The sequence below is a fragment of the Neorhizobium sp. T7_12 genome, from assembly GCF_002968535.1.
GTDB lineage: Bacteria > Pseudomonadota > Alphaproteobacteria > Rhizobiales > Rhizobiaceae > Neorhizobium > Neorhizobium tomejilense.
In genome coordinates, this window is the sequence record NZ_PVBK01000027.1 from 1 (window position 1) to 52105 (window position 52105).

The 52105-nt window shown below is 62.1% G+C and carries 68 protein-coding genes and 1 pseudogene (1 of these 69 cut by a window edge); 27 read left to right on the plus strand and 42 right to left on the minus strand.

The genetic code is table 11. The annotated features are described in order from the left end of the window. Positions 1 to 147: 147 nt before the first annotated feature. The 4 genes from C5J26_RS29985 to C5J26_RS32990 form a co-directional block, all read right to left on the minus strand. A complete protein-coding gene (locus C5J26_RS29985; protein WP_105405092.1) occupies positions 148 to 2493 on the minus strand; it encodes a putative monovalent cation/H+ antiporter subunit A in 2346 nt (781 codons plus the stop codon). 304 nt (positions 2494 to 2797) lie between these two features. Continuing rightward, positions 2798 to 3616: a hypothetical protein gene (locus tag C5J26_RS29995; RefSeq protein ID WP_105405093.1), complete on the minus strand. Its 819-nt coding sequence runs from the start codon at positions 3614 to 3616 to the stop codon at positions 2798 to 2800. Between the two features lie 507 nt (positions 3617 to 4123). Next, positions 4124 to 4360 carry a hypothetical protein gene (locus tag C5J26_RS30000; RefSeq protein WP_105405094.1) on the minus strand — a complete coding sequence of 79 codons (237 nt, stop codon included), beginning with the start codon at positions 4358 to 4360 and terminating at the stop codon, positions 4124 to 4126. A gap of 191 nt (positions 4361 to 4551) precedes the next feature. Beyond that, the gene (locus tag C5J26_RS32990) at positions 4552 to 4827 is read right to left on the minus strand and encodes a hypothetical protein (protein ID WP_172746197.1); all 276 of its coding nucleotides are present in this window, start codon (positions 4825 to 4827) and stop codon (positions 4552 to 4554) included. 344 nt (positions 4828 to 5171) lie between these two features. Between C5J26_RS32990 and msrB the strand changes: the two genes are divergently transcribed. After that, on the plus strand, positions 5172 to 5582 hold the full coding sequence (gene msrB, locus C5J26_RS30010) for a peptide-methionine (R)-S-oxide reductase MsrB (RefSeq protein ID WP_105405149.1): 411 nt from the start codon (positions 5172 to 5174) through the stop codon (positions 5580 to 5582). Positions 5583 to 5660: 78 nt separating this feature from the next. Here msrB and C5J26_RS30015 read toward each other — a convergent pair whose 3' ends face one another. The 4 genes from C5J26_RS30015 to C5J26_RS30030 all read right to left on the minus strand — a co-directional run bounded on the left by C5J26_RS30015 (position 5661) and on the right by C5J26_RS30030 (position 8422). Further along, positions 5661 to 6449, minus strand: a complete 789-nt coding sequence (locus C5J26_RS30015) for a hypothetical protein (RefSeq protein WP_105405096.1) — start codon at positions 6447 to 6449, stop codon at positions 5661 to 5663. A 107-nt stretch (positions 6450 to 6556) separates the two neighbouring features. After that, entirely contained in the window at positions 6557 to 6943 is a 387-nt protein-coding gene (locus tag C5J26_RS30020) for a VOC family protein (RefSeq protein WP_105405097.1), read from the minus strand. A gap of 149 nt (positions 6944 to 7092) precedes the next feature. Further along, positions 7093 to 7962, minus strand: coding sequence for an aldose 1-epimerase family protein (locus tag C5J26_RS30025; protein WP_105405098.1), 870 nt, complete (start codon positions 7960 to 7962; stop codon positions 7093 to 7095). Positions 7963 to 8053: 91 nt separating this feature from the next. Next, positions 8054 to 8422, minus strand: a complete 369-nt coding sequence (locus C5J26_RS30030) for a helix-turn-helix domain-containing protein (protein ID WP_105405099.1) — start codon at positions 8420 to 8422, stop codon at positions 8054 to 8056. A 110-nt stretch (positions 8423 to 8532) separates the two neighbouring features. On the opposite strand from C5J26_RS30030, the gene C5J26_RS30035 reads away from it, so the two are divergent. Further along, entirely contained in the window at positions 8533 to 9411 is an 879-nt protein-coding gene (locus C5J26_RS30035) for an NAD(P)-dependent oxidoreductase (RefSeq protein WP_105405150.1), read from the plus strand. Then, entirely contained in the window at positions 9408 to 9833 is a 426-nt protein-coding gene (locus C5J26_RS30040) for a GFA family protein (RefSeq protein ID WP_105405100.1), read from the plus strand. The genes C5J26_RS30035 and C5J26_RS30040 overlap by 4 nt, the downstream gene beginning before the upstream one ends. 2 nt (positions 9834 to 9835) lie before the next feature. On the opposite strand, the gene C5J26_RS30045 is transcribed toward C5J26_RS30040, so the two are convergent. After that, positions 9836 to 10243 carry a cupin domain-containing protein gene (locus C5J26_RS30045; RefSeq protein WP_046627329.1) on the minus strand — a complete coding sequence of 136 codons (408 nt, stop codon included), beginning with the start codon at positions 10241 to 10243 and terminating at the stop codon, positions 9836 to 9838. Between the two features lie 447 nt (positions 10244 to 10690). On the opposite strand from C5J26_RS30045, the gene C5J26_RS30050 reads away from it, so the two are divergent. Continuing rightward, positions 10691 to 11332, plus strand: coding sequence for a DUF1062 domain-containing protein (locus C5J26_RS30050; protein WP_105405101.1), 642 nt, complete (start codon positions 10691 to 10693; stop codon positions 11330 to 11332). Here C5J26_RS30050 and C5J26_RS30055 read toward each other — a convergent pair whose 3' ends face one another. Continuing rightward, positions 11333 to 12259, minus strand: coding sequence for an SDR family oxidoreductase (locus tag C5J26_RS30055; RefSeq protein ID WP_105405102.1), 927 nt, complete (start codon positions 12257 to 12259; stop codon positions 11333 to 11335). A gap of 96 nt (positions 12260 to 12355) precedes the next feature. On the opposite strand from C5J26_RS30055, the gene C5J26_RS30060 reads away from it, so the two are divergent. Next, a complete protein-coding gene (locus tag C5J26_RS30060) occupies positions 12356 to 12922 on the plus strand; it encodes a TetR/AcrR family transcriptional regulator (protein ID WP_105405103.1) in 567 nt (188 codons plus the stop codon). 40 nt (positions 12923 to 12962) lie between these two features. Here C5J26_RS30060 and C5J26_RS30065 read toward each other — a convergent pair whose 3' ends face one another. After that, a complete protein-coding gene (locus C5J26_RS30065) occupies positions 12963 to 13925 on the minus strand; it encodes a DMT family transporter (protein ID WP_105405104.1) in 963 nt (320 codons plus the stop codon). 92 nt (positions 13926 to 14017) lie between these two features. On the opposite strand from C5J26_RS30065, the gene C5J26_RS30070 reads away from it, so the two are divergent. After that, positions 14018 to 14563 (plus strand): MarR family winged helix-turn-helix transcriptional regulator, encoded by a 546-nt coding sequence (locus C5J26_RS30070; protein WP_105405105.1) that lies wholly within the window; start codon positions 14018 to 14020, stop codon positions 14561 to 14563. Between the two features lie 12 nt (positions 14564 to 14575). Here the strand turns inward: C5J26_RS30070 and C5J26_RS30075 are convergent, their stop codons facing one another. After that, entirely contained in the window at positions 14576 to 15478 is a 903-nt protein-coding gene (locus C5J26_RS30075; RefSeq protein WP_105405106.1) for a DMT family transporter, read from the minus strand. A 181-nt stretch (positions 15479 to 15659) separates the two neighbouring features. On the opposite strand from C5J26_RS30075, the gene C5J26_RS30080 reads away from it, so the two are divergent. Next, on the plus strand, positions 15660 to 16292 hold the full coding sequence (locus C5J26_RS30080) for a LysE family translocator (RefSeq protein WP_105405107.1): 633 nt from the start codon (positions 15660 to 15662) through the stop codon (positions 16290 to 16292). Positions 16293 to 16296: 4 nt separating this feature from the next. Here C5J26_RS30080 and C5J26_RS30085 read toward each other — a convergent pair whose 3' ends face one another. The 6 genes from C5J26_RS30085 to C5J26_RS30110 all read right to left on the minus strand — a co-directional run bounded on the left by C5J26_RS30085 (position 16297) and on the right by C5J26_RS30110 (position 19131). Further along, on the minus strand, positions 16297 to 16596 hold the full coding sequence (locus C5J26_RS30085) for a type II toxin-antitoxin system RelE/ParE family toxin (RefSeq protein ID WP_046631410.1): 300 nt from the start codon (positions 16594 to 16596) through the stop codon (positions 16297 to 16299). Next, on the minus strand, positions 16593 to 16856 hold the full coding sequence (locus C5J26_RS30090) for a type II toxin-antitoxin system ParD family antitoxin (RefSeq protein ID WP_105405108.1): 264 nt from the start codon (positions 16854 to 16856) through the stop codon (positions 16593 to 16595). The genes C5J26_RS30085 and C5J26_RS30090 overlap by 4 nt, the downstream gene beginning before the upstream one ends. A 51-nt stretch (positions 16857 to 16907) precedes the next feature. Continuing rightward, positions 16908 to 17411 carry a GNAT family N-acetyltransferase gene (locus tag C5J26_RS30095; protein WP_105405109.1) on the minus strand — a complete coding sequence of 168 codons (504 nt, stop codon included), beginning with the start codon at positions 17409 to 17411 and terminating at the stop codon, positions 16908 to 16910. 211 nt (positions 17412 to 17622) lie between these two features. Beyond that, the gene (locus C5J26_RS30100) at positions 17623 to 18288 is read right to left on the minus strand and encodes a hemolysin III family protein (protein ID WP_105405110.1); all 666 of its coding nucleotides are present in this window, start codon (positions 18286 to 18288) and stop codon (positions 17623 to 17625) included. An 85-nt stretch (positions 18289 to 18373) separates the two neighbouring features. Beyond that, a complete protein-coding gene (locus tag C5J26_RS30105) occupies positions 18374 to 18706 on the minus strand; it encodes a TraR/DksA family transcriptional regulator (RefSeq protein WP_105405111.1) in 333 nt (110 codons plus the stop codon). A gap of 14 nt (positions 18707 to 18720) precedes the next feature. Further along, entirely contained in the window at positions 18721 to 19131 is a 411-nt protein-coding gene (locus tag C5J26_RS30110; protein ID WP_105405112.1) for a universal stress protein, read from the minus strand. A 199-nt stretch (positions 19132 to 19330) separates the two neighbouring features. On the opposite strand from C5J26_RS30110, the gene C5J26_RS30115 reads away from it, so the two are divergent. Further along, positions 19331 to 20194 (plus strand): VOC family protein, encoded by an 864-nt coding sequence (locus C5J26_RS30115; protein ID WP_105405113.1) that lies wholly within the window; start codon positions 19331 to 19333, stop codon positions 20192 to 20194. Between the two features lie 141 nt (positions 20195 to 20335). Then, entirely contained in the window at positions 20336 to 21442 is a 1107-nt protein-coding gene (locus C5J26_RS30120) for an AI-2E family transporter (RefSeq protein ID WP_371681967.1), read from the plus strand. A 22-nt stretch (positions 21443 to 21464) separates the two neighbouring features. Here C5J26_RS30120 and C5J26_RS30125 read toward each other — a convergent pair whose 3' ends face one another. Then, positions 21465 to 21857 (minus strand): DUF930 domain-containing protein, encoded by a 393-nt coding sequence (locus C5J26_RS30125; RefSeq protein WP_105405115.1) that lies wholly within the window; start codon positions 21855 to 21857, stop codon positions 21465 to 21467. Positions 21858 to 21973: 116 nt separating this feature from the next. Between C5J26_RS30125 and C5J26_RS30130 the strand changes: the two genes are divergently transcribed. From C5J26_RS30130 to C5J26_RS30150, 4 genes are all read left to right on the plus strand, one after another. Continuing rightward, positions 21974 to 22219: a hypothetical protein gene (locus tag C5J26_RS30130; RefSeq protein ID WP_105405116.1), complete on the plus strand. Its 246-nt coding sequence runs from the start codon at positions 21974 to 21976 to the stop codon at positions 22217 to 22219. A 219-nt stretch (positions 22220 to 22438) separates the two neighbouring features. Next, positions 22439 to 24532: a S9 family peptidase gene (locus C5J26_RS30135; RefSeq protein ID WP_105405151.1), complete on the plus strand. Its 2094-nt coding sequence runs from the start codon at positions 22439 to 22441 to the stop codon at positions 24530 to 24532. A 236-nt stretch (positions 24533 to 24768) separates the two neighbouring features. Continuing rightward, positions 24769 to 25281 (plus strand): DUF1697 domain-containing protein, encoded by a 513-nt coding sequence (locus C5J26_RS30145; protein WP_105405118.1) that lies wholly within the window; start codon positions 24769 to 24771, stop codon positions 25279 to 25281. 296 nt (positions 25282 to 25577) lie between these two features. Next, positions 25578 to 25853, plus strand: a complete 276-nt coding sequence (locus tag C5J26_RS30150; protein ID WP_046631390.1) for a hypothetical protein — start codon at positions 25578 to 25580, stop codon at positions 25851 to 25853. A 9-nt stretch (positions 25854 to 25862) separates the two neighbouring features. On the opposite strand, the gene dmeF is transcribed toward C5J26_RS30150, so the two are convergent. Next, positions 25863 to 26849, minus strand: coding sequence for a CDF family Co(II)/Ni(II) efflux transporter DmeF (gene dmeF, locus C5J26_RS30155; RefSeq protein ID WP_105405119.1), 987 nt, complete (start codon positions 26847 to 26849; stop codon positions 25863 to 25865). A 20-nt stretch (positions 26850 to 26869) separates the two neighbouring features. Continuing rightward, positions 26870 to 27154 carry a Ni(II)/Co(II)-sensing transcriptional repressor DmeR gene (gene dmeR / locus C5J26_RS30160; RefSeq protein ID WP_371412011.1) on the minus strand — a complete coding sequence of 95 codons (285 nt, stop codon included), beginning with the start codon at positions 27152 to 27154 and terminating at the stop codon, positions 26870 to 26872. 116 nt (positions 27155 to 27270) lie between these two features. Here dmeR and C5J26_RS30165 point away from each other — a divergent pair, with 116 nt between their 5' ends. Next, a complete protein-coding gene (locus C5J26_RS30165; protein ID WP_105405120.1) occupies positions 27271 to 27828 on the plus strand; it encodes a hypothetical protein in 558 nt (185 codons plus the stop codon). A 152-nt stretch (positions 27829 to 27980) separates the two neighbouring features. After that, a complete protein-coding gene (locus C5J26_RS30170; RefSeq protein WP_105405121.1) occupies positions 27981 to 28394 on the plus strand; it encodes a helix-turn-helix domain-containing protein in 414 nt (137 codons plus the stop codon). 7 nt (positions 28395 to 28401) lie between these two features. Here C5J26_RS30170 and C5J26_RS30175 read toward each other — a convergent pair whose 3' ends face one another. Both C5J26_RS30175 and C5J26_RS30180 read right to left on the minus strand, forming a co-directional pair. Then, positions 28402 to 28713 (minus strand): type II toxin-antitoxin system RelE/ParE family toxin, encoded by a 312-nt coding sequence (locus tag C5J26_RS30175; RefSeq protein WP_105405122.1) that lies wholly within the window; start codon positions 28711 to 28713, stop codon positions 28402 to 28404. Positions 28714 to 28716: 3 nt separating this feature from the next. After that, a complete protein-coding gene (locus C5J26_RS30180; RefSeq protein WP_105405123.1) occupies positions 28717 to 28983 on the minus strand; it encodes a type II toxin-antitoxin system ParD family antitoxin in 267 nt (88 codons plus the stop codon). A gap of 362 nt (positions 28984 to 29345) precedes the next feature. Here C5J26_RS30180 and C5J26_RS30185 point away from each other — a divergent pair, with 362 nt between their 5' ends. Then, a complete protein-coding gene (locus tag C5J26_RS30185) occupies positions 29346 to 29834 on the plus strand; it encodes an N-acetyltransferase family protein (protein WP_371681965.1) in 489 nt (162 codons plus the stop codon). A 43-nt stretch (positions 29835 to 29877) separates the two neighbouring features. Here C5J26_RS30185 and C5J26_RS30190 read toward each other — a convergent pair. The 5 genes and pseudogenes from C5J26_RS30190 to C5J26_RS30210 all read right to left on the minus strand — a co-directional run. Next, positions 29878 to 30024, minus strand: a pseudogene (locus tag C5J26_RS30190) (type II toxin-antitoxin system HicB family antitoxin); the annotation flags it as partial. Positions 30025 to 30047: 23 nt separating this feature from the next. Next, the gene (locus C5J26_RS30195; RefSeq protein WP_105405125.1) at positions 30048 to 30416 is read right to left on the minus strand and encodes a DUF4440 domain-containing protein; all 369 of its coding nucleotides are present in this window, start codon (positions 30414 to 30416) and stop codon (positions 30048 to 30050) included. Between the two features lie 10 nt (positions 30417 to 30426). Continuing rightward, complete coding sequence (locus C5J26_RS30200; RefSeq protein WP_105405126.1) at positions 30427 to 31341, minus strand: cytochrome c; 915 nt, start codon at positions 31339 to 31341, stop codon at positions 30427 to 30429. Positions 31342 to 31420: 79 nt separating this feature from the next. Continuing rightward, on the minus strand, positions 31421 to 31861 hold the full coding sequence (locus C5J26_RS30205) for a cytochrome c (RefSeq protein WP_046631374.1): 441 nt from the start codon (positions 31859 to 31861) through the stop codon (positions 31421 to 31423). A gap of 177 nt (positions 31862 to 32038) precedes the next feature. After that, positions 32039 to 32671, minus strand: a complete 633-nt coding sequence (locus C5J26_RS30210; RefSeq protein WP_105405127.1) for a LysE family translocator — start codon at positions 32669 to 32671, stop codon at positions 32039 to 32041. 135 nt (positions 32672 to 32806) lie between these two features. On the opposite strand from C5J26_RS30210, the gene C5J26_RS30215 reads away from it, so the two are divergent. Together C5J26_RS30215 and C5J26_RS30220 are read left to right on the plus strand one after the other, a co-directional pair. Further along, complete coding sequence (locus C5J26_RS30215) at positions 32807 to 33496, plus strand: YafY family protein (protein WP_105405128.1); 690 nt, start codon at positions 32807 to 32809, stop codon at positions 33494 to 33496. A gap of 103 nt (positions 33497 to 33599) precedes the next feature. After that, positions 33600 to 34244: a ThuA domain-containing protein gene (locus C5J26_RS30220; RefSeq protein WP_105405129.1), complete on the plus strand. Its 645-nt coding sequence runs from the start codon at positions 33600 to 33602 to the stop codon at positions 34242 to 34244. A gap of 2 nt (positions 34245 to 34246) precedes the next feature. On the opposite strand, the gene C5J26_RS30225 is transcribed toward C5J26_RS30220, so the two are convergent. The 5 genes from C5J26_RS30225 to C5J26_RS30245 all read right to left on the minus strand — a co-directional run bounded on the left by C5J26_RS30225 (position 34247) and on the right by C5J26_RS30245 (position 37036). Beyond that, positions 34247 to 35089, minus strand: a complete 843-nt coding sequence (locus C5J26_RS30225) for a metallophosphoesterase (protein ID WP_105405130.1) — start codon at positions 35087 to 35089, stop codon at positions 34247 to 34249. A 76-nt stretch (positions 35090 to 35165) separates the two neighbouring features. After that, positions 35166 to 35612, minus strand: a complete 447-nt coding sequence (locus C5J26_RS30230; protein ID WP_105405131.1) for a type II toxin-antitoxin system VapC family toxin — start codon at positions 35610 to 35612, stop codon at positions 35166 to 35168. Then, positions 35609 to 35875 (minus strand): type II toxin-antitoxin system Phd/YefM family antitoxin, encoded by a 267-nt coding sequence (locus C5J26_RS30235; RefSeq protein WP_105405132.1) that lies wholly within the window; start codon positions 35873 to 35875, stop codon positions 35609 to 35611. The genes C5J26_RS30230 and C5J26_RS30235 overlap by 4 nt, the downstream gene beginning before the upstream one ends. Before the next feature lie 76 nt (positions 35876 to 35951). Continuing rightward, positions 35952 to 36323 carry a DUF4440 domain-containing protein gene (locus C5J26_RS30240; RefSeq protein ID WP_105405133.1) on the minus strand — a complete coding sequence of 124 codons (372 nt, stop codon included), beginning with the start codon at positions 36321 to 36323 and terminating at the stop codon, positions 35952 to 35954. Positions 36324 to 36433: 110 nt separating this feature from the next. Further along, entirely contained in the window at positions 36434 to 37036 is a 603-nt protein-coding gene (locus C5J26_RS30245; RefSeq protein ID WP_046607192.1) for a superoxide dismutase, read from the minus strand. A gap of 188 nt (positions 37037 to 37224) precedes the next feature. Here C5J26_RS30245 and C5J26_RS30250 point away from each other — a divergent pair, with 188 nt between their 5' ends. The 3 genes from C5J26_RS30250 (at position 37225) to C5J26_RS30260 (ending at position 38962) form a co-directional block, all read left to right on the plus strand. After that, on the plus strand, positions 37225 to 37548 hold the full coding sequence (locus tag C5J26_RS30250; RefSeq protein WP_105405134.1) for a hypothetical protein: 324 nt from the start codon (positions 37225 to 37227) through the stop codon (positions 37546 to 37548). A 236-nt stretch (positions 37549 to 37784) separates the two neighbouring features. Then, positions 37785 to 38516 carry a sulfite exporter TauE/SafE family protein gene (locus C5J26_RS30255; protein ID WP_105405153.1) on the plus strand — a complete coding sequence of 244 codons (732 nt, stop codon included), beginning with the start codon at positions 37785 to 37787 and terminating at the stop codon, positions 38514 to 38516. A gap of 128 nt (positions 38517 to 38644) precedes the next feature. After that, on the plus strand, positions 38645 to 38962 hold the full coding sequence (locus tag C5J26_RS30260; RefSeq protein WP_245441332.1) for a type II toxin-antitoxin system ParD family antitoxin: 318 nt from the start codon (positions 38645 to 38647) through the stop codon (positions 38960 to 38962). Here C5J26_RS30260 and C5J26_RS30265 read toward each other — a convergent pair. Beyond that, the gene (locus C5J26_RS30265) at positions 38923 to 39807 is read right to left on the minus strand and encodes a branched-chain amino acid aminotransferase (protein WP_105405154.1); all 885 of its coding nucleotides are present in this window, start codon (positions 39805 to 39807) and stop codon (positions 38923 to 38925) included. The genes C5J26_RS30260 and C5J26_RS30265 overlap by 40 nt on opposite strands. Before the next feature lie 190 nt (positions 39808 to 39997). Between C5J26_RS30265 and tam the strand changes: the two genes are divergently transcribed. Further along, complete coding sequence (gene tam, locus C5J26_RS30270; protein WP_105405135.1) at positions 39998 to 40768, plus strand: trans-aconitate 2-methyltransferase; 771 nt, start codon at positions 39998 to 40000, stop codon at positions 40766 to 40768. A gap of 9 nt (positions 40769 to 40777) precedes the next feature. Here the strand turns inward: tam and C5J26_RS32995 are convergent, their stop codons facing one another. Both C5J26_RS32995 and C5J26_RS30275 read right to left on the minus strand, forming a co-directional pair. Continuing rightward, positions 40778 to 40924, minus strand: coding sequence for a hypothetical protein (locus C5J26_RS32995; protein WP_172717276.1), 147 nt, complete (start codon positions 40922 to 40924; stop codon positions 40778 to 40780). A 19-nt stretch (positions 40925 to 40943) separates the two neighbouring features. Then, a complete protein-coding gene (locus C5J26_RS30275) occupies positions 40944 to 41837 on the minus strand; it encodes an alpha/beta fold hydrolase (protein ID WP_371681966.1) in 894 nt (297 codons plus the stop codon). 233 nt (positions 41838 to 42070) lie between these two features. On the opposite strand from C5J26_RS30275, the gene C5J26_RS30280 reads away from it, so the two are divergent. Further along, positions 42071 to 42796, plus strand: coding sequence for a gamma-glutamylcyclotransferase (locus C5J26_RS30280; RefSeq protein WP_105405136.1), 726 nt, complete (start codon positions 42071 to 42073; stop codon positions 42794 to 42796). Between the two features lie 313 nt (positions 42797 to 43109). Next, complete coding sequence (locus C5J26_RS30290; protein WP_105405137.1) at positions 43110 to 43769, plus strand: glutathione S-transferase family protein; 660 nt, start codon at positions 43110 to 43112, stop codon at positions 43767 to 43769. Between the two features lie 56 nt (positions 43770 to 43825). Here the strand turns inward: C5J26_RS30290 and C5J26_RS30295 are convergent, their stop codons facing one another. Both C5J26_RS30295 and C5J26_RS30300 read right to left on the minus strand, forming a co-directional pair. Then, positions 43826 to 44161: a hypothetical protein gene (locus C5J26_RS30295; RefSeq protein ID WP_105405138.1), complete on the minus strand. Its 336-nt coding sequence runs from the start codon at positions 44159 to 44161 to the stop codon at positions 43826 to 43828. A gap of 107 nt (positions 44162 to 44268) precedes the next feature. Further along, positions 44269 to 45162: a LysR family transcriptional regulator gene (locus C5J26_RS30300; protein WP_105405139.1), complete on the minus strand. Its 894-nt coding sequence runs from the start codon at positions 45160 to 45162 to the stop codon at positions 44269 to 44271. Positions 45163 to 45528: 366 nt separating this feature from the next. On the opposite strand from C5J26_RS30300, the gene C5J26_RS30305 reads away from it, so the two are divergent. The 3 genes from C5J26_RS30305 to C5J26_RS30315 all read left to right on the plus strand — a co-directional run bounded on the left by C5J26_RS30305 (position 45529) and on the right by C5J26_RS30315 (position 48718). Then, positions 45529 to 46725, plus strand: coding sequence for an MFS transporter (locus tag C5J26_RS30305; protein ID WP_105405140.1), 1197 nt, complete (start codon positions 45529 to 45531; stop codon positions 46723 to 46725). Positions 46726 to 46749: 24 nt separating this feature from the next. Further along, positions 46750 to 47787: an aldo/keto reductase gene (locus C5J26_RS30310; RefSeq protein WP_105405141.1), complete on the plus strand. Its 1038-nt coding sequence runs from the start codon at positions 46750 to 46752 to the stop codon at positions 47785 to 47787. Positions 47788 to 47890: 103 nt separating this feature from the next. Continuing rightward, positions 47891 to 48718, plus strand: a complete 828-nt coding sequence (locus tag C5J26_RS30315; protein WP_105405142.1) for an aldo/keto reductase — start codon at positions 47891 to 47893, stop codon at positions 48716 to 48718. A 250-nt stretch (positions 48719 to 48968) separates the two neighbouring features. Here C5J26_RS30315 and C5J26_RS30320 read toward each other — a convergent pair whose 3' ends face one another. From C5J26_RS30320 to C5J26_RS30335, 4 genes are all read right to left on the minus strand, one after another. Then, positions 48969 to 50012 (minus strand): magnesium transporter CorA family protein, encoded by a 1044-nt coding sequence (locus C5J26_RS30320; RefSeq protein ID WP_105405143.1) that lies wholly within the window; start codon positions 50010 to 50012, stop codon positions 48969 to 48971. Between the two features lie 280 nt (positions 50013 to 50292). Continuing rightward, a complete protein-coding gene (locus C5J26_RS30325; RefSeq protein ID WP_105405144.1) occupies positions 50293 to 50577 on the minus strand; it encodes an acylphosphatase in 285 nt (94 codons plus the stop codon). Between the two features lie 173 nt (positions 50578 to 50750). After that, entirely contained in the window at positions 50751 to 51140 is a 390-nt protein-coding gene (locus tag C5J26_RS30330; protein ID WP_007764435.1) for a hypothetical protein, read from the minus strand. A gap of 92 nt (positions 51141 to 51232) precedes the next feature. After that, a protein-coding gene (locus C5J26_RS30335; RefSeq protein WP_105405145.1) for a YihY/virulence factor BrkB family protein crosses the window boundary here: on the minus strand, positions 51233 to 52105 show its 3' portion. The gene runs 111 nt beyond the window's last position; the window shows 873 of its 984 coding nt (coding positions 112-984); the start codon falls outside the window, past its right edge — the gene reads right to left on this strand; it ends in the stop codon at positions 51233 to 51235.

Here is a 52105-nt window from a genome sequence, read left to right on the forward strand (position 1 = left end):
GTTGGGGAGGGGTCTGCGCTCCGCATAAAACCCCTCCCGCCTGCCGGCCACCCTCCCCACGAGGGGGAGGGTTAGGGGTGTCGCAGCGCCTCACGTCCCATACGCAGCAATCCTGCACCAGAGGGGGGTAAGCCATGATGACGAGTCTCATCGCCCCTCCCCCGATCCGGCGCGTTTGCCCGCCCTCACCCGGATCAGCGCCAGCACCGCGAGCGCGGTCACCATCACCACCGCGATCTCGCCCAGCGTATCGGTGCCGCGGAAGTCGACGATGATGACGTTGACGACGTTGGCGCCGTGGGCGACCGTCTTGGAATAGGTGTTGAAGAAATCGGTAAGAACGGTGTCGAACGGCGCCTGCGTCGATTTCAAAAGCAGCAGCGTGAAGCCGAGGCCGCAGGCGACCGCGACCATGCCGTCGAAGAGCGACTGTCCCAGAGGCCGATGATCCCGCGGGGTGAGCCGCAGCCGCGTCATCACCAGCGCCAGGATGACGACCGACAGCGTCTCGACCATGAACTGGGTGAACGACAGGTCCGGCGCGCCGAACAGCAGGAAGATGACGGCGACGGCAAAACCCTGGATGCCGAGCGAGACGATCGCCGTCAGCCGGTCTTTTGCGCGCAGCACGGCGAAAAGGCCGATCACCGCGATTGCGAAGAACGCCGCTTCCTGGACCAGCAATTGCTCCGGCCAGGCGGGCATCGCCGGCAGTTCGCCGAACACGAAGGGCGGGACGAGCAGCGTCACGGCCAGCAGGATGAAGGTGGCGGTGATGTAGATTTCCAGCCGGCCCGGCTGGACGAAACGGGTGACGGCGGCCGAAAGCTGCACCAGGCCGGAGACGACATGGTCGAAACCTCGGTCCGGTCCGGGGCCAAGGCTTTCCACCGCCCGCACCATGAAGGCCCGAAGGTCCGTCAGCCGCCAGAAGGCGAGCGCGCCGAGCAATACGGTGATCACCGACAGAAGCAGCGGCAGGCCGAGATGCGGCACGGTGGAAATGTCGATGACGATCTTTTCGTCGGTAATCGCGCTTGCCATCGGCGAGGAGATGTAACGATGCGCCAGGCCGGAAAAGAGTGCGGCCGCCAAGCCGAGCACGGAGAGAACAACCGGGCCCAGCCAGAGCGTCATTGGTCCTTCGTGAGCATGTTTCGGCGTCTCGACATGGGGACCGAGGAAGGGTTTCAGCGCCACGGCAAAGGCAATCGCGAACATCAGCGCATTGCCGATGACGGCAAGGCCCGTGAAAAACACGGCCCGCGGATTGCCGGCGGCGAGTGCCGCATAGATCTCCTCCTTGGCGAGGAAACCAAAGAACAGCGGCAGGCCGCCCATCGAGAGCGCCGCCAAAAGCGCCGCGCCGAAGGTGACCGGCATGGCGGCGCGCAGGCCGCCGAGCTTGGTGACGTCGCGGGTGCCGGCCTCATGATCCACCGTGCCGGCGACCATGAACAGCGCGCCCTTGAACAGCGAATGGGCGACGAGATAAAGCACCGCCGCCTCGACCGCATGGGCCGAACCGAAACCGGTCAGCATGGTGAGCAGACCGAGCGAGGCCATGGTCGTGTAGGCGAGCATCAGCTTCAAGTCCGTCTGGCGGACGGCGAGGAAGGTGCCGGCAATCAGCGTGATACCGCCGAAGAAGGGCAGCAGGATCACCCAGGCGGGGGTATCCCCCATGACCGGGTTCAGCCGCATCAGCAGGTAGACGCCGGCCTTCACCATGGTTGCCGAATGCAGATAGGCCGAGACAGGCGTCGGCGCTTCCATGGCGTTGGGCAGCCAGAAATGGAACGGAAACTGCGCCGACTTGGTGAAGGCGCCGGCAAGCACCAGCAGCAGGGTGGCGAGATAGAACGGGCTCTGGCGCAGCCCGTCGCCCAGATGCACGAGCAGCGAAAGCTGGGTAACGCCGGTGATGTTCCAGAGGAAGACCAGGCCTGCGAGCAGGCAGAGCCCGCCGCCGCCGGTGACCACCAGCGCCTGAAGTGCTGCACGCCGCGCCGCCTCCCGCTCGTGATCGAAGCCGATCAGCAGGAAGGAGGTGATCGAGGTCAGTTCCCAATAGACGAACAGCATCAGAAAGCTGTCGGAGACGACGAGGCCGAGCATGGCGCCCATGAAGGCGAGGATGAAGGCCATGAAGCGCCCCTGCCCCTCATGACCCTTCATGTAGCCGCCGGAATAAAGGGCGATCAGGGTACCGATGCCGGTGATGAGAAGCGCGAAGGTGAGCGACAGGCCATCGAGGAACCAGGAGAAGGAAAGGTTGAAGCTCGGCGCCCAGGCATACCCCCCGGTCACCACTTCGCCGGCGGCGATTTCGGGCAGGAAGGTGCAGAAATGCGCAAATGCGAGCGCCGGGGCCAGTGCCAAAACCCAGGCGGCCTTGTCGCCCAGAAAGCGGGTGAGGACAGGCGCCAGAACGGAAGCGAGGAAGGGAAGGAAGAGTGCGAAGAACGTCAACGCCGGCGCATTGGCAGCCATGTCATCTCCACGCTTCAGAAGCCCCACACCGCCCGACCGTTCGGAGGCAGGTGATTTTCTATGGGAAACCTGGCCCCGCCTCAAGCGGAACCGGACGAAACACACAGAAACGCGAGTTTTCGGGAATTTGACGGCAAGTGCGACCGATGCTTGAGGGGGCAGCTTCGCGCAATGAGCGGCGATGGCCTCATGCAGTGCCAGCACCGATGGTCGAATTTGATCACAAACTGGGGGCCAGCAAATGAGCTTGGCCCCCGACTTGATCTTGGTACACACCGCTCAAGAGATTGCATGATCCCTGCGATCAGGGTGCCAGGTAGTCATTTACCGTCTCCCATGCAGTGGTTTGCAAGAATTTCGCTACTTCTTCATCGAAACCAGCTGTGTAACTGAGTCCCACCGGGTTTTTCTTGAAGATTGCCGCGTAGGTCGTCAAAGCAGCCAGATACGACCCCGCCGCCGTCGGATGCCGCTTGTCGGCCGTATAGAGACTGATATCAGGGCGCTCTTTGACCGACCTGGCAAATGCCAATCCTGCAGGAATAACAAGAGCTTTGTTTTCATTTCCGATACGGGTGTAGGCTTCGGCGAGTTGTTCGGTCATCTCCGGTTTGTCGAGATAAGCCCACGACATAAAGAAAACTGGCTCTGCGCCGTTCTTCCTTACAGTCTCAGAGTGCTTCTTTGCATATTCGTAGAATATGTCCTTCAACTGCGGATGAACCGGGCACTGACTGCAATCCATCATAATCGCCAGGTCGAACAGGCGCTCCGGATTGTTGAAAGTGACGACGTTTTTGCTGTCGATCGTATAACGTCCCACCGCGTTAGGCCGGAAGTACGAGCCGACATCGTGCCAATCGAAACCAGAGCCGCTTATTGTCACCTGAGCCGAGCGTAGCTTGTATTCAGGGTCAGCCGCTGCGAGGATTCTGGAGATAAACCCGCTGATCCCGTTGTTGAAGTAAAAGAAACTATTGCCGATATAGATGATGGATTCGGGACGCTCTTTTCCCGTGGTCTGAACTGCGGGCTTTAGCTGTGCGAAACTTGGCGAGCTTGCCCATAAAAGAGCGGACACTACCAATAAGGCGGCTCTTGCGGAATTCTTTAGGCGTTTCATTATCTGATCTCCCTGTCCGATAACGCGGCTGAAACTGCTTGCTCACATTGGTTGTCACCGAAGCGCGCCTGACTTCTGGACGCGATTGCTGAAAGCATAGGCTCCTCCTCCTATTGGTGCTTTCGAGAAGAGAACAAGACACACGTCAGCGCTCGGCGAATCTGCCGATCCGTGTATCCAGGCGTTGCTTTGAGAAGCTCGCGCTTCTCCTCCCTGCCCAAATAAATAAACGTACTATTCCGTTAATTCAAGCAATCTGTTCACGCAGCGGCAACGGCGGTGAATACCGCGCCGAGATAATGTCTGCGATTGTGACTGGGAGGTTAGACCGGGCGCGGCTGCACGGCTTGGATGAGGGTCGGTTCCGACGGCTCACTAGCGCAGGCGTCACACCCGGAACGGATGCGGCTTCTTAAGTCGCGTCCGAGGGCCCGAGCTTGGTCTCGAGCCTCATTCGTGTGATCCGGCCATCCGTCATATTGCACTGCCTGATATAATTGAAAGGCTTCACTCAGCCGAGAATTTCACCGTCACGCCGCGCTGCCTAAAGTAAGCCTGCATCAGCTTCCTGCCAGAACGGTTGTTCTGCACGAGCCTAGCCGGGTCGAATACGGCCTCTTTCAAACCCGCCCGAGCCATCGCCGCCTTGAGAGCCGTGATATGCATGTCGATGTCGGCATTGTTCGCCTGGAGCGATTCATAAATGCGGCCTGTTGCATCTGCTACGGTCGGTTCAGTCACTATTTCACTCCTGTTGTTGTTTGGCTGGCGCTTATCATGTTTTTCGACGTAACCCTACTGCGGCAAGCGATGACCTTGTCACTGGCGGGAAATGGACTGGATTATTGCGTCCGCTTTCGAAGGGACTCGGCACCAGAAGTGAACCAGCGCGACCCGGACCCCTGCGATCGAGACACCGTGGCCGCTTTGCGCAATTAGCGGTCATTGAAACTGATGCTAGTGAAGTCATCGGTTTTGCCGTTCCAAGTGCCGGATGCAAAGGCGGTTACCGAATGCCCTGTGGGCGGACCTTCATCCAGACGGCCCACCGTTAAGCCGAGCTTGTCGAACAGTATGATCCCAACAGAAACCGCGGCTCCCCCGTTTAGCTCTTCCAATGCGCGGAGTACCTTTAATCCGTTCGTTCCGAAAACAGATATCCCTCGAAACATAACTACCCCAATATCGTAGAAGGCTTCGATCTCGCTCACGCGATTTTCTCGATAGCGTACGACTGGCGCTTTGGTACCGCGATGCTCACTGAACGTATCAGGCCGAAGGCCGCGTCTCGACCGGTCTGGTGCTCCAATGTGTGTGGCGACATCCTCTGGAGTCATGTCAAATTTTATAGGCCCAATTCCTGAGAAAGAGTCGATGAGCCATGTCATGTCAGTCTTCTCCAAACTCTTTGGAGAGATTAAGGGATGCGTAAATTTGAGCAACCCCAGTGACCGCTTTGGGCCGGAAACAGCCACGCCGGCATCCGCTCTCCAATCGCGGACTTTTCCTTCGCCGTCTCGATGCCTATCTATGGGGAAACGAAAGGAACCTTGCGATGTCCGATGTCATCACCCCGAAAATCCAGAAGACCGATGCGGAATGGCGCGAGCTCCTGACGCCCGAGCAGTACCGGATCCTGCGGCAGGCCGGCACCGAACGCGCCTTTACCGGGCCCTTCTGGAACAGCCATGAAAAGGGCCTCTACAGCTGCGCCGCCTGCCACGAACCGCTGTTCGTCTCCGACACCAAGTTCGATTCCGGCTGTGGCTGGCCGAGCTATTTCGAGGCGGTGAATCCGGAAGCGATCACCGAAATCCGCGACATGTCGCACGGCATGGTGCGCACCGAAGTCCGTTGCAGCAATTGCGGCGGCCATCTCGGCCACGTCTTCCCCGACGGCCCCCCGCCGACCGGCCTGCGCTACTGCATCAACGGCCACGCGATGGATTTCGAGGCGATGAAGTGAATCTGATGTTCTCGACCATCAGGCTATAATTTCCAAATGGGCGGGCCGCTCGAGGCTCCGTCCATTTGGAAAAGATTTTCACGCCTGCTGCCGAGCCAGATATTCCGCCCGCTTTTTCTCCGTCTCCGCATAATTCTCGGCCATGCGGTCGATCTGTGCGGACAAGGGGTCGTTCTTCATGCCCTCGTAGTCGATGGTGATCGTCGGTCCTTCGAATGGCGGCATGGCATTGTATTGCCGCTGCGTCATCGCGGTGGAAGCCTTGACTATCCGGCCGCCCAGCAATTCGGCGATCTTCTCGGCCCTGTATTGCGCATTTGCCGGACCGCCGGGGATGTTGGCCTCGTCGGTTAGGCCAGCCATCAGCATTTTGGTAATGCGGTCGCCCATCGAATCGCTTGCGGTCTGCACCACACCCTGATTGTCGATGGTGGCGACGACCCTGCCTGCGATGGTGATGGTCGCATAGGTCTTCATACGCGGATCGTTCGAATAGTCCGGGAAGGACCGCTCTGTGTACTGGCTTTCGAGGTAGCTCTTGTTCGCCTCCATGCGCCGCCGCGCTCCCTCCATGAATTGCTGGTACTCGTCTTCCGGCAATTCGGCGACGTTGATCGCCTTGAGGTTCGAACGGTCGAGGACAATCGCGTTGACGACCTTGCCCATGAAATTGATGGTCACCGTCGAAGCGCCGCCATCGGCCTGCGCACCATCGGCGGTTGCCGATTCCTTGCCGGCCCCGCGCGCCGAAGCCTGGTCTCCGACGGCGTCCCCATAAGGATCGTCGGCCTTGGCAAGACCCGCGCCATTGGAACCTGCATGTCGAGTGGCCGCGTTATAGTAGGATGTGGATGCAATGGTGGTCATGATTATTCTCCCCGAAAATATTCCCCGAAGAGAAGCATCCAAGCCTTGCGCCAACCTTGGGCTGCAAATTCATGGCATTCGCGCATTCGCGCGAGTATTGCGGCAGTTCAATAATCGTCGCTGATCTCGAGCCAGTAGCCGTCCGGGTCCTGCAGATAGACGGACCGAACGCCGTCGGCACGGGTGTAGATCCTGCCCTCGTTTCTGGCCAGATCGCCGTATTTCGTGCCGGTTGCGGCAATGTGGGCGACCGTGGCGTCGAGGTCGGTCACGGCGATGCAGAGATGGGTCGACATGGTGACGTAGGTTTGGCCGAAATCGCCTTCGATCAGGTGGATCGACTGGCTGTCGCCGATGCCGAACCAGCGGATGTTGGGCTTGCGGGCCTTGCACTCGATTTCCGGCAGGCGCAGGACCCGGTGGTAGAAATCGGCGCTGCGGGTAAGATCCCGGACCATGATGGACAGGTGGTTTATGCGAAGCAACGCGGACATGCTCTCCTCCAACAGCACTCGCGGGACCGCCTGACGTCAGGTCGGGTCCTTGTCGTAGACGATGATCCCGGGCGGCAACTGCACCCGGCGACGCCGACGGTAGTCATAAACCGAATGCGGGGTCTCGGGAAGCCGGGATACCCTGTGTGCTATTCCGGCAGTTCCACCGTGAAGGCGAAGCGGGCTTTTTCGCCCGGTGCAAGGACCACGCCGTAGGGACGTTTCGCAAGATCGTCCGAGCCGCCGAGTTCGGCGGCGGTGCCGTGCCAGGGTTCGATACAGATGAAGGGGGCGCCGGGTTTCTGCCAGAGCGCCAGATTCGGCAGGTTTTCGAAGGAAAATTTCAGCGCGGGACCGCCCTCGGCGGCATAGGTCAGCCCCTCGCCCGCCCCTTCCGGAAAGATCATCGCATCCGCCTCGAACATCGCGTGGTCGAGGGTGAGGCCGCCGGCCGTAAACGGCGACGGCAGTTTTTCCGGCTTGACCAGCCCGCCTTCCAGCCGCGTCAAAGCCGGTTCGGCGCCGTTGTCGAGGGTGATTTTGTGGGCCTTGCCCGCCGCGCCGGGAATCGGCCAGACAAAGGCCGGGTGGAACCCGAGACCGAAGGGCATCGGTTTTTGATCGCGGTTCTCGACTTCGGCCGCGACCGTCAGCGTCCGGCCATCCAGCGAATGCTCGACCGCCAGCAGGAATTCGAACGGATAGACGGCGCGTGTCGCGTCGGAGGCGGCGAGTTCGTAGCGGCACATGGTCCCGCTCGACGAGGCGAGCGTAAACTCGCTGCGGCGGGCGAAACCGTGCTGGCCCATCTCGTAAGGCTTGCCCTCGACGCTGATCCGGTTTTCCGGCGCCTTGCCGACCATCGGAAACAGAACCGGGGAGCGGCCGTTCCAGAAGGCGGCATCGCCATTCCAGAGAAACGAGCGGCCATCGGCGGCCGTCAGCGCCTGCATCTCGGAGCCGAGCGAGGAGATGTCGACGGTCAGGTATTGGTTGGAAATGCGGGTGACGTCTGACATGGCGGCTCCTTCAGGTTCCGGTTCGGAATCATGTCCTCATCTTTGCGCGCCGGACGTTTCGGTTCAATTACGCGCGAAACCTTTTCGAGCCTCAGGCCCGCATCGCCAGGACGGGCCGGCGCTCCTGTTCGGCCTTCTCCGCCATGCGGACCTCGTAGGCCTTGCCCCACTCTGCCATCACCGTCACGGCGTGGTTGAGGCTGCGGCCGAAATCGGTGGCGGAATATTCCACCCGCGGCACCTTCTCCGCAAACACTTCGCGGCGGATGAGACCGTCCGCCTCCATCTCGCGAAGCTGCTGGGCGAGCATCTTTTCGCTGACGCCTGAGAGTATGCGCTTCAGCTCCCCGAAGCGGCGGGGCTCGATGTTGATCTCCCAGAGGATGTCGGTCTTCCACTTTCCACCGATCACGTTGAGGGCGCTGGCAAAACCGCAATCGTCGTCCGGCAGGCGTTTCATTCCCGTTCTCCCCTTACTGCAGAGTAACCGCTTACCCGAAGGTGCGTAATTTACCGCCTCCGGCCGGAGGCGTTATCAAAATGCCGTCTCACATATTGGAGTTCGATGCGATGACCACAATAGGGTTTCTCGGCGCCGGCCGAATGGGAACGGCACTTGTTCGTACGCTCGCGAAAAGCGGCCACGAGGTGCATGTCTGGAACCGCACGGCGGAAAAGGCGCAGGCGCTCGGCGCTTTTGGGGCACGACCGGAACCGACACCGGAACGGGCGGCGGCCGGAGCGGAGATCGTTTTCGTCAATCTGCTCGACTATCCCGCTTCCGATGCGCAGCTGAGGAAACCGGATGTCACCGAGGCGCTGAAGGGCAAGCTGCTCGTGCAGCTCACCTCCGGTTCGCCGAAGACGGCGCGCGACACCGGCGCCTGGGCGGCCGAACACGGCATCGCCTATCTCGACGGGGCGATCATGGCCACGCCGAATTTCATCGGCGAACCGGAGACGCTGATCCTCTACAGCGGGTCGGGCGCCCATTACAGGCAGCACGAAAGGGTGTTTGCCGGGCTCGGCGGGAAATCCGCTTTCGTCAGCGAGGATTTCGGGGCGGCCTCCGCGCTCGACAGCGCCCTTCTCGGCCAGATGTGGGGCACGCTGTTCGGTACGCTCCAGGCGCTCGCCATCACCAAAGCCGAAAACATCGATCCCGAAATCTACGCGAACTATCTAAAGCTTTCCCAACCCGTCATCGATGGGGCGGAACGGGATCTGACGCAACGGGTGCTGGACGGGCGCGACCGGGGCGACGAGGAAACCCTCGCGACGATCGCAGTCCACAATGTGGCCTTCCAGCATCTCGTAGAGATCAACACGGAGCGCGGCATCAACCCGGTGATTGCGAACGCCTTCGGCAGCCTTTTCGAGGCGGCCATCCGGGCTGGCCACGCCGAGGACGACTTCGCGGCGCTGGCGCGCTTCATGGAGACCAAATGACCGAGGCGGAAAACCGGCAGGGAGAGACCACCCGCACCGCCGCCTGTTCCTGCGGCAACTTCCGGCTCACCCTCGCGGGCGCGCCGGAGCGGGTCTATGCCTGCGCCTGCCTCGAATGCCAGAAGGCGACAGGATCGGCGTTTTCCTATCGGGCACGTTATCGCAAGCAGGCAATCGTCGCCGACGGAGGCGAGCGGCGGCGCTTCCGGCGGATCACCGACGAGGGCCGGTGGATGGACCAGGTCTTCTGCCCGAATTGCGGCACGCTGGTCTACATGGAGGCGGAGGTGCTGGAGAACGGGATCGTCGTTTCGGTCGGCTGTTTCGGCGAGCCGGATTTCGCGCCGCCGGCTGCGATCTTCTGGTCGCGCCGGCGCCATGGCTGGTACGAACCGGACGCGGAAATCCGGCTCGTCGAATAGGCTCAGTCTTTCGCGACCTCGCCCGCATATTCATCGTCCGTCACCGCGCCCAGCCATTCCGCCGTGCTGCCGTTCAGCGCTTCCTGGATGGCGATGTGGGTCATGGCGGTGGTCGGGGATGCGCCGTGCCAGTGTTTTTCGCCGGGCGGGAACCAGATCACGTCGCCGGGCCGGATGGCCCGGACCGGCTCGCCCCAGACCTGCGCCAATCCGGCGCCGGCCGTGACGAGCAGCGTCTGGCCGAGCGGGTGGGTGTGCCAGTCGGTGCGGGCACCCGGTTCGAAGGTGACCGAAAGGGCGCGGACCCGGGCCGGCTCCGGCGCCTCGACGATCGGATCCAACCGGACGGTGCCGGTGAAATATTGTGGCGGTGCCTTCGAAGGCTGCGATCCGCTGCGCTTGATGTCCATGGTTCGATCCTCGCTGAACGACTGGTTACACTTCATATGGGTCAGGTCATATAGGTCAGGACGGCATATAGGTCACAACAGGCGCGGCGCGACGTCCAAAAATTCTTGACTTCGATTTTCGCACGTTTATGCCTTTCAGTCGAAGAGCGTCGGCCTTTGAGGTTCAGTTTGCCTAAGTAATCCCCGGTCTCGACAGGTTCACCCTCCCATGTGTGGAAGAGCGATGACGCTTGCCCGCGTGGGAACACTGTTCATCGGGGTGGCGGCTTGAGACCGGTTTGGCATTGATCGTGCCAGTGCGGCCTCATGCTGCCCTGAACCGTCCGACTAAGACCTCCGACGCTTATCTCCCCACAGTCCGGACCTTCGCCACACCGTGCGCGCCCTGAGAGGGCTTCTTGAGTGCCGTTTCCCGCATGAACTTCCTGACCGGAAGATCAAAACGGCATGTGCGACATCCTCCATCTCGAATGGACTGCAACCCCTAAAACTCCACCCCGGCCGATCCTTGCCTGCAGCGGCTGCGGGCTATCGAGACCGTTCCGCTCCAGCGGCCGCATCCGCCTCAATGCCAATGGCAAGCGGCTCGATGCCTGGCTCATCTACCGATGCATCGCCTGCGACGGCACCTGGAACCGGCCGATCTTCGAGCGGCAGACCATCCGGGCGATCGATCCTGCCATGCTCGACGCGCTGCAGGCGAGTACGCCGGACTTCGTGGCCCGCATCGAATTCGACGCACAGGCGCTGAAGGCCAGGGCCGGACGCATCGAGGAGAGCGACGACATCGAGATGCGCAAGGCGGTGCTGCGCCACGATGCGGATTGGCGGCGGATCGCAATCACGCTCTCCCTGCCCTACCCGACCGGCCTGCGGCTCGACCGGTTGCTGGCGGCGGAACTGCCGCTGTCGCGCAGCCGGCTGCAGGCGCTTTTCGACAGGCAGGAGATCCGGATCGGGCCGGAGCGGAAGGACGCGCTGAAACGCGGTATCCGCGACGGCACCCTGATCACGCTCGACCTGCGCGACGAGGCCGAGCGGCTGGTGGTCGGAAAGGCGGCGATCGGCAGAGCGGCGATGGGCGGCTGATCAGCGATAGCCGGTGGCGTCGGCCGGTTTGCCGGGCTCCTGAACCTCTTTCAGGTAGCGCCAGCAATCCGGCCGCGAGCCGTCGACATCGTTGAACTCATAGACCTTGGCAAGGCCGCCGCTCGACAGCGACTGGCCGTTCCAGCGTGCCCGGTCCGGGTCGGCGGCAAGCGCTGCCACCGCCCGGCCGATGAAGCGCGGCGTTTCGGAAATGCAGAAATGCGGCTGGGCGACGAGCGCATCCCGCCAGTTCTCCTCGGTCACCTGGTAGATATCCAGCATCATTTCGGAGCGCAGCCAGCCGGGGGTGATCGAGACCGAGGTGCTGCCGACCTTCTCGAGATCCTTGCCGTGCGCCCAGGCCATGCGCGTCACCGCGGTTTTGGCGAGGTCGTAGAAGGGCGAAAGGCGATAATGCTCGGCATTGTATTCCGCCGTGCCATCGGTGACCTCGACCAGCAGACCGCCCGGCTTTTCGATCATCAGCTTCAGCGCATGATGGGCGGTGATCAGGTGGGTGTCGATCGCCAGCCGCAGCATGCGCAGGCCCTTTTCGAGGTCGTGCTCCCAGACCGGCTTGTCCCATTCGAACAGATGTTCGCCGCCCCAGATGTCGTTGACGAGGATATCCAGCCGGCCCTGCTCCCGGCGGATGCGCTCGACGAGCGCTGCGACATCCTCCGAGACGAGGTGATCGAGCGGCACCGCAATCCCCGTGCCGCCGGCTTGCGTCACCAGTTCGGCGGTATCCTCGATCGTCTCCGGCCGCCGGTATTCCGACTGCTTCTGCCGCGTCGTCCGGCCGGTGACATAAACGGTGGCGCCGGCCGCCCCGAGTTCGACCGCGATACCCCGCCCGGCACCCCGCGTGGCGCCTGCCACCAGCGCGATTTTTCCCTCGAGCGGCTTTTTGTACACGTGCGACATGACTGCTCCTTCCCTTCCGGTTCCGTATGGTTAGAACTGGCGCTTCATATAAAGGCAATATATAAACGTTTATTCGTTTATAATTCGAGAGGCAAGATGGCGCGACCGAAAACCATGCCGGACAGGGACGTACTGGCGGCGGCACTGAAGGTGATGCACGAAAAAGGCCCGGAGGCACTGACCTTCGCCTCCCTCGCCACCGCCTGCGGCCTTTCCGGCTCGACGCTGGTGCAGCGCTTCAGGAACAAGGAGGAACTTGCCCGCGCCGCGCTGCTGTTTGCCTGGGACGATCTGGATACCAAGACGGAAGCGGCGATCGCCAGCGCGCCGAAGACGCCTCAAGGCGCCGTGGACATTCTCGTTGCGCTTTCCGGAGACTATGGCGGCATCGAAGCCTATGCCGAAGGCCTGCTGATGCTGCGGGAGGATTTTCGCGATCCGCGCCTGCGCGCCCGCGGCAGCGCCTGGGGCGAAGTTATCTCCACCGCGATCACGGCCTGTTTTGCGTCGACCCCCGGCACGCCGGACAATATCGGCATGCTGATGGCCTCGCAGTGGCAGGGTTGTCTTCTCTGGTGGGGGTTCAATCCCGCGGGGCCGATCGACGCGCATGTGCGCCGGAGCCTGGAAGCGTTTGTCGCAGCGGTGCTGCCCGGACAATAGAAAAGGCCCGGAGTACCGGGCCTTTGGTCAACCTTCTGGCTCAGGCAACCTTGCCGCTGCGCCGCGGGTAAAAAATGGCAACCAGCCTGCGGCAGGCGATCAATAGCATTTCCGTCTTCAGCGACACGATCGCGACACCACCTAGCACGATCGCGGTGGCGATGATCTCTCTCAGGCTGACGGGTTCACCCAGCAGGACAAAACCGAGGATAATCGTCCAGGGCGGCAGGAAATAACCGTTCATCGAACCGATGGTCGGACCCGCCTTCTTGAGGATGTTCATGTAGAGAACGATCGGCAGGGCAGTTCCGAACACGCCGAGAACGAGAAGCAGCGGCAGGTTGTCGAGTGCCGGAGAGAAGGCCGAAAGATTGCCGAGATAGATCATCACCGCGAAGGTCGGCAGGCCGGAGAACAGCTGCTGTCCCAGCGCCAGCCGGACCGGCTGAGCACCTGGAATACCGCGCACATAAAGATTGCCGAGCGCGTAGCTGACCGCGACGATGGCCACGGCGCCGACGCCGCGAAGGCTGACGTTGTCGGCACCGAGCGCCGCCGGGCCGATCAGCAGGACCATGCCGCCGAAGCCGGTTGCAAGCCCGAGCGCCACTTTCGGCGTCAGCCGCTCGCTTGCAAACAGCGCCTGCGCCAGAACCGCGACGACGAGCGGCGTGGAGGCCTGGATCATCGATGTCAGGCCCGCCGAAATTTCCGTCAGCGCATAGGCCGTCAGGCTGTTCGGCACGACGCCCTGCAGGAAACCGAGGACGACCCAGTCGCGCATTTCCCGTCCGCGCGGGAGAATGTTGTGACCGGAGACGATCATCCAGACGGCGATCAGGCTACCGCCCATCAGCCCCCTCACCGCCGTCAGGGCGAGCGGAGAGAGCGCGGTGCCGGCCAACTTCAGGAGAATGAAAGCGCCTCCCCACAGGAAGGAACAGGCAAGCATCTGCACGATCAGCGGAATTTCAAAGGACTTCCTTGCGGCGATCGAAGGCATGGTCGGCTCCTTACCTATTTATCTTCATGTGAAGATATTTGCTCTCAATTTATCTTCATGTCAAGATAGTTTTATCGAGACGGAGAATCGCAATGGCGCAGACGCAAAAAACGCAGGATCACATCGACCGGGCGCGGGCCCAGTGGGCCAAGCAATTGCCGGATCTCGACACGGGTCCGATGGAGATTCTCGGCCGCATCTACCGCCTGTCGCGGCTGGTCACGCCATCGATCGAGGCGACGTTCGCGTCGTTTCAGCTGGACCGCGGGGAATTCGATGTCGTGGGCACGCTGCTGCGCTCCGGGCCGCCCCACCGGCTGACGCCGACGGAGCTCTACCGGTCGCTGATGATCGCCTCCGGCAGCCTCACCCATCGGCTGGGCCGGCTGGAAAAGGCCGGCCTGATCAAGCGCGTCCCGTCCGACAAGGACGGCCGAAGCCTTGCGGTACAACTAACCGACGAGGGTATCGGCCGAGCGGAGGCCGCGTTCCGGCAGGACATGGCGAGTGAGGCGGCGGCGATCGCGGACTTCGATCCGGAGAAGAAGGCACAGCTTGCCGACCTGCTGCGGGAACTGAACCTCGCCGTCGAGGCTCATCTTTCACGACAGGGACCGTCGGAGCCGACGGAGGATTGACGCAAGGCGGGCTCACACGGAAACGAGCTTTCGACGTGGCGGCAGGGTCATGGCGGCAACGCCTGCGACGACGCAGACGAGGCCGGCCCATGCGCCCGGATGCAGGCTTTCGCCGAGGAAAACGACGCCGATCGCCACCCCGACGGGCACCCGCAGATAGGCCTGCGACGTCGCGCCGACCGAGCCGAGCGTCTGCATCAGCCTGAAATAGATGACGAAGGCCAGCGCCGTCGAAAACACCGAGAGCGCCACCAGCGCCAGGATCGATCCCATAGAGGGCTCAAGCGTCCAGGGCTTGTCGACGATCAGGCTTGCCGGGACCAGCAGCGCGGCGCCGCAGACGAGCGAGCCCGCCGCCGGCATGATCGGGTCGAGACCCTTGAAGTTCTTGCCGAAGATCGCCGCGCCGGCATAACACACCGTCGCCAGCACGATCGCCAGCTGCGGCACCAGCCTCTCCCCGAGCCCCGACAGCACTTCGACGCCGATCACCATGCAGATGCCGACCAGCCCCGCGCCGACGCCGAACAGTTTTCGCACCGTCACCGGCTCGTGGCGGGTGATCAATGCCGTGATCAGGAAGGCGAAGATCGGCGTGGTGGAATTGAGGATCGCCGCAAGCCCGGCATCCGTCGATTGTTCCGCCCAGGCGATCAGCGTGAAGGGGATGGCGCTGTTCAGGCAGGCCTGGAACAGGAAGCGCGCCCAGGTGCCGCCGTCGCGCGGCAGTTTCAGGCCACGCCAGCGGATGACGGCAAGCAGCACCGCCCCGGCGATCAGGGTCCGCAGCGCGATCAGCGTGACCGGCGGGATGGTTTCGACGCCGATCTTGATGAACGTATAGGAAGCGCCCCAGAGCGTGGAGAGCGCCAGAAGCAGCGCCAGTTCCCTGGTCATATTCGGTGTGTTCGGCATGATCACGCCTGGCCTGTTCGCATTTCGATGCGGGTCTTCTAGGTCAGGACGGAGGGCGGATGCTTCGGTGCGGATCGAAGTGTTCCGACCGACACTGCGCCGCTCGAACGGCAGCGGCTGACCGCACTTGCGGGCGGGCGCCGCCTGTTGCAATGATGCGGGCTAATTCAAGGAACACTATATGCCCTCGACCGAGCTGTTTCTCGCCTTTCTCGCCACCACCGTGGTGTTCGCCTATATACCTGGGCCGGCCATGATTTATGCCGCGGCCCAGACACTGGCGCGCGGGCGGTGGTCTGGCCTGATGGCTTCGCTCGGCATCCATATCGGCGGTTACGCGCATGTGTTCGCCGCAGCCGCCGGGCTTTCGGTGCTGTTCCATGCGGTGCCGATGCTCTACCTGGCGGTGAAGCTGGCCGGCGCGGCCTATCTGGTCTGGCTCGGCATCTCGCTGTTCCGCGCCAAGGCGGCCGGCGATCTCGAACTTCCGGAGATTGCCCAGAAATCCGGCCGGCGGGCGTTTTTCGAAAGCATAACGGTGGAAGTGCTGAACCCGAAGACGGCGATCTTCTTCCTCGCCTTCCTGCCGCAGTTCATCGACGCCTCGGCCGCCTTTCCCATCTGGCTGCAGTTCGTGATCCTCGGCACGATCGTCAACCTGATGTTCTCCTCTGCCGATATCGTCTGCGTCTTCCTCGCCGGCGCTGTCATCACCCGGCTGAAGCGTTCGAGCGGAGCGCAGCGGCTGATGCAGCGGGCCGGAGGCGCGCTGCTGGTCGGGCTCGGCGCACATCTGGCGCTGCAGCGGAGCTGAAGGGTCAGTCGTCCGGGAAGAGGATGGCTTCGTAATCCTGGGCGGCGTTCAGGATATTGAGAATGTAGACATTGGCATCATCGACACGATAATAAATCACGTAATTCCCGTGGGGAACGCGGCGTATATCGGCGTGTTGCAACCGAGAAAGAAGCGGAAATCGGAACGGCATCCTCGCCAGACTCTGGCACCGCAAGAGCAGTTCCTCGACAAAGCTTTCCGCCCGCGAAGGATTGAACTGAGCAATATAGTCACCGATGCGCTCGAAGTCCTCTTCGGCCTCGGACGTGATGACAACGATCACTTGCCGCCGTCTTTCGTCATCGCGGCATATTTAGCCTTCAAGCGAGCAGCAACCTCTTCAATAGGCTTGAAGCGCCCCGCTTCGACATCTGCCAGACCCCGAGCCAACGCGGCGTCCAACGCCAAAAGGCGTTTCTCGCGTTCTTCGACCAGCCGCACGCCTTCGCGCAGGACCTCGCTACGGGAATTGTAGCGGCCGGACTTCACCAGTTCGTCGACGTAGCTTTCGAGATGCTGTCCAAGATTTGCGCTGCTTGCCATGGTCCTTCTCCGTTCATCGGAGAATACCAAAACCAATAACTATTATCAACGTCACCCCGGAACCTTCAGCTCCATGCAGGTCAGATCCAGCCAGCGGCCGAACTTGGTGCCGACCTCGGAAAACGTGCCGGCGGTGCGGAAGCCGAGTTTTTCGTGCAGGCCGATCGAGGCGGTGTTTCCAGCCTCGATGCAGGCGACCATGACGTGGATGTTGTTTTCGGAGGCGCGGGCGATCAGCTTCCGCATCAGCAGCCGGCCGATGCCGGCGCCGTGGAAATCGCGGTGGACGTAGACGGAATGCTCGACCGTGTGGCGGAACCCGTCGAAGGCGCGCCAGTCGCCGTAAGAAGCGTAACCGGCGACCTTGCCGCCGACATCCGCCACGAGGACTGGAAAGCCCCGCGCCTTGCGGGCGGCGAACCATTCCTTGCGGTTCTCAAGGTCAACCAGCACGTCGTTCCAGATCGCCGTCGTGTTGGCGACCGCGTCGTTGTAGATCTCCATGACGGTCGGGAGATCGGCTTCGGTGGCGTCGCGTACAAGGGGTTCGGTCATCAGGTTTCGTCCATCATGATACTCGTTTGTCCATTATATCAGACGATCGAATGACGAGTCCAGATTTGCTGGTCTGCTCTTTGGATAACTTCATTGGAATCGATGCGGGAGGGGCAAGCGCGGTATCTGCTGATGGTCCTGGCTTGCCGACGGAATGCGGGAGTAGCGAGCCTGAAGCCGGTCGGCTACCCGCGATAAACCGAACCCTGGATCAAAAGCCGCCGGAGAGGCTGAAGCAGGTCATGACCGCGCCGTAGTGGACGGCGGCGGCGGCGACGACGAACCCGTGCCAGATGGCGTTCTGGAACCGCAGCCGTTCCCAGACGTGGAAGATCACCCCAAGCGAATAGATGAAGCCGCCGATGACGATCAGCCACACGGTGACGGCCGGCAGATATTGCGAGATCGGGCCGGCGACCATCACGCCGCTCCAGCCCATGGCGAGGTAGAGCAGGATCGTCAGCTTGTCGAAACGGCCGGGAAACAGGCATTTCAGCGTGATGCCGAAAATGGCCGTCGCCCAGATCGCCATAAGCATGGCGAATATCCAGGGGTCGTGCGCGCCGCGTTGCAGGAACGGGGTATAGGTCGCGGCGATCAGGATGAAGATCGCCGAATGGTCGAGCCGCCGCAGCACCCATTTGGTGCGCGAGTGAGGCCAGATATTGTAGGTGAACGAGATCGACAGGCAGATGATCAGGCCGAGGCCGTAGATCCAGGCAGCGGCGATCTCGCCATGGCTCGACCAGACGGTCGCGTAGAAGATCAGAGCGGTGGCGCCGACAAGCGCAAACACGATGCCGACGCCGTGGATGATGCCGTCCGCGACGATCTCGTGAAAATCGTATTTCCGCCCGAAATTGAAAAACTCGTTCATCCGACCTTCCGCCTGCATGGATCTAAGAATGAGCATGACCAGGGAGGAAGGCAAGAGAGGGCGGATTCACATTCCATTTCCTGCGTTAAAGTTCGGCCGGCACCTCGGCGGCGCAGGTCTGGCAAAGGGGCGTGTGCGGCACGGCATCGAGGCGCTTTTCGGCGATCGGCTGGCCGCATCTGGCGCAGATGCCGAACGTGCCGGCAGCGATGCGGTGAAGTGCCGCATCGATCGCCGCAAGCTCCCGTTCGCCGGTTTCGCCGAGTTCTTCCAGCACCTCGTCATTGTTGCGTTCGACGGCACGGTCGTCGTCGTCAGGGTTGCGGGGTGTGACGAAATCCTGTTCGATGCGGTTCAGGCGGCTTTCCAGCTCCGCCTTTCTCGCCCTCAGAACGCTGCCATATCTTGTCGTATCCATGGGTCCGTTCCTTCTCAGCGGTCGACGAGGACCGAGCACGTGGCGTGGCGCACGACGCGGTCGGCGGTGGCCCCGATCAGATAGTTCGAGAGGTCCGGGATATGCGAGGCGACGATGATCAGGTCGGCATCCTGATCCACCGAAGCGGCCAGGATTTCGCGCGCCGGCGCGCCCTGGCGGATCTCGATATCGGCTTCGATGCCGGCTTTCCGGCGAAGCTCGACGAGCTGCCGTTCGGCATCCTGGCGGGCTACGACCGTCAGATCGACGGTCAGCTCGGAGACGAGATAAGCGGGCATGTCCTCGACCACGTTGACGATCAGGATCGTGCCGTCCTTGTCGAGCAGGTTCGCTGCGGTGAGCAGGATGCGCTCGCCCTTTTCCAGAGCGGAGACATCCACTGCGACGATAATCTTTTTGTACATGCGATCTCCCTTCACGTCTTTCGGCCGATCCTAGCGTCGCCTGCCCAAAGCCGCCTTGATCAGGGTCAAACGCCCGTTGATCGTCTACAATTTGGAGACGATCAATCGCCGTTTTGCGCTCTTTCGTGAACGATGGGCATGGGCCATATAGGTTGCAACAGGGCGCTTCACCCCGCCCGATGTCAGAGAGGATTTCGATATGTCCGATGTCACGCAGCCCTTTGCACTGACCCGTCCCGCCCATGTCCGCGGCGCGCATCTGGTCGTCAGCGACCTGGCCCTGGTTTCCGGTTTCTACCAGAACATCATCGGCCTGAAGGTCATCGAGAAGAGCCCTAGCGGCGAAGTGCTGGGCGTCGGCGGCCAACCGCTCCTGACACTTTCGACCGGCAAAAACGTCGCCCGCGCGCCGCGCAATGCAGCCGGCCTGTTCCACACCGCCTTCCTGGTGCCGAACCGGCAGGAGCTTGCCCACTGGCTGGCCCATTCCGCCCACAACAATATCCGGCTGGAGGGCGCTTCCGACCACCTCGTCAGCGAGGCGATCTATCTGTCCGACCCCGAGGGCAACGGTATCGAGATCTACCGCGACCGAACCCCGCAGGAATGGGCCTATCAGCCGGACGGCACGATCGCCATGGCGACGGAACGCCTGAACCTCCAGGAACTCTACAACAGCGCTCCGAAGCATGCCTTTGACGGCATGGCGGATGGCACCGCCGTCGGCCACATCCATCTGCAGGTCGGCGATATCCCGCAGGCAGATGCCTTCTACCGCGACGTGCTGGGCCTGAAGATCATGGCGCGGTATCCGGGCGCCAGCTTCTTTGCGACCGGCGACTACCACCACCATATCGCCGCCAATATCTGGAACAGCCGCGGCGCGCAGGCCCGCGAAGGCAATATGACCGGGCTCTCGGACTACACCGTCCGGTTCAATGACAAGTCCGCGCTCGACAGGGCGCTGACGGCACTCGATACCCAGGAGATCGCCGCCACCAAAACTGCCGAAGGCTGGTCGCTGAAGGACCCCTGGGGCATCGGCCTGACGCTCGCCGCCTGAGCGCAGCCACCCGGTTTTGCTGACAAGCGGCGTTCCGGAACCGGAGCGCCGCTTTCGCGTTGAGAGCGATCACGGGGACCTCTGGACATGACAATCATGAGTGCGCGCGGCAATGGCAAGCTGAAGAAACACCTGACGGACATGTCGGCGCAACGCAAGGAGGCGGTCCTACGTCCGGAAGATATCGAGGCCGCCGAGAACCTGCCGCTTGGGCGCGAGGCGCTCGACGTTGCGATGGCATGGGCGGTGATCGGCATTTTCGCGATCGTGTTCTTCTCGCTCGTCCATTACATGTCGCTGATCCTGATCCCCGTCACGCTCGCCATCGTGGTCGGTCTGATCCTCGGGCTGGTCGCAGATCGCCTCGGCAAGGCGGGCGTGCCCCGTTTCGGCATTGCCTTCATCCTATCGACGCTGGTCTTCGCGGCCCTGTTCCTGATCATCAATTCGCTCGCCGAACCGGTCGCGACGCTGATCCAGGAAGGCCCGAGCTTCATCGAGCGGACTATCAACCGCATCAAGCCGTTCCTCGAAAGCCAGCATTGGATCAACGTCTCGCCCGCGACATTCGAGACGGGGCCGATGTCGATGCAGTCGCTGATCGAGAATTCCGGAAACATCCTCGGCATCGTCACCGCCAACCTGACGCCGGCGATCATCCAGGGGATGATCTTCTTTGCGGCCCTGCTGCTCTTCCTCTACGGCCGGGTGCGGCTGCGGCGCACTATCATTCTCGCCTTTCCGACACGCCGCCAGCGGCTGATGGCCATCCGGGTGCTCAACTCGATCGACCAGGTGCTCGGTTATTATTTCGCGACCGCCAGCCTTCTCTACCTGGGGCTCGGGGTCGTGATGGCGCTGATCGCCTATTTCGGCGGGCTTTCCATGCCGGTCCTGTGGGGCCTGTTCGCCTTCGTCTCGAGCTTCATCCCGTTCCTCGGCATCACACTGATGACCGTTTCGGTGGCGATCGCCGGCATTCTTACCCACGACGCACTCTTCCTCGGCCTGATCCCGGCGATTATCTTCTTCACCATCCACCTTGCGATGGAGAACCTGCTCTTCCCGGCGATCATGGGCCGGCAATGGGAGATCAATCCCTTCATCGTCTTCATCGCCATCCTGTTCTGGACCTGGATGTGGGGCGCGGTCGGGGCGATGCTCGCCCTGCCGCTTTCCCTGATCATGATGACGGTGCTGACCGAACTTTTCCCCGACCGGAAGACCGTGCCGCACCTGCCGGGATGACCTCGTTCGTCGAGATATTACCCTACTCGTAGAGGTAATACTTTTCCCACTCCTCACGCGGGACCTTCGAGCCGATCTTGTAGTCGAAGGACATCACTTTCAGGCCTTCGTCGCCGGTCTCGCATTTGTATTTGAGCCGGTACCAGTCGCCGGCGCTGCGAAAAACAGCGCCCGGGGCACGGATGGCGTTGCCGGCCTCGATCGGATCTCCAAACGTGTAGGCAATCACCTTGTCCGGTTTGAACTCGCCCTTGTTGTCCTGCTTGATGCGATCCATCGCCTCGATATCGCAGCGCTGTTCGCGTCGCTCGTCCGGGGCGAGCGCATCGAGCTGTCGGACGATGCGGGCATCGAGCGCATGCGCCGGCAGGGCGGAAAGAAGGGCCAGCGCGGCCAGTGACCAGGTTTTTATCATGTCATTTCCTATCCAATATGACTCGGACGGGCGGAAACTATGAGACGGCTACGCGATTGACCACCTACCAGAACGGGAAATAGGATGATGTGATCGGGTGGAGGTAATGGGGCTGGATGACGGACAGTGCGCTTTCTGATGCGAAGAAGGAACAGATCAAATTGCGTGCGACATTCCTGAACAATATCGGGATCGGTGCCATTCTGATCGGCGTGTTCACGCCGATCGTTCGGGCGATGTACGAGCCTTCCGCAGCGTCGGGAGATCTGGTCTCCATCGGCGGAACCATGGCGGTTTGCTTTTTATTCGGGGGAGCATTACATTTTGCGGGTAGTTGGATCTTAAGAGGGCTCAGCAAATGACAAGTGAGCAAATAATCCTGCTTCTGATGCCGGCGGTTGCTTTGGCGTTCGTCGTTGCTTTCGTATTCTGGCAGAGCTGGCTTGACGGCGTGCTTCCAAATCAGAAGCCTAAGAAGAAGTAAGCTCGCCCTCGCCTCCCCGCTTGCCTAGCGCCTAAGCGCCCCCTATCTCTGGCACTCCTCGCCTCACAACCGGAGTGCTTCCTTGGCCACCTCCCGCATATCGCCCTTCGCCAATCTTCCCGCCGCTCCCGTTGCGCCCAAGAAGCCGGTCTCCGATACCCGCCACGGCATTACCCGCAGTGACGACTATGCCTGGTTCCGGGCCGATAACTGGCAGGCGATGTTCAAGGATCCGTCGCTCCTCGATCCGGAAATCCGCAAGCACCTGGAGGCCGAGAACGCCTATATGGAAGCGGCCATGGGCGACACGGCCGAGCTGCAGAAAAAGCTGTTTGCCGAAATGCGCGGCCGCATCAAGGAAGACGACAGCTCCGTGCCGATGAAGGACGGAGCCTTTGCCTACGGAACGCTTTATGTCACCGGCGGCGAGCAGCCGCATTATTTCCGCACGCCGCGCGATGGCGGGGACAAACAGCTGCTGCTCGACGGCGACAAGGAAGCGGTGGGCAAGGATTATTTCCGGCTTTCCGGCATCGACCACACAAACGACCATTCCCGGGGCATCTGGGGTTATGACGACAAGGGTTCGGAATACTTCACCCTGCGCATCCGTGACCTCACGACGGGAGAGGATCTTTCCGACGTGGTCGAGAATACCGGCGGCGGCGGCATCTGGGGGCCTGACGGCAAGAGCTTCTTCTACACGCTGCAGGACGAGAACCACCGCCCCTCGAAGGTCTTCCACCACGTCGTCGGCCAGCCGCAGTCGGAAGACCGCCTGGTCTACGAGGAGGAGGATCCGGGTTTCTTCATGGGCGTCGGCGGCTCGCTGCTCGACGACTTCATCTATATCGACATCCACGACCACGAGACGTCGGAATACCGGCTGCTCTCAACCAAGGACCTGACGGCGGAACCGGCGCTGGTCGCCGAACGTGAGGAAGGCATCGAATATTCGATGACCGAAGGCGGCGACGTCTTCTACATCCTCACCAATGACGGCGATGCGAAGGATTTCAAGATCTGCCAAACGCCGGTGACGGCGCCGGGCAAGGAGAACTGGACCGAGGTCGTGCCGCACGAGCCCGGCCGGCTGATCATCAGCCACATGGCGTTTGCCCGTTATCTTCTGTGGCTGCAGCGCAAGGACGGACTGCCGCAGATCATCATCCGCGACCGGACGACCGGCGAGGAACATGCGATCGCCTTTGCCGAAGAGGCCTATTCGCTCGGCCTGCAGGGTGCCGCCGAATACGACAGCGACGTGATCCGCTTTTCCTATTCGTCGATGACGACGCCGAGCCAACTCTACGACTACGACATGAGGACCCGCGAACGGGTTCTCCTGAAGACACAGGAAGTGCCGTCGGGCCACAATCCGGACGACTACATCACCCGCCGGGTGATGGCGCCGGCGCATGACGGCGAACTGGTGCCGGTCTCGCTGCTCTACCGGAAAGATACGCCGCTCGATGGGTCGGCGCCCTGCCTGCTCTATGGCTACGGCGCCTACGGGATCACCATTCCGGCCGGGTTCTCGACCAATAACCTGTCGCTCGCCGATCGCGGCTTCGTTTATGCCATCGCCCATGTGCGCGGCGGCAAGGACAAGGGTTTTGCCTGGTACGAGACCGGCAAGATGGAGCACAAGCAGAACACGTTCAAAGACTTCATCGCCGCTGCTGACTATCTGAATCAGGAGAAGTTCACGTCTTACGCGAACATCATCGCCGAAGGCGGTTCGGCCGGCGGCATGCTGATGGGCGGCATCGCCAACATGGCGCCGGAAAAATTCGCCGGCATCATTGCGGCCGTACCCTTTGTCGACGTGCTCAACACCATGCTCGACGACACGCTGCCGCTCACCCCGCCAGAATGGCCGGAATGGGGCAACCCGATCGAGAGCCTCGAAGAATACCAGTGGATCGCCGCCTACTCGCCTTACGACAATGTCGAGGCGAAACCCTATCCGCCGATCCTGGCCATTTCCGGCCTGACCGACCCGCGCGTCACCTACTGGGAACCGACCAAGTGGGTTGCGAAGGTCCGCGAATTCTCGACCGGCACCGCACCGATCCTCTTGAAGACCAACATGGCAGCGGGGCATGGCGGCAAATCGGGCCGCTTCCAGCGACTAGAGGAGATCGCCTTCGAATATGCGTTTGCGATCAAGGTAGCGGGGAAGGTGTAGCTGCCTTGAGGGGCGGCGGCATATTGAACGTCGACTGATCGCGGGCAACACCTTTGTTCCCTCATTCCTGTGCTTGTCACAGGAATCCAGCCACGCGAAGTCCTTCGCGTGAAAGGGGCCTTCCGCGCCGCAGACGCGGCGCTGCTGGATCCCTGTGACAAGCACAGGGATGAGGAGAGGTGAGTATGTAGCCCTTTCCCACTTTACGGCTGAGGGAAGGCAGGAGGAGAAGCCACATGACCGTCTACATTGCCCTGCTCCGCGCGGTGAACGTCGCCGGCACGGCACTCCCAATGACCGAACTCAAGGCGATCTGCGAAACCCTCGGCTTCACGGACGTGAAAACCTATATCCAGAGCGGCAACGTGCTGTTCCGGTCCGAAGAGACGGAGGCCATGGTCGCCGAGAAGCTTGACGACGCGCTGGGCAGGAAATTCGGCAGGAAGCCGGGCGTCATGGTGCGCTCGACGCGGGAGATGGAGGCGATTGCCGAGAACGCGCCCTTCCCCGATGCCAAGCCGAATTTTCTGCTCGTGCATTTCCTGCCCGAAAAGGCCTCGAACGATGCGCTCGACAAGATGGTCGCGCCGGATGGCGAGGAGGCGGTCGCCGCCGGGCGCGAGATCTATGTCCACTATCCTGTCGGCTCGGGCAAATCGAAGCTGAAGCTTCCCGCCCTGAAACCGGGCACGTCGCGCAATCTCAATACGGTTCGCAAGCTCGCCGAAATGGCACGGGCGATGGAATAGGTGAACGGATGATGGGCATCATCATTCCGATCGTCTGTTATGCTGTCATCTTTCAGATCCCGGGCGTGGCTCAGACTTCGCCCGCCAGAGCGACTTTACCCTGAGCGGCCGGGACCCCCAGGGCGATATCCGACAGGTTTATCAGCGACTAGAACGGATAAGGAACGCACCGAACAGCCGTTCATTGTCATTTTTTTGTCAAGCCCCTGCCGTCAATCGGCAATCCCGGACGCAAGCCTCGCGCAAGCTTCGTGCGTTAACTATTTGTTAACCATTCTGAACACGGGCGTTGCGCCATGAAGATCGATAGCGGCCTCAACGGCTATTATTATCCCAACCGGGCACAAGAGATGGACCGGAAAGTCGAGGAAGCGCCTCAGCGTGAGGCTGCGGCATTCCAGCGGTCCCCCAATGCCTTGACGGGAAGCGCCACGCTGCTGTCGTCTTCGCTTGCCAATGCGCTCTGGGTCATGGAAATCGACGACGCGGGCTCCGCAAACGTCGACACGCAGGGCCGATCCGTCGCCCAGGACTGGGTCGAAGATCGCTATCAGGAATTCGCGGAATTCTAAGACATCCCGCTACGCCGTTCCGGCGGGCGTGACTTCCACCGTGACATGCGACAAATCCCGGATGCCCCGGAGCTTATCCTTGTAGAAGGACGGCGCCTGGGGTTTTGGCGTGACCAGCGCGACAATCGCCGCATGGTGCCCCGGACCAAGCTGCCAGACATGCAGGTCCGAAATCCTGTCCTCCTCCGTCTCGACGCTCCGGCGAATCCTGCCGGCCAGTTCCGCGTCATCCGGTTGCGCGTCCAGCAATACCGTCGCGGTCACGCGGATCAGCCCCCAGGACCAGCGCGCGATCACCAGACCACCGACGACGCCCATGACCGGATCGAGCCAGGCCCAGCCATAGGACCGGCCGAGAATGAGCGCGACGATCGCCAGAACAGAGGTCAGCGCGTCGGCAAGGACATGCAGATAGGCGGCGCGCAGATTGTGGTCCTTGGCAGCCCCGTGCGCATGGGCGCCATGGTGACCGTGATGTCCATGATGGCCGCCATGATGATGACCGCCGTCATGCGCATGGCCGCCATGATGAGACCGGCCATGATCCTCCCGCAGCAGCCAGGCGCTGAGCAGGTTGACCGCGAGCCCGACCACGGCGACGAGGATCGCCTGGTCGAAATCGATCGCCACCGGATTGGCGAGGCGGACAAAACTTTCCCAGGCGATCAGCAGCGCGATCAGGGCGAGCACGATGGCGCTTGCGAAGCCGGCGAGATCGCCAAGCTTGCCGGTGCCGAACGTGTAGCGCGGATTGCGGGCCTGGCGGCGGGCATAGAGATAGGCGAGCGCCGCAATCAGCATGGCGCCGGCATGGGTGGACATGTGCCAGCCGTCGGCGGTCAGCGCCATCGAGCCGAAGATCGAGCCGGCAACGATTTCCGCCACCATCATCGTCGCCGTCAGCGCGATTACCAGCCAGACCTTGCGCTCGTTGCGCTCATGGTCGGCGCCCAGAAACACGTGCTCATGCTTCAGCTCCTCGACGGGATCGGGCATGGTCTTCTCCTTCGTCTCAATCAGCGGATATAGGTGCGGAGCGCATCGGCGAGTTCGTCGACCGCCTGCGCCCTCTGTTTCTCGTCATCCGCATGCAGGACATGCTCGCGCAGATGATCCTCCATAACTTCACCGGTGAGCCCGGAAAGCGCGCCACGGATCGAGGCGAGCAATTGCAGCACCTCGCCGCAGGGCGCCTCGGCTTCCAGCGCCCGCTCGACCGCCTCCATCTGCCCCTTCAACCGGCGCACCCGCGCCAGAAGCTTTGCCTGTTCCCGAATGGTATGCGCCACGAGCGTCTCCATGTAATATAGGGGAGTACCCTATATTACCGTTCGCCGCCGACACAAGTCAGAATCCGAAAGCTCCGTGCAGGTTTCGGGACCTAAGCCGCTAGTGGTCTCATACGAGGAGAGTCGCGATGACGACAATTGGAAGCACCAATCCTTATTACGCATCTCTTTACGGTATCCTTGGCAAGAACGGCGGCGACAAGAACGGTTCGGGAAACGCCAACGACTACGCGGCGCCGCGGCAGTCGGTCTCGGGTGGCATGACCGGCAGCGATACGGTGTTCGGCGCAAAGCTGGCCGATAGCCTCTGGACGATGGAAAGCCAGGGCGCCGAGGTCGATCAGGACGCCGGCGACACCTGGCTCGGCGAGGCGCCTGCGACGAGATACGAGGACGAGTTCATGGATCTGGCCAAGAAGACCCTGGCCGAGCGCATCCGCGAACAGTATCTCAAGGACAAGGATCTTACCGAAGACGATCTCAAGACCATGTCGGCGGAAGACCGCGAGGCGATCGAAGCGGATATCCGCAAGGCGATCCTCGAAGCCATGGGCGTCAACGACCAGAAGCAGGAGGCCGCGATGGACATGGGCGGCGACCCGGCGGCACTGGCACAGGGCAACGCGCAGAAGCAGCAGTTGCAGCAGCAGAACGGCACGGAGGACGACCCGCTGTTCTCCCTGTAAGGTTATAAGGCTTTCGGCGGCTGCGGCCTTGTCAGTCAGGGCTGTAGCCGTTTTACGTTGGGCGATCGGCGCCATGCCCCCGCTTGCCTTCATGCCGGTGACTGACTAGATAATTCCTCCAGTGACTAGAGCTTCAAGAGGAATTTTCAGCCATGCTGTCGATCGGCGATCTTTCGAAACGCACCGGCGTCAAGGTGCCGACCATCCGCTATTACGAGCAGATGGGCCTCATCGAAGCGGCCGAGCGTTCGGAAGGCAACCAGCGGCGTTATGAGCGGCACGACCTCGAGCGGCTGGCCTTCATCCGCCATGCCCGCGACCTCGGCCTCGATATTCCGGCGATCCGCGAACTGATCGCGCTCAGCCAGCACCCCGACCTCCCTTGCGTCAACGCCGACAGGATCGCCGCCGATCATCTGATCGCCGTTCGTGAAAAGATCGAAAAACTGAAGAAGCTGGAACACGAACTCGAACGGATCATCTCACACTGCGACGGCCATTCGATCGAGGATTGTTATGTGATCCGGGCGCTATCGGACCACGGGCTGTGCGAGGGGGAGCATTGAGAGCGGGTCAGAGGCGTTCTTCGAGAATCTCGGTGGTTGCCAAGCGGCCGTTGTAGAAGAAGCCTAAAATGACGACCTGTTCCTGCTGAACGACGAAGGCGATGCTGAGGCTGCGACGATAACCTATGATCCGCAGCCCCGGAACAGGTCCTTCGCGGGCAGTTCCCCGCTCGGGAAATTCGGCCATGTCCTCAACGAATTTACGGATGCCGACAACGTAATTCCAGGCGACGGGCGGACCTGCCCGATCGGCGATGTAGTCATATAGCGCGTCGAATTCTTCCTCAGCCTTTTCGTGAATGATGATCGTGCGCCGCATCGCCTATTTGGCTTTCGCCACGCGAGCATGATGCTTGGCTTCAAGCCGAGCGAAAGCGGTATCGAGCGGCACGCCTTTCGAAGCATCCGCCTGCAACTCCTCGAACCGCGAGGGAATTTCGTTGCGAAGCCAGTTATCTCGAGCCTCTTCGAAATCCTCGAGCATGCGCAGGCCGGCGCGTACGACTTCGCTCGCGTTGTTATAACGTCCCGACTCCAGCTGCTTCTTGATAAAGCGCTCATAATGCTCGTTCAGTGCTATGCTGGCCATCGTGTTTTGTCCTCCTACGGATAGCGAGAATGTAACATCTATTGTTATTATATGGTAGCGAGCTGTTGCCAGTATGGGCCATGCCCTGTCAGTCAAATAACCTGGATTCAACCGGTGACCGGGGCATGGCGGAGGCGATCGTGGCGGCGGCCAGCGGTTTCGCGGATGGTGCTTGACAAGATTTGAGATCGGGAGCATCTAGGCGCCATGATCAACGCGCGCACAACCATCGCCTGCTCGTATTTTTGGGCCTTCCTTTAAGGGGCGGCTCGACAGATCACCATGTCAACAAGCCGCCGTCAGGCGGCTTTGTTGTTTCAAACGGCACCTGACGGCGAGAAGACCGAAAAAGGATGCCGGAAATGACTGAAGATACCGATATTACCCTGCCCCGCCCGTCGGTCGTGACGATCCGCAGCGCGAAATCGCGCGACCTGCCGGAACTCAACGAGATGATCGCGCTGCTTGCCGCGCATCACAACGATCCCGCCGGCATCACACCTGAAAAGCTCGAGCGCGACCTGTTCGGCGCGATGCCGTGGATCAGCGCGCTTGTCGCCGATACCGGCTCGGATCTGATCGGCTACGCCATCCTCGTGCCGCTCTACCGGGCGCAGGAAGGCACCCGCGGCATGGACCTGCACCATCTCTTCGTGCGCGACGGCCATCGCGGCCACGGCATCGGTCAGCACCTGGTCACGCGCGCCCGCGAGATCGCCAAGAATGCCGGCTGCGACTATCTTTCGGTCAGCGCCGCCACCGGCAATTTCGCGGCCCACCGCTTCTACGAACACATGGATTTCAAGCCGCGCCCGGTCACCGGCATGCGCTACACGCAGGCGCTGGCGTGATATCCGCGGCCGAGGCCTATCCGGCGGCCTTGGCCAGGATTCCCACATAATCGTCGACCGCCTCGTGGAAGGCGGTCTCGGCATGAAAGCCGACGAGATCGGCAATGCCCGCGATATGCCCGACGAAGATTTCGTCTTCGGCATCGAATTCGATGACGGCGTAATGGCCCTTGTATTTCCGTAGGTTCATGGCTTCGTTCCCGAACTCGTTCGTCATTCCGGAAAACGGCTGAGATGTTCGTGAATGATCTTCCACTCCGAGCCCTCCTTGCGTAGCACGGTCGTACCGCGCCCCTCCCCTTCGAAGGTCTTGCCGTCGATATCCGCTTTCCACCGGAAGCGATAGGTGCAACTCGCGGCCTCGGCGCCAACGGCAATCCAGGTCACGTCCTCCAGCCAATAGATTTCGTTTTGGAGGTTTCTCCACGTCTCCTCGAATGCCGCCCTTATTTCGGCAATTCCGCTATGAGTGCCGTCCGTGAACCAGAAGGTCGCTTCGGGCGAGATCACCGGTTCAACCTCGTCGAAGCGGCGAAGATTGATCCTCGTCTCGTAGAGTTTCATGTGATCCTGCGGACCCATAGCGTACCCCCTACCGCGACGGCACAGCCTTCAGATAGGCCGCAATCGCTTCCAGATCGCCTTTCGGCAGATGCGCGATATTCTGCTGTACCTCGACCATGGAGCCGCCGACGGTGTCGAAATCCGGGGTGAAACCGGTTTCGAGGTAACCGGCGATGTCGCTCTCGCTCCAGGAGCCGATATCCTGCGAGCCCGGCGTGATGTTGGGGATAGTTCCCTTGCCTTCCGGGTTGGGGCCGCCGGCGAGCCAGCGGTCGGGGAGAAAACCGCCCGTCGCGTCGCGCGGCGTGTGACATTCGCCGCAATGGCCGGGACCTTCGACCAGGAACTGGCCGCGCTTGACCTTGTCGTCGGCAGAGGCAAGCTGCACCCGCGGCTGGTCGTTGAAATAGAGGAATTTCCAGCCGCCGACCGCGAGCCGGATGTTAAAGGGGAACGGCAGCTCGTGCGGCGGTGCGACGTTGCTGCTCGCCGGCAAGGTCTTCAGGTAACCGAAGAGATCGTTGATATCCTTGGCCGAAAGCCTCGAATAGGAGCCGTAGGGGAAGGACGGGAAGAGGTGTTCGCCGTCCGGCCCGACCCCGCGGTTCGTGGCATTGCCGAACTGCGCCAAGGTCCAGTTGCCGATGCCGGCATTCGGATCGGGCGAGATGTTGGGAATATGGAATGTCCCGAACGGGCTCGGCAGCGCCCTGCCGCCGGACAAGACCTTCAGGGCATCGCCGGTGGCGCCGGTCGCGGCATGACAGCTCGAGCAGCCGCCGGCCCAGAAGAGCTGTTCCCCCTTGGCGAGATCCGGCGCGCCGAGGCCTGCCCAATGGGAATCGGCATAGGGATCGGGTTTGGTCAGCGCCCAGGCCGTGGCAGCACCCGCCGCGACCACCACGACGCCCGCCGCCAGGATTTTTGACCATATCGATGCCATTGCCTTCATCCTCTGGCGTTACTTTGCAATGCAAGGACAGCCGCAGAAAACTGCGGCCGTCCCGATGCTAAGGCCGCGATCACTTCAGGCGAAAATTCTGATGGCAGGTATTGCAGCTGCCGCCGAGCGTCTGCAGGGCCTTGCCGACAGCGGCCTGGTCTGCCGGCATGGAAGCCAGAAGAGCCTCCGCATCGGATCCGAGCTTCTGGGCATTCGCCCGGAATTCGGCGTTCTTTTCCCAGATGGCCGGTGCGGCCTTGGTCTTGTCGCCGGTCTCGGAGCCTGCCGGGAACTGATCCGGGAAGGCCTTGATATTGGTGCTGATCGTGGTCAGCGCCGTGCGCACGGCAGCCTGGTCATAGGGCTTTTCGCCCTTGGCGATACCGCCCAGAGCGCCGGCTGCACCGCCGATACCCTTCATCAGTGCCTGGCGCTTGGCAATCGGCGTTTCCTGCGCGGTCACGGCCGTAAAGCCAAGACAGAGTACGGCCGCGGCGGCGGCAATCAGTTTAAGCTTCATCCATTCCTCTCCTCATCCAGCCGGTCACGCCGGCGCATTTTAGCGACCTCATGATTGCCGGCTTATGCGTTTGAAAAAAGTAACGTTTCTGTCATGAGGCCGCGAGCGTTCCGCCTGTTGCCGGGCAGGCACGGAATGTGAAGGAGATATGTCTGCCGAGACTGCCCAAGCCGTCATTCAGGCCGTCAACCCCTCCCAGAGCGTCAGCATGGAAACGGCAAGCAGCAGCAGGCCGGCGATCCGCCCAACCCAGATCGTCGCGCTGCCGTTGCCGACCAGGAATTGCCTCGCGTGGCCGGCGGCGACGGCGAGGCCGCCATAGATCGCGAGCTGGGTCCCAGCCGTCATCGCCGCCATGATTGTCGCCTGCGGGGCGAGCGGCCCGAAATCCGGCCGCAGGAACTGCGGGTAGACGGCGAGCATGAACAGATAGGCCTTCGGATTGATGAGGCAGGTGACCGCGCCGCGCCGGAACGCTTCCCAATTCGACCGCGTGTCCGCCGGACCGACATGATCGACGGTGATCGAACTGCGGATCAGGCTGACGCCGATCCAGGCCATGTAGAGCGCGCCGGCGATCAGCAGCGGCTTGAACAGGACCGGCATCAGGCTTGCAAGCAGGCCGACGCCAACCGCGCCATAAAGCGAGTGCACCAGCCCGCCGGCGATGATGCCGGCGGTGGCGGCAAGCCCCGCCGTACGCCCCCGGGTCAGCGAATTGGCAAGCACGAAGATCATGTCCATGCCCGGCACGACGATGATGCCGAACAGGAGGGTGAAAAAGAGCCAGAGGTTTTCGGTATAGGTCATGTCAGTTTCTTGAGCCTCGCAATGTCGGCTTCGAATGCCGAAGCCTTGTTTTTCAACCGGATATGCGGTCCTATACGGCAGCCCAACTGACAGCGTATTGTCAGTAGCGATCGTCTCGCCACAAGGAAAACCGACATGCGCAAGGCCTCGCGCCTGTTCGAGATCATCCAGATCCTCCGGCTCGCCAGAAAGCCGGTGACGGCGGCGGAAATCGCCTTGCAGCTGGAAGTCACCGTGCGCTCCATCTACCGGGATATCGCGGCCTTGCAGGCGATGCGGGTGCCGATCGAAGGTGGGCGCGGCATCGGTTATATCCTGCGGCCCGGCTTCACGCTGCCGCCGCTGATGCTGTCGATCGAGGAGACGGAGGCGATCGTGCTGGCGCTGGCGCTGCTGGAACGGACCGGCGACACGGAGCTGCGGCAGGCGGCCAAGCAGGTCAACCGCAAGATCGCCGCCGTGGTGCCGGCGCCGCTTGCCGGCACATTTTCCGCCAATGCGCTGCATGCCTGGGGCTCGATCGCGCCGGTGCCGGACGCGCTCGACCTTGCGATGGTGCGCCGGGCGATCCGCGACGAACAGAAGCTGGCGCTCGATTACCGCGATGAATATGCCCGGGCCACGGAACGGACGATCAGGCCGGTGGCGCTGATCTATTATTCGCAGACAGCCAATATCGTCGCCTGGTGCGAGCTCCGGCAGGCGATCCGCAATTTCCGCGCCGACCGGGTGGAGCATTGCGAACTGGCGGACAGCTTCTTCCGCGGCGAAGGCGAAAAACTGCGGTCGCTCTGGGTTCAGGGCTGGACCAGTCCGCCGATGTGAACGACCGGTATCCAGTGACCTTCGCCCTCCCCTGACAGCCGGCGGCTTTGTCCCTATGGTGGGGCCGCTTCGTCAGGAAACAGCAAGGCATGGGAGACATCGAATGCGGAAGGCCATTGTCGTCTGGGGCGGATTGAAGATCCATCAGCCGGAGGAATGCGCCGGCATTGTCGGCGAGATCCTTCGGGAGGACGGTTTTGCGGTCGAGATTACCGGCGATCTCGGGATTTTCGGCTCTGCCGGTATCGCCAACGCCGACCTGCTGGTGCCGATCATCACCGGCGAAAAGCTGGAAAGGGCGCATGCCAATGCGCTTGTCGAGGCGGTGCGCGGCGGGCTCGGGCTTGGCGGCCACCACGGGGCGCTTGCGACCTCCTTCAAGGAGAGTGCTGCCTTCCGTTATCTTGCAGGTGTTACCTGGGTGGCGCATCCGGGCAACATCATCGACTACCGCGTCAACGTCACTCGCCCCAACGACCCGGTGATGCAGGGCATAGCCGATTTCGACTACCGGTCTGAGCAGTATTACCTGCATTACGACCCGTCGGTCGAAATCCTCGCGACGACGACTTTTTCCGGCGAATATGACGAGGCGGTGCGCAATGTGACGATGCCCGTCGTGTTCAAGCGCCATTTCGGCAAGGGGCGAATCTTCTATTCGGCGCTTGGCCATGTAGCGGCGGAATTCGAACATCCGCAGATGCGCAGCATCCTGCGGCGCGGGCTTTCCTGGGCGGCGCGCGGCTGAGCCTAGAGAGCGAGGGTACGGCTTTCCTCGCGACCGTGGCCGATGATCTCGATACGGTCGGCAAAGATTTCGATGACGGCAAAGGTGTTTTCCGTCTGCGTATCGACCATGCCCTTGAAGTTGACGTACCAGGTGTTTCCGGCGCGGCCGAGATTGCCGACGTGGTTATGGCCGTTCAGATAGGCGATCACGTTGCCGGAGCGGGCGAAGAGATCGGTCAGCCGCTTGGCACCCCAGAGATTGTGCTCGTTTTCGGGGTAGAGCGGATAATGGCCCATGACCACGACCTTCTCGTCCGCAGCGCTTGCCCGCTCCAGCACCGCCTCCAGCCAGGCGAACTGCACGTCGCCGATGCCGCCGTTCCATTCCTTGGCGTTGATCGCGCCTTCGGCCAGCAACGTTTCCAGCCGCCGCTGCGCAAGCGTGTGCCGCGGATGGCCTTCCGGCGTCGAAAACAGGCTGATCTCGTTGCCGTCGATCACCACGAAGCGAAAGCCGCCGCGGGCAAAATCGTGCCAGGCGGCCGGCATGCCAAGCCGTTTGTGGACATCGCCGAGCTGCGCCGGCGCGACGAAGAAATCGTGGTTGCCCGGCATCAGAAAACTTTCGTGGCGCAGGCCCTGATAGACGGCAAGCACCGGATCGTAGCTCTCCCAGCCCCGGTCGATGAGATCGCCGAGCGTCACCACGAAGGAGAGATCCTCGCCGTTCAGCACGCCGATCGCCTGGCCCAGCTTATCGAGGCTGTTGGCGTAATAACGGTCCATCTCCAGCCATGGCGGCAGGTCGGCATATTGCGGATCGGCGATCACGCCGAAGCGGAGAAGCGGTTTTTCGTGGGGCATTTCGCGGAGTTAGTCGGTGGCTGTGACAGGCGTGTGACATGATCGGAACGGCGGCAGCCGGCCAGCATTTGAAACATCAGAGCAACAATTCGTCTGGTGACTTCACCGGCACCCCGAAAGGGAGGAAGTGCTTGAGGTTATGGGTGATGATCGTCAGCCCGCGAAGGCTCGCGGTTCCGGCGATCATGGCATCCGCCATGCCGGGACTATGACCGGCGGACATGGCCCGGGCTTCCAACCTGCCGGCTTCCAGCGCCGTCTCGGCATCGATTGGCAGGATGCGGTCACCATACCCTGCAATCAGCCCCTGCAGAAAAAGCTCGATGAGTGTCGCCTTCGAGGTGGCGCCCCTCCCTTCCAACAATCGAATGCCCTTTTCGATCTCATGGACGGTCACTGCGGACAGGTAGATCGTCTCAAGCTTTTCCTGCTCCTCGACCCAGCCGGCAAAAGCCGAAGAGGTGCCGGCCTTAGAGGGTGAAAACATCGAAACGGCATTGGTATCGAGAAGAAACGCCGTCACAGGTCGGCCTCACGGCTCGGTGCGGGATTTCTGGCGAAGACGTCGTCATCGATGTCGATATCAGCCGGAAAACTCCTGAGATACCGGACAAAGCTGGGACGATCCTTACGCAGCGCCTTCCTTGCCACCTCCGCGGCCTCGACGCTGACGATCACGGCTGCCGGCTTGCCGTGCCGGGTGATCGTCACGAATTCGCCCGCGGCCGCCTGATCGACGATACCGGAAAAGCCCGCCTTGGCATTCTTCAAACTAATTTCCGACAACTCAGCCTCCAAGTGGTCACTTGTGACTATTTTGGATCATTGCACCGGAAAATCAAGCGGGCCGGGAAAAGCCCATTCAAGCGATCACCGTTCCCTGATGAAAAACGATCTTCCAGCCGGTCGCAGTTCTCCTCCAGAACGTGGACCGCCGGCTGAGGCGGTCGGGCTCTTCCAGAATATACGACAGATGGTAGAGGTCGTCGGCGAGGCGGCTGATGGTGAAATCCCGGCAGAGCCAGTCGTGGGGCTCCGGCTCGCGGTATCGTTCGAGAAGGTTGGCGATGACGAATTCGCGTCGGTAGACTTTGCCGCTGGCGCCGATTTCCCAGAAGGCTTCATCGGTCATGGCTTCCAGCGCCTCGCGACTGGTGCCGAATTCGCGACGATGGAAGATCGGCTCACGGGCGGCCAGCTGCGCCAGGATCATCTCTATCGATTGCTCGTCCATGACCTGCTTTCCTCTGCTTTCCGTCCCGATGACGGAGTTCAAAAACAAAAAAACACCCGGCGCCTTGCGACACCGGGTGTTCTCGAAAAGACCGACGATAAGCCGTTCGATTACTTCGTGGCGGCTTCGTAGCGCTCGAGGACGTAGTCCCAGTTGATCAGGCTGTCGACGAAGGCTTCGAGGTATTTCGGGCGGGCGTTGCGGTAGTCGATGTAATAGGAATGTTCCCAGACGTCGACGCCGAGGATCGGCTCGGCACCGTGAACCAGCGGGTTCTCGCCGTTCGGGGTCTTGGAGATGACGAGCTTGCCGTCCTTGACCGAAACCCAGGCCCAGCCGGAGCCGAACTGGGTCGTGCCGGCAGCGATCAGGTCAGCCTTGAACTTGTCGTAGCCGCCGAGATCGGAGGCAACCGCCGCTTCGAGCTTGCCCGGCAGCTTGGTGCCGCCGCCGCCCTTCTTCATCCACTTCCAGAAATGGACGTGGTTGTAGTGCTGGGCGGCATTGTTGAAGAGGCCCTGGTTGGTGCCGAAGGACTTCTTGACGACTTCCTCGAGCGACAGATCGGCCATGCCGGCTTCGGCAGCGAGCTTGTTGCCGTTGTCGACATAAGCCTTGTGGTGCTTGTCGTGGTGGAATTCGAGCGTCTCTTTCGACATGAAGGGCGAAAGAGCTTCGTAGTCGTAGGGGAGTTCGGGAAGTTCGAAGGCCATTGGTCTACTCCTTGTTCGGCAGCTACCTGGGTTCGGCAGATACCTGGGCATAGCGTCGTGCGGGAACATAGGAGCGGAGGGGCCAAGAGGCAACGGTGAACTTACCAAAAATCAAGTCGATCGGGTGAAGAAGTTGCGAAATTTCGAGATACAAGAAACGGGCCAGATCACGATTCGGAGCCCGTTCGATGAAGACCACTTTTGCTCTTGCCGCCGCCCTCCTCGCATCCAGCGTCCCTGCCGCGCATGCCTCCTCGGACGACGCATGGTCCGGTTTCCAGGCCGAGGTCGCCAAGGCTTGCGTGACCGCTGCCAAGGGGCTGATCGAGAACGGCAAGGCGCTCGTCGATCCCTTCGGCAGCCAGAGCTACGGCCTCGCCGTCGTCTCCGGCAAGGCGGTCGGCGCCAAGGTGACGATCAGCACAATCTGCGCCTTCGACAAGAAAACCCGCAAGGCCGAGATCGGCGGCGAGATTTCCGCCGACACGCTGACGGTGAAGGCGGTGAAGTAGTTCGCGGCCGTGCCCGTCCGGCTCTCCGCCGGCATCAGGTGCAGGTCCAAATAGGATGCAATCCGTCGTGGGCTTGAGGCAACGTTACATCCAACCGTTGGAGTTCGTTCCATTTTTTCGAATGGCTGAGGGAATTCCTCCGGTTTACTCGGCGACAAGGCGGGAACCTTTCTTCGCGCCTGCGAATTGAAAGCGAACGCCCTTGGCAAAGAGGAGGCTGCATGTCGTTCGACTTCCTGACGTCCGATTTCCTGATCTTCGTCGCCATCGGCTTCTTCGCACAGATCGTCGACGGGGCTCTCGGCATGGCTTTCGGGGTGTTGACGACGACCAGCCTGCTTGCCATCGGCGTCGCGCCCGCGGCTGCAAGCGCCATGACCCACGTGACCGAGTGTTTCACCACAGCCGCCTCGGGATTGTCGCATCTCTATAACCGCAATGTCGATTGGCGGCTGGTGGCAAGGCTTGCACCGGCCGGCATGGTCGGCGGGGCGATCGGCGCCTATGTCCTGTCGAATATCGACGGCAAGGCGATCGAACCCTTCGTCTCTGCCTATCTGATCGCCGTCGGCCTGTTCATCCTCTACAAGGCCTTTCAACCGAAATTTCCGCGCGACGTGCGCGACTGGATCGTGCCCATTGTGGGCGGCGGGGGCGGGTTGCTCGATGCGATGGGCGGCGGCGGATGGGGGCCGATCGTGACGAGCTCGCTGCTCGGCCGCGGCCACGATCCCAAAAAGGTGATCGGCTCCACGAACCTGACCGAATTTTCCGTCACCACGGTGATTTCCGCGACTTTCATCGTGTCGCTCGGCTGGTCGGAACTCTCCTCCGCCCTCGGCCTCATCCTTGGCGGCATCCTGGCGGCGCCGATCGGCGCCTTCATCGTCCGCTACCTGCCGGTCAAACCCCTGATGATCGCCGTCTCGATGATCATCATCGGCACGGCTGCGGTCCGGCTTGTGTGAGGGAGCATGGCGGGACAGCAGACGCGGGATTGCCTGCAGCACCGTGCTTCCAACGGCAATAAAGCCGGCAGTGAAATAGCGCCCCTTACCCGATTGTGATAGGCTTGCCCGCGAACAGGAACCGACCGATGCGCCCGAACCGATCGATTACCATCTCCCTGCCGGAGGACATGGCCGAACTCGTCCAGAAGAAAGTTGCGTCCGGCGAATTTGCCGACGAGAGCGAGGTGGTCGCCGAAGGATTGCGGTATCTGGCCGATCATGATGCCGGAATAGAGACCTGGCTGCGGGACGAGGTCGTGCCGACCGTCACGGAGCATGATCCTTCCAAGGCAATTCCGATCAACGAAGTCCGGCGGCGCATCAACGCGCATATGGATGCGCGCGACAGAGACACGCGTCTTCCTCAAGCCTCGTCGCCGGGGGAGCGGGCCCAGTCCATGTAGAGTTCCAGCGCCTTGCGGGCGACCGGGCCTTCCTGGAGCTGGCGTTCCTCGAAGCGGTTGACCGGGACGATCTTGGAATAGTTGCCGGAGGTGAAAATCTCGTCGGCATCCATGAAATCCGCGACCGTCAACGTCGTCTCGCGCACGTCGAAACCGCCGCGGCGCAGGAGGTTGATGACACGCGCGCGGGTGATGCCGGCAAGGAAGGTGCCGTTGGCGATCGGGGTCATGATCACCCCGTCCTTGACCATGAAGATGTTCGAGGAGGCAGTCTCGGCGACATTGCCGTTCATGTCGCGGGCGAGCGCATTGTCGAAGCCGCGACCGCGGGCTTCCATGATCATGCGGCCGCTATTGGGATAAAGGCTGCCGGTCTTGGCGCCGGTCATCGCCACTTCCGGGTTGGGGCGGCGATAAGGCGAGACGGTGAGCGACGAGGGTTTGGCGGTCTGCATCGGCGCCTCGAACAGGCAGAGCGCGAAACGGGTCGATTCGGGATCGGCGGTGACGACGCTGTAGGGCATGCCGTGTTCCGACCAGTACATAGGCTTGATGTAGATCGCCGTCTTGCCATCGAATTTCTTGATGCCTTCCCAGGCGAGCGCCTCGATCTCCTCGGGCTGCATCACTGGCTTCATGCCCATGTTCGTGGCCGACCGGTTGACGCGCTGGCAATGCAGGTCGATGTCCGGGGCGATGCCATCGAACCAGCGGGCGCCGTCGAACACGGTGGAACCGAGCCACATGGCATGCGAGGTGGGGCCGATCAGCTTCGGATTGCCCTCCAGCCATTCGCCATCCACGAACGTCCAGGTGGTGGTGCGGGGGGCGGTGTTGACGGACATGGCGATCTCCTCGGTCATTCTCGGGGTCATTCTGGCGCTTCAAAATTGCGGGTGAGTGAAGTCCGGCGCCGCCGCCGAGGTCAAGCGATAATATGAAATGGATCATCACAAAAATTGATATTTTTGCCCATGGAGACCGAGGCGTCGGAGTGCCATGTTCCATCGAAACGAACACTTGAGGAAGACGCTCATGGCATGGTCGGCGGAGCAATATGTGAAATTCGAGGACGAGCGGACGCGGCCGGCGCGAGATCTTCTGGCGCAGGTACCGCTCGGCTCGGTTGCCCCTGCCTACGACCTCGGCTGCGGCCCGGGCAATTCGACGGAGCTGATCGCGGAGCGTTTCGGGGTTGCCCATGTCGCCGGCCTCGACAGCGACGACAACATGCTGGCGGCGGCCCGCAAGCGCCTGCCCGGCACGAAATTCACCAAGGCCGATCTGAATACCTGGGTCCCGGAAGAGCCGGCCGACCTGCTTTACGCCAATGCGGTCTTCCAGTGGGTGCCGGACCATATTTCGGTGCTCGCCCGGCTGATGGATCACCTGAGACCCGGCGGCGTGCTCGCGGTGCAGATGCCGGACAACCTCTCCGAACCCAGCCATGTGCTGATGGAGGAAACCGGTGCGGCCGGCCCGTGGAAGGCGGCCTTCGAAGGCGGCAGGGTGCGCCGCGCGGTGCTGCCGCCGCCTGGGGCGTATTTCGACCGGCTGATGCCGAAATCCGCCCGGATCGACGTCTGGCACACGGTCTATTACCACCCGCTCGCCAATGCGCCCGCGATCGTCGAATGGGTCAGGGCGACCGGGCTGCGGCCCTATCTCGACGCCGCCGGCCCTGCCCATGCGGAAGCCTTTGCGGCCGACTACACCGCCCGCATCGCCAGGGCCTATCCGCCAATGGCCGACGGACGGGTGCTGTTGCGCTTCCCGCGGTTCTTCATCATCGCGGTCAAGGCCTGAAGGGCGGCTTCAAGGAGTGCCCGGCGGCGGGGCCAGCGGGTTCTGCTGCTGGGGCGGCGTCGCTTCTATCCGGCCATTACCGGGGTCATTCATCCAACCGATACTCAATACACAGCCGATGAGGATCAACAGCACCGCGATAAAAAGCCAACGCATCAAATTCCTCCGCCGGCCATCAACCGGAATGCACCCGACCAAGGAAATCGCGGATCAGCGGTGCGACTTCGTCGAGATTGGTTTCCAGCAGCCAATGACCACCATCGAGAAGATGAAGTTCCGCCCTGGGCAGGTCGCGCAGGAAGGCGCGGGCGGATTTTTCCGGCATGTAGCCGTCCTGCGGCCCCCAGACGATCAGGGTGGGCGGCTGGCGGTCGCGCAGATATTGCTGATAACGCGGAAACCAGGCGACATTCTCGCGCAGCCCGGCGATGACATCGACGGCGATCTGCCGCCGCCGTTCGTCCATCAGCGCCCAGTGCAGTTTCCACAGGTCCGGCGAGATGCGCTCGGCGATCTCCGGCCGGACCTCGTTGAGAAACTCTTCCCTGAAACCCTCCTCGCTGACAGCGCCTGCAATCGTGCGGCGGCCTTCCTCGGTCGGGTTGCGCCAGAACTCCTGCAGGCCGGCATATTTGGGGCCGAGCGCATCCTCGTAGATATCGCCGTTCTGGACGATCAGCGCGGCGATCTTCTCGGGCCGCCGGATCGCCAGGCGAAGACCGATCTGCGAACCGAAATCGTGGAGGTAGAGCGCGAACCGATCGAGCCCCAGCGTCTGCGTGAACGTATCGAGGAAATCGGCAAAACCGTCGAAATCGTAGGCAAAGGCCGAGGGCGTGTCGGTATAGCCCGAACCCGGAAAATCCGGCGCGACCAGATGCCAGCGGTCAGCAAGCCGCGGCATCAACTCGCGGAATTCATAGGACGAGCACGGATAGCCGTGCGGCAGCAGAAGCACGGGCGCACCGACCCTGCCCGCCTCCCGGTAAAACACCTTCATGCCTTTGAGATCGAGCCACTTGTGTCTCGCCCGCATCCGATCTGGTGGGGCTTCGGTGGTCATATCCATGATCATCGCTCCTTGAACCGTCAGCTCTTCAAGAATGGTTCATGCTGGAAATGTTCCGTGACCATTTCGTGGCACCCGGCCGACTTTCCTCCCGCGGGCAGTGCCGGAAGGCCTCCTGCCTTCGTGGCCCGGGCCTCGGCCGCAGCGCAGCAAGACGGTTGACTCAGGCCTGATCGGCTTGCACTCTCGGACCTTGCCGTTTTGTCGTCCTGCCCGAAAAGCCGTTCGAAGCCATGCCGAAACAATCCACATTGTCGCTGACGCAGGATCTGGTCGATCTCTGTTTCCGCGAGGAAGCAGACCCTGGCCCACCCGCCACCTGGGAGCCGCTGACCGACGACGACTACATTCAGATCGCCGATCGCCTGGCGGCGGAAATCGGCGAGGATCCGCTCTGGGTCTTCGCCTATGGCTCGCTGATCTGGAAGCCGGGCTTCGACAGCATCGCCTGCCAGCGGGCCGCCGCGTTCGGCTGGCATCGCTCCTTTTCGCTAAGGATCGAGCGCGGCCGGGGCTCGCCGACACAGCCGGGGCTGATGATGATGCTGTCGCGCGGCGGCCGCTGCGACGGGGTGATCTACCGGGTCGCCGACGACGACAAGCGCGTCCAGATCGAAAAAGCCCTGCGCCGCGAAGTCAGCCATCGCGACAGCCTCACTTCGTTCCGCTGGCTGCCGGTCCGTACCCAGGCCGGCGAGACCGTGCGGGCGCTGACCTTCTGGGTCGGCGGCACGAGCAAGCGCATCATCCGGCCGCTGCTGCCGCTCGACGAGGTCGCAAAGGTTCTGGCGCGCGCCTGCGGGCATCGGGGATCGTGTGCCGAATATCTCTACAATACCGTCGTGCATCTCGCCGAATTCGGCATCCAGGACCGTAATCTCTGGCGGCTGCAGGAAATGGTGGCGAAGGAGATCCGCGGGATGCACGTGCGGGAGAAGGTGGAAGCGGTCGGGGCGTGAGGCGGGAAACGGGAGAGGTCGTGCCGTGTCAGCCCCCCTCTGCCCTGCCGGGCATCTCCCCCACAGGTGGGGAGATTGGCTGGGAGCGCCGGCGTCTCCCAAGAAAGAGACGCTACTATTCCGCGCAGGGTCAATATTGGGCGAAGGTCGAGCCGCATGTGATCTCCCCACCCGTGGGGGAGATGGCCGGCAGGCCAGAGGGGGGCGATCTTGCTCGGCAGGAAATCATGCCAACATAAACCGATTGCAAAAAGCAATCGGCTGAGTTATCCATAAACCAGTTTCACTTCGCAATCGGTTATGGGAGGCCGTCATGCGTCCGGTTCTGTATTCGCATCCATTCTCGTCCTACTGCCAGAAGGTGCTCACCGCGCTCTATGAGAACGGCACCGAGTTCGACACCCGCATGCTCGGGCCGGAGGATCCTTCGGCCTATGAAGACCTCTGCAGCATGTGGCCGGTGAAGCGCTTCCCGGTCCTGCTCGACGGGGAGAAACGGGTCTTCGAATCGTCGATCGTCATCGAATATCTGGATCTTCATTATCCCGGCCCGGTGAAGCTGATCCCCGACGATGCGGATGCGGCGCTCGATGTGCGGATGATGGATCGCTTCTTTGACAACTACATTTCCACCCCACAGCAAAAGGTGGTCTTCAACGCCATCCGGCCGGAAGAGCACCGCGATCCATACGGCGTGCAGGAAGCGCGCGGCATGCTGGATGCCGCCTATGGCTGGCTGGACGAACGGATGGCGGGTCGGGAATGGGCGGCGGCCGATGCGTTCAGCCTCGCCGATTGCGCCGCGGCGCCTGCCCTCTTCTACGCGGACTGGACGCACCGGATCGGCGAGCAGTTCGCCCATGTGCGGGCCTATCGCAGCCGGCTGCTCGCCCGGCCGTCTTTTGCGCGTGCGGTGGACGAGGCCCGGCCCTACCGCTCGTTCTTCCCCCTCGGCGCACCGGACAGGGACTGACAGGTCGGCGGCGCGTCTATCCGGCTACCGATCCGGCCCAGCGTGCCCCGCAACGCTTAGAACGTGCTCTCGGTCGCCAGGACGTGACCGTTCATGGCAGCCCAGATCATCCGTACCTCGCGGCGAAGCACGGCGCTGGGACGAACGCCGCCGTTGCCATAGTTCTTATATTTGTCGCGGTAAGCTGCAATAAAGACTTCGACGGCTTCTACGACTTCCGCGTGCTGTTCCACGCGGCGGCGCAGCGCTTCCTTCTCCGCATGAAGGATTTCGAAGCTCTGGACGATGAGCCGCAGGTCTTCCAGCGGCACGTTCACGTGTGGGTACTCCGACGAATCGGCAATTACCTCCGCCCGCAGACGGGCGATGATGTCGTTCAGTTGGTCACTCATGCCGGGATTCTCCTGAACCCGGGATTTGGGTACGGAAATCGGCTAAAGCAAGGCGAATCTGTGGCATAGAAGACACGTTTGCCGATCAACACGACCGGAGCGATCTCTTAAAGTCGTGCCGCGAGGAAATCTATATAGGTGCGGATGCGCAGGGCGAGGTGCTCGTGGCCGGCATAAACGGCATGGATTTCCTCGATGTCCTCCGGGTTGAAATCCTCCAGAACCGGTACGAGCCGGCCGGCCTCGATATCTGGCTCCACATGGAAACGCCCGACGCGGCCGATGCCGAGGTGATCCAGGCAGAACTGACGGATGATCGAGCCGTTGCTCGCCTTCAGGTTCCCGGAAACCGGCAACAGCTCCCGGCTGCCGGTTTTCGGATCACGAAAAGGCCAGCCTTCGACCGCCCGCCGGAAATTGAAATTGATGCAGTTGTGATGGATAAGCTCGGCCGGCATCTTCGGGACACCGTGACGCTCCAGATAACCCGGCGAGGCGATCACCACCTGGCGGCTCGCGCCGAGCTTTCGCGCCATCAGGGACGAGTTGCGCATCGGCCCGTGGCGGATGGCGATATCGACCCGCTCGCGGATCAAATCGACGATGTCGTCGGTCAGCGTGATATCGAGCTGCACATCCGGGAAAAGCTGCTGGAATTCGCAGGTCAGCGGCAGGACATACCGTTCTCCGAAACCGACCGAAGCGTTAATCGACAGCGGCCCGCGCGGCAGCGTCCGGCCACCGCCGGAGACCATCTCTTCCGTATCGGCGATCTCGGCCAGGATGCGCTGCGCCCGCGCCAGATAGGTCTCCCCCTCCGGCGTCAGCTGCAGCATGCGGGTGGAACGGACCACGAGGCGGGTGCCGAGCCGATCCTCCAGCCGGGTCACGAGCTTGCTGACCGCGGACGGGGAGAGCTTCAGCTTTCGCCCCGCGGCGGAAAAGCTCTTGAGCTCGGCTGCCAGAGCAAAGACTTCCATTTCGCCGGCGCGGTTGTCCATTCCTCATCACCTGTGACTTCAATTCACAAATGATTATCCGCTTGTGCGGCTACACACGCAAGTCCGGGACGACGATATTGCAGTGCAGAAGGCCTCCTTGTCACCCAGGGCCCCCTCATCCGCCTGCCGGCACCTTCTCCCCGCTGGGGAGAAGAGGAGATGTCGTGACCGTATCCGTTCCTCTTGGCCCTCGTGGAAAAGAAGATCGGACCTGTTCGCGACTATTCCTCCGCGCTGAGGGCGAGATGTGAACGGGACCGTGCGGCATGCCTCTTCTCCCCTCGGGGAGAAGGTGCCGGCAGGCGGATGAGGGGGCTTCACCAACGATCATCAATTCCTTCCTCCCAAGGACAAGGACCCAAGCCAATGCCTCTCGCTCTCTACGCGCTGACGGCCGGTGCCTTTGGCATCGGGGTCACCGAATTCGTCATCATGGGCCTGCTGATCGACGTCAGCAAAGATCTCGGCGTGTCGATCTCGGCCGCCGGCCTGCTGATCTCCGGTTATGCACTCGGCGTCGTCGCCGGCGCGCCCATTCTCGGCATGCTGACCGGCAAATGGCCGCGCAAGACCCTGCTGATGAGCCTGATGGTGGTGTTCACCGTCGGCAACCTCGCCTGTGCGCTGGCACCCGACTACTGGACGCTGATGGCGGCACGGGTGCTGACCGCATTCGCGCATGCCTCGTTCTTCGGCGTCGGCTCTGTGGTCGCCACCAGCCTCGTCGCCCCGAACAAAAAGGCTTCGGCCATCGCCATCATGTTCACCGGCCTGACAGTCGCCAACATTCTCGGCGTGCCCTTCGGCACCTGGCTCGGCCAGGCCTTCGGCTGGCGCTCGACCTTCTTTGCGGTCACCCTGATCGGCATCGTGGCTCTCGCCGTCATCGCGCTCTTCGTTCCGAAGGACAAGGCCGCGGACAATCAGGAGGAAAGCTCGCAGGGCGCGCTTGCCGTGCTCGGCCGCCGCTCGGTTCTGCTCGGGCTTCTGATCACCGTGCTGAGCTGGGTCGGCGTGTTTGCGGGCTTCACCTATATCGCCCCGATCCTCACGCAGATCACCGGCTTTTCGGAAGCCGCGGTCTCGCCGATCCTGCTCGTTTTCGGCGGCGGCCTGGTGATCGGCAACCTTGCCGGCGGCTGGCTTGCCGACCGTCATCTGGTGCCGACCATCGTCGCCAGCCTGATTGCGCTCTCCGTCGTGCTGCTGGTGCTGACGGCCGCGATCCATCAGCCGGTGCTGGCCGTCATCGCCATCGGCCTGTTCGGCGCAGCAGCCTTCGCCACCGTCTCGCCGCTGCAGATCTGGGTGCTGCAGAAGGCCGAAGGTGCCGGCCAAGGGCTTGCCTCGTCGTTCAACATCGCCGCCTTCAATCTCGGCAATGCGATCGGCGCCTGGCTCGGCGGCGTGGTCATCGACCATGGTCCCGGTCTCGGCTCGGTCACCCTGATCGCCGGCCTGGTGCCGCTTGCAGCGCTTGCCGTCGCCCTCTTCGCCATCCGTCTCGACAAGCGCGAAACCGCCGTCAGCGGCAATCCCGCCCTCTCCTGCCCGGCCGAATAACCTTCGCATCCAAGGAACATGATCATGGAATACCGCAATCTCGGACAATCCGGCCTCAGGGTGCCGGTCCTAAGCTTCGGAGCCGGCACGTTCGGCGGCTCCGGCCCGCTGTTCAGCCACTGGGGTACGACCGACGTCGAAGAAGCCCGTCGCCTCGTCGACATCTGCCTCGAGGCCGGCGTCAACCTGTTCGACACGGCCGACGTCTATTCGGCCGGTGCTTCGGAAGAGGTGCTGGGTGAGGCGATCAAGGGCCGGCGGGGCGAGGTGCTGATCTCCACCAAGGCCAGCCTGCCGACCGGCGACGGGCCGAACGACTGGGGCTCGTCGCGATCCCGCCTGATCGGCGCGGTGGATGCGGCCCTGAAGCGGCTCGGCACCGATCATATCGATATCTTCCAGCTGCATGCCTTCGATGCCTCCACGCCTGTCGAAGAGGTCGTCTCGACGCTCGACCAGCTCGTGAAGGATGGCAAGCTGCGTTACATCGGCGTCTCGAACTTCTCCGGCTGGCAGATCATGAAGTCGCTCGCCGCCGCCGAGAAACATGGCTGGACGCGTTATGTCGTGAACCAGGTCTATTATTCGCTGGTCGGCCGCGACTACGAATGGGACCTGATGCCATTGGGACAGGACCAGGGGCTTGGCGCGCTCGTCTGGAGCCCACTCGGCTGGGGACGCCTCACCGGCAAGATCAGCCGCGGTAAGCCGCTTCCGGAAGGCAGCCGTCTGCACGAGACGGCGGATTTCGGCCCGCCCGTCGAAGACGAGCTGCTCTACCGCGTCGTAGATGCGTTGCAGGTGGTGGCCGACGAGACGGGCAAGACGGTGCCGCAGGTGGCGATCAACTGGCTCGTCAGCCGACCGACCGTCTCCTCGATAATCATAGGCGCCCGCAACGAGGAGCAGCTTCGCCAGAATCTGGGGGCCGTCGGCTGGTCGCTGACTGCGGAACAGATCGGCGGGCTGGATGCGGCCAGCGCCGTCACAGCCCCCTACCCGCATTTCCCTTATCGGCGCCAGGAAGGTTTTGCCCGCCTCAACCCGCCGCTTGCTGGCTGACGCCTGCTGAAATCAGGGTGGTTGATCCGTCACAGAATCGGTCCATGTAATACGGGCCTCATTTGGCCCGGCCGTATGCCGGGCTTCCCCACAGGAGTTCCATATGTTCACAGTCAGCGCCAACGGCGCCAACATTCCCGCCCTCGGTTTCGGCACCTTCCGCATGCCTGACGAAGACGTCGCCCGCGTGCTGCCGGAGGCCCTGAAGCTGGGCTTCCGCCATGTCGATACCGCACAGATCTACAAGAACGAGGCGGCCGTCGGCGATGTGCTTTCGAAATCCGGCATCCCCCGCGCCGATATCTTTCTCACCACCAAGGTCTGGGTCGACCGCGTCGGCCATGCCGCCTTCGTCGCCTCGGTCGACGAGAGCCTCGCCAAGCTGAAGACCGACTATGTCGACCTGCTTCTCCTCCACTGGCCGCAGAGCGAAATGCCGCTCGCCGACCGCATGGGCGCGCTGAACGAGCTCAAGAAGGCCGGCAAGGTGAAGAATATCGGCGTCTCCAATTTTTCCGTCGCGCTGATCGCCGAAGCGGTGAAGCTTTCGGATGCGCCGCTTGCCACCAACCAGGTGGAATACCATCCCTATCTCGACCAGACGAAGGTTCTGGCCGAAGTCGCCAGGCACGGCATGTCGCTGACCGCCTATTACCTGATGGCGAACGGCGCGGTGCCGGGCGACGCGGTGCTGAAGGATATCGGCGCCAAGCACGGCAAGACGGCCGCGCAGGTGACGCTGCGCTGGGCGATCCAGCAGAAGGACGTGATCGCGCTTTCCAAGACCGCGACGGTTTCCCGCCTGCCGGAAAACTTCGACGTGTTCGATTTCGCGCTGTCTGAGGACGAAATGCAGGCGATCCACGCCCTCGCCAAGCCGACCGGCCGCATCGTCAGCCCGGGCCATCTGGCCCCGGAATGGGATCTTTGAGGATTATCTTCTCCCCAGCGGGGAGAAGGTGGCCCGGAGGGCCGGATGAGGGGGGCGAAGCCACATTCTGGCTCAAACATTACGGTTCGCGTGTTCGTCGCTGTAATCGATCCAGTGGATCGATTACTCCGGCTTCGCCGGACCGCTCCTCATCCCCCTCATCGCCTCGCTTATGCTCGGCACTTCTCCCCGCCGGGGAGAAGAGGGAGCAAGCCGCGGCCTCCGCGAGAAAACGGGAGGCCTTCCTTGGTCACAGCCAGCCTTTCCGCTTGAAATACATGTACGGCAGGGCCATCGAGACGATCATCATGACGATCGCCATGTGGTAGCCGTAGTGCCATTGCAGCTCCGGCTGGTTGGCGAAGTTCATGCCGTAGATCGAGGCGACCAGGGTCGGCGGCAGGAAGACTACCGAGGCGACCGAAAAGATCTTGATGATCTGGTTCTGTTCGAGATTGATCAGCCCGAGCGTTGCATCGAGCAGGAAATTAATCTTGCCGGACAGGAAAGCGGAGTGATCGCCGAGCGAGGTGGCGTCCCGTTGCAGCAGTTTCAGGCGCTGGCGCAGTTCCTTCGACAGCTTGCGGTCGACGCCGTCGAGGGCTGCGTAATAGGCAACGACCCGGGAGACGCTGACGAGGCTTTCGCGCACGACGGTGATGAACTCGCCCTTCTGGCCGACCTCGCGGATGAGGTCCTGCAGGTCGCGGGTTTTCTTGTTGGCCTTGGCGGCCTTGGTCGAAAAGACTTCCTGGGAAATCTGGTCGATCTCGGTGCCGAGCCGTTCCAGCGTGTCGGCCATGCGGTCGATGATCGCCTCGATCAGTCCGGTCATGATCAGTTCGCCGTAACCGCAATGCAGGCCGGCACCGTTCGGCTTGCGGGCACGCGCCATGAAGGCATCGAAGGGGCGCGGCTCGGCATAACGCACGGTGACCAGGACCTGGCCCTTGACGATGAAGGTGACGGGGACCTTCCGCGGCGTGCCGGCGTCGGGCCTGGTCAGCACCGTCATCGTCATGAACTCGGCGCCGTCCTCCTGGTAGAGGCGGGCGGAGAGTTCGATATCCTCCATCTCGTCCATGGTCGGCACGGTGATGCCGACGCGCTCGCCGACGATGCGTTCCTCGTCGGGCGTCGGGCTGACGAGGTCGTACCAGACGACTGCAGGGGTTGCGGGGGCGGGCGTGACCGGTGCCGACGGATCAGTAGCGACCGGCGCTACGGCAACGGCCGGCACGTCGGAAGCGACGGAAACAAGGCGATCAAGGTCGTAGGCATGGATGCGCAGCATGACGGCTCCTTTTTCGGACCATCGGTCCCTTCGGAGCGCGCATCCTTTCAAGCAAGGACTAGAGCCCCGGAGGAACGGGTCGGTATGATGACGTCGAACTTCGACTGTCGGGGTTCATCTCAATTGTCCTTTGAAAGAGCGGCGCCCGGTCGGGCGTCACTTCGCTTTTGGAAATGTGCCTTAGAGGATGAAAAGTCAATGGCTTTTCTGTCGCAGCCGAGCCGAAAACAACTGCCGCCGCTTCGGGCCGGATAACCGGCAAACCGAGCGATCGGCCGGGTCATCTGGTGATCCGGAAGCCGACCGGCTTTTCCGCGAGCGTTGCCGGTTGTCGCTCCGCACCGGAGACGGACGCGCCGGGCGGGCCGTGCCGGAAACGCTCGAGCATTTGCGCTATGCCGGCGGGCGATCCCGCGAGCAAAGCAAGGACGGAACCATCCGGCTCGTTGCGGACCCAGCCCGTCAAGCCCAGCTGCTCCGCCTCCTCACGGGTCCAGGCACGGAAACCGACGCCTTGCACCCTTCCCGTTATCCGCACCATGGCGGCCTCGTCATCATCGGACATGGCAACCTCCCATCTTGGGTTACTCTCATTGACATGGAGAGTGCGAAACCGAGGACAAGCCTGCAAGGGTGCCGACGGTATCCGATCGGCTCCTCGCCGGCCTCATTGCCTTAGATGACAAAAAAAGCCGCCGGCCTCGCGGCCGACGGCTTGGAAAAGTCGAAGGATGCAGATCAGACGAACTGCGACAGGCCCGGGACCGAAGCGATGACCGTATCGACGACCTCGTCGCCGGCGTGTTCGCGGGCGACCGCCATGGTCTCCTTGGCAAGGCCGGTGATCTCGCCCATGCCGAGACCCTGGCTCATCAGCTGCTGGCCGAGCGCCATGACGCCGCCGCCGAAGCTTGCCATCAGGCCGCCGAGGAGACCGCCGCCGCCGGCACCTTCGCCGTTGAACTTGGCGACCAGTTCGGAAGCGCCGGGGATCGCCTCGATCATCTTGGCAACCGCGCCGTCATCGGCCTCGCGCTGCAGGAAACCGAGCATCATGCCGATCGCCTTTTCGGCGACGTCAGGGGCAATGCCGACATTCTCGGCAACGCGGGAAACCAGTTCGTTCATCAATCTCTCTCCTGAAGGTTTTGACGTTCACGTCAAGGTAATACACACAGTCTTAGCCGAAGCCAACAGGGAGCGTGAAGCATCTCCAGGCTTCATGTTTCGCCGGAACTCTCGCCCACCGTATCGGCCATGTAGGCGCCGCGGGCGCCCAAGGGCACCGGCGTGCCGGTGGTCGAATCGCGGGCCGTCTGGTGTTCGAGTTCGGCATTGATCTCGGCACCGACGATGACGATGATGACCGATATCCATGTCCAGACCATGAAACCGATCAGCGCGCCGAGCGTGCCGTAGGTGGCGTTGTAGTCGGCAATATTCCCCAGATAGAAGGAAACCGCAATCGAGGCGGCGAGCCATGCGACGGTCGAGAATGCCGCACCCCAGGTGAGCCACTTGAGTTTGGCCGGTTCGCGGCTCGGGCCGAAGCGGTAGAGCATCATGATCCCGCCGGCCACGAACAGCATCATCACCGGCCAGCGCGCCAGCCGGATGATGATTTCCGTGAAGCGGTCGAGCCAGAGATAACGCAGCACCGCCGGCACGACGCCCATCGCAAACAGGATGACGATCGCCAGCAAAAGCGCGCCGAGCGTGAAGAGAAGCGAGATGAGGTTGAGGCGGACGATGCTGCGCTTTTCCTCTTCCGCATAAGCGACGTTCATTGCCTCGAACAGCGCCTTCATGCCGTTGTTGGCGCTCCACAGCGCCAGCGCCAGACCGCCGATCAGGGCGATCGACAGCGTCGTGTTGCGCTCCGACGTCAGCGCCCGCAACTGCTCAAGAAAGATGTTGAGGCCGTCCGCCGGCATGACCGAGCTCAGGAACGCGATGCGGTCGACGATCGCCGAGGGATCCGCGACGAAACCGTAAAGGGATACGAGTGCGCTTGCCGCCGGGAACAGTGCCAGCAGCAGATAATAGGTGACGCCCGCGGCGATCAGCATGATGCGGTCCTTGGTGACACCGGC

What these genes read in the sequence shown, in the direction of transcription:
- C5J26_RS29985 (WP_105405092.1), bottom strand. Translation starts at nt 2,493, where the DNA reads ATGGCTGCCAATGCGCCGGCGTTGACGTTCTTCGCACTCTTCCTTCCC.
- C5J26_RS29995 (WP_105405093.1), bottom strand. Translation starts at nt 3,616, where the DNA reads ATGAAACGCCTAAAGAATTCCGCAAGAGCCGCCTTATTGGTAGTGTCC.
- msrB (WP_105405149.1), top strand. Translation starts at nt 5,172, where the DNA reads ATGTCCGATGTCATCACCCCGAAAATCCAGAAGACCGATGCGGAATGG.
- C5J26_RS30015 (WP_105405096.1), bottom strand. Translation starts at nt 6,449, where the DNA reads ATGACCACCATTGCATCCACATCCTACTATAACGCGGCCACTCGACAT.
- C5J26_RS30020 (WP_105405097.1), bottom strand. Translation starts at nt 6,943, where the DNA reads ATGTCCGCGTTGCTTCGCATAAACCACCTGTCCATCATGGTCCGGGAT.
- C5J26_RS30025 (WP_105405098.1), bottom strand. Translation starts at nt 7,962, where the DNA reads ATGTCAGACGTCACCCGCATTTCCAACCAATACCTGACCGTCGACATC.
- C5J26_RS30030 (WP_105405099.1), bottom strand. Translation starts at nt 8,422, where the DNA reads ATGAAACGCCTGCCGGACGACGATTGCGGTTTTGCCAGCGCCCTCAAC.
- C5J26_RS30035 (WP_105405150.1), top strand. Translation starts at nt 8,533, where the DNA reads ATGACCACAATAGGGTTTCTCGGCGCCGGCCGAATGGGAACGGCACTT.
- C5J26_RS30040 (WP_105405100.1), top strand. Translation starts at nt 9,408, where the DNA reads ATGACCGAGGCGGAAAACCGGCAGGGAGAGACCACCCGCACCGCCGCC.
- C5J26_RS30045 (WP_046627329.1), bottom strand. Translation starts at nt 10,243, where the DNA reads ATGGACATCAAGCGCAGCGGATCGCAGCCTTCGAAGGCACCGCCACAA.
- C5J26_RS30050 (WP_105405101.1), top strand. Translation starts at nt 10,691, where the DNA reads ATGTGCGACATCCTCCATCTCGAATGGACTGCAACCCCTAAAACTCCA.
- C5J26_RS30055 (WP_105405102.1), bottom strand. Translation starts at nt 12,259, where the DNA reads ATGTCGCACGTGTACAAAAAGCCGCTCGAGGGAAAAATCGCGCTGGTG.
- C5J26_RS30060 (WP_105405103.1), top strand. Translation starts at nt 12,356, where the DNA reads ATGGCGCGACCGAAAACCATGCCGGACAGGGACGTACTGGCGGCGGCA.
- C5J26_RS30065 (WP_105405104.1), bottom strand. Translation starts at nt 13,925, where the DNA reads ATGCCTTCGATCGCCGCAAGGAAGTCCTTTGAAATTCCGCTGATCGTG.
- C5J26_RS30070 (WP_105405105.1), top strand. Translation starts at nt 14,018, where the DNA reads ATGGCGCAGACGCAAAAAACGCAGGATCACATCGACCGGGCGCGGGCC.
- C5J26_RS30075 (WP_105405106.1), bottom strand. Translation starts at nt 15,478, where the DNA reads ATGCCGAACACACCGAATATGACCAGGGAACTGGCGCTGCTTCTGGCG.
- C5J26_RS30080 (WP_105405107.1), top strand. Translation starts at nt 15,660, where the DNA reads ATGCCCTCGACCGAGCTGTTTCTCGCCTTTCTCGCCACCACCGTGGTG.
- C5J26_RS30090 (WP_105405108.1), bottom strand. Translation starts at nt 16,856, where the DNA reads ATGGCAAGCAGCGCAAATCTTGGACAGCATCTCGAAAGCTACGTCGAC.
- C5J26_RS30095 (WP_105405109.1), bottom strand. Translation starts at nt 17,411, where the DNA reads ATGACCGAACCCCTTGTACGCGACGCCACCGAAGCCGATCTCCCGACC.
- C5J26_RS30100 (WP_105405110.1), bottom strand. Translation starts at nt 18,288, where the DNA reads ATGAACGAGTTTTTCAATTTCGGGCGGAAATACGATTTTCACGAGATC.
- C5J26_RS30105 (WP_105405111.1), bottom strand. Translation starts at nt 18,706, where the DNA reads ATGGATACGACAAGATATGGCAGCGTTCTGAGGGCGAGAAAGGCGGAG.
- C5J26_RS30110 (WP_105405112.1), bottom strand. Translation starts at nt 19,131, where the DNA reads ATGTACAAAAAGATTATCGTCGCAGTGGATGTCTCCGCTCTGGAAAAG.
- C5J26_RS30115 (WP_105405113.1), top strand. Translation starts at nt 19,331, where the DNA reads ATGTCCGATGTCACGCAGCCCTTTGCACTGACCCGTCCCGCCCATGTC.
- C5J26_RS30120 (WP_371681967.1), top strand. Translation starts at nt 20,336, where the DNA reads ATGTCGGCGCAACGCAAGGAGGCGGTCCTACGTCCGGAAGATATCGAG.
- C5J26_RS30125 (WP_105405115.1), bottom strand. Translation starts at nt 21,857, where the DNA reads ATGATAAAAACCTGGTCACTGGCCGCGCTGGCCCTTCTTTCCGCCCTG.
- C5J26_RS30130 (WP_105405116.1), top strand. Translation starts at nt 21,974, where the DNA reads ATGACGGACAGTGCGCTTTCTGATGCGAAGAAGGAACAGATCAAATTG.
- C5J26_RS30145 (WP_105405118.1), top strand. Translation starts at nt 24,769, where the DNA reads ATGACCGTCTACATTGCCCTGCTCCGCGCGGTGAACGTCGCCGGCACG.
- C5J26_RS30150 (WP_046631390.1), top strand. Translation starts at nt 25,578, where the DNA reads ATGAAGATCGATAGCGGCCTCAACGGCTATTATTATCCCAACCGGGCA.
- dmeF (WP_105405119.1), bottom strand. Translation starts at nt 26,849, where the DNA reads ATGCCCGATCCCGTCGAGGAGCTGAAGCATGAGCACGTGTTTCTGGGC.
- dmeR (WP_371412011.1), bottom strand. Translation starts at nt 27,154, where the DNA reads ATGGAGACGCTCGTGGCGCATACCATTCGGGAACAGGCAAAGCTTCTG.
- C5J26_RS30165 (WP_105405120.1), top strand. Translation starts at nt 27,271, where the DNA reads ATGACGACAATTGGAAGCACCAATCCTTATTACGCATCTCTTTACGGT.
- C5J26_RS30170 (WP_105405121.1), top strand. Translation starts at nt 27,981, where the DNA reads ATGCTGTCGATCGGCGATCTTTCGAAACGCACCGGCGTCAAGGTGCCG.
- C5J26_RS30175 (WP_105405122.1), bottom strand. Translation starts at nt 28,713, where the DNA reads ATGCGGCGCACGATCATCATTCACGAAAAGGCTGAGGAAGAATTCGAC.
- C5J26_RS30180 (WP_105405123.1), bottom strand. Translation starts at nt 28,983, where the DNA reads ATGGCCAGCATAGCACTGAACGAGCATTATGAGCGCTTTATCAAGAAG.
- C5J26_RS30185 (WP_371681965.1), top strand. Translation starts at nt 29,346, where the DNA reads ATGACTGAAGATACCGATATTACCCTGCCCCGCCCGTCGGTCGTGACG.
- C5J26_RS30195 (WP_105405125.1), bottom strand. Translation starts at nt 30,416, where the DNA reads ATGGGTCCGCAGGATCACATGAAACTCTACGAGACGAGGATCAATCTT.
- C5J26_RS30200 (WP_105405126.1), bottom strand. Translation starts at nt 31,341, where the DNA reads ATGGCATCGATATGGTCAAAAATCCTGGCGGCGGGCGTCGTGGTGGTC.
- C5J26_RS30205 (WP_046631374.1), bottom strand. Translation starts at nt 31,861, where the DNA reads ATGAAGCTTAAACTGATTGCCGCCGCCGCGGCCGTACTCTGTCTTGGC.
- C5J26_RS30210 (WP_105405127.1), bottom strand. Translation starts at nt 32,671, where the DNA reads ATGACCTATACCGAAAACCTCTGGCTCTTTTTCACCCTCCTGTTCGGC.
- C5J26_RS30215 (WP_105405128.1), top strand. Translation starts at nt 32,807, where the DNA reads ATGCGCAAGGCCTCGCGCCTGTTCGAGATCATCCAGATCCTCCGGCTC.
- C5J26_RS30220 (WP_105405129.1), top strand. Translation starts at nt 33,600, where the DNA reads ATGCGGAAGGCCATTGTCGTCTGGGGCGGATTGAAGATCCATCAGCCG.
- C5J26_RS30225 (WP_105405130.1), bottom strand. Translation starts at nt 35,089, where the DNA reads ATGCCCCACGAAAAACCGCTTCTCCGCTTCGGCGTGATCGCCGATCCG.
- C5J26_RS30240 (WP_105405133.1), bottom strand. Translation starts at nt 36,323, where the DNA reads ATGGACGAGCAATCGATAGAGATGATCCTGGCGCAGCTGGCCGCCCGT.
- C5J26_RS30245 (WP_046607192.1), bottom strand. Translation starts at nt 37,036, where the DNA reads ATGGCCTTCGAACTTCCCGAACTCCCCTACGACTACGAAGCTCTTTCG.
- C5J26_RS30250 (WP_105405134.1), top strand. Translation starts at nt 37,225, where the DNA reads ATGAAGACCACTTTTGCTCTTGCCGCCGCCCTCCTCGCATCCAGCGTC.
- C5J26_RS30260 (WP_245441332.1), top strand. Translation starts at nt 38,645, where the DNA reads ATGCGCCCGAACCGATCGATTACCATCTCCCTGCCGGAGGACATGGCC.
- C5J26_RS30265 (WP_105405154.1), bottom strand. Translation starts at nt 39,807, where the DNA reads ATGTCCGTCAACACCGCCCCCCGCACCACCACCTGGACGTTCGTGGAT.
- tam (WP_105405135.1), top strand. Translation starts at nt 39,998, where the DNA reads ATGGCATGGTCGGCGGAGCAATATGTGAAATTCGAGGACGAGCGGACG.
- C5J26_RS32995 (WP_172717276.1), bottom strand. Translation starts at nt 40,924, where the DNA reads ATGCGTTGGCTTTTTATCGCGGTGCTGTTGATCCTCATCGGCTGTGTA.
- C5J26_RS30275 (WP_371681966.1), bottom strand. Translation starts at nt 41,837, where the DNA reads ATGGATATGACCACCGAAGCCCCACCAGATCGGATGCGGGCGAGACAC.
- C5J26_RS30280 (WP_105405136.1), top strand. Translation starts at nt 42,071, where the DNA reads ATGCCGAAACAATCCACATTGTCGCTGACGCAGGATCTGGTCGATCTC.
- C5J26_RS30290 (WP_105405137.1), top strand. Translation starts at nt 43,110, where the DNA reads ATGCGTCCGGTTCTGTATTCGCATCCATTCTCGTCCTACTGCCAGAAG.
- C5J26_RS30295 (WP_105405138.1), bottom strand. Translation starts at nt 44,161, where the DNA reads ATGAGTGACCAACTGAACGACATCATCGCCCGTCTGCGGGCGGAGGTA.
- C5J26_RS30300 (WP_105405139.1), bottom strand. Translation starts at nt 45,162, where the DNA reads ATGGACAACCGCGCCGGCGAAATGGAAGTCTTTGCTCTGGCAGCCGAG.
- C5J26_RS30305 (WP_105405140.1), top strand. Translation starts at nt 45,529, where the DNA reads ATGCCTCTCGCTCTCTACGCGCTGACGGCCGGTGCCTTTGGCATCGGG.
- C5J26_RS30310 (WP_105405141.1), top strand. Translation starts at nt 46,750, where the DNA reads ATGGAATACCGCAATCTCGGACAATCCGGCCTCAGGGTGCCGGTCCTA.
- C5J26_RS30315 (WP_105405142.1), top strand. Translation starts at nt 47,891, where the DNA reads ATGTTCACAGTCAGCGCCAACGGCGCCAACATTCCCGCCCTCGGTTTC.
- C5J26_RS30320 (WP_105405143.1), bottom strand. Translation starts at nt 50,012, where the DNA reads ATGCTGCGCATCCATGCCTACGACCTTGATCGCCTTGTTTCCGTCGCT.
- C5J26_RS30325 (WP_105405144.1), bottom strand. Translation starts at nt 50,577, where the DNA reads ATGTCCGATGATGACGAGGCCGCCATGGTGCGGATAACGGGAAGGGTG.
- C5J26_RS30330 (WP_007764435.1), bottom strand. Translation starts at nt 51,140, where the DNA reads ATGAACGAACTGGTTTCCCGCGTTGCCGAGAATGTCGGCATTGCCCCT.